General features: G+C 66.4%; 38 protein-coding genes and 2 CRISPR repeat arrays (1 of these 40 running past the window's edge). Of the genes, 19 read left to right on the forward strand and 19 right to left on the reverse strand.

The annotated features are described in order from the left end of the window. Nucleotides 1–317: 317 nt before the first annotated feature. The 4 genes from CHC09_RS41125 (at nt 318) to ltrA (ending at nt 4379) form a co-directional block, all read left to right on the forward strand. Complete coding sequence (locus CHC09_RS41125; protein ID WP_179277500.1) at nt 318–848, forward strand: NADAR family protein; 531 nt, start codon at nt 318–320, stop codon at nt 846–848. A gap of 323 nt (nt 849–1171) precedes the next feature. Then, the gene (locus tag CHC09_RS41130; protein ID WP_179277501.1) at nt 1172–1507 is read left to right on the forward strand and encodes a DUF1990 family protein; all 336 of its coding nucleotides are present in this window, start codon (nt 1172–1174) and stop codon (nt 1505–1507) included. A 14-nt stretch (nt 1508–1521) separates the two neighbouring features. Continuing rightward, nucleotides 1522–1848, forward strand: coding sequence for a hypothetical protein (locus CHC09_RS41135; RefSeq protein WP_089298752.1), 327 nt, complete (start codon nt 1522–1524; stop codon nt 1846–1848). Nucleotides 1849–2573: 725 nt separating this feature from the next. Next, a complete protein-coding gene (gene ltrA, locus CHC09_RS41140) occupies nt 2574–4379 on the forward strand; it encodes a group II intron reverse transcriptase/maturase (RefSeq protein ID WP_239138936.1) in 1806 nt (601 codons plus the stop codon). A 151-nt stretch (nt 4380–4530) separates the two neighbouring features. Here the strand turns inward: ltrA and CHC09_RS41145 are convergent, their stop codons facing one another. The 4 genes from CHC09_RS41145 to CHC09_RS41160 all read right to left on the reverse strand — a co-directional run bounded on the left by CHC09_RS41145 (nt 4531) and on the right by CHC09_RS41160 (nt 8286). Next, nucleotides 4531–5172: a hypothetical protein gene (locus CHC09_RS41145; RefSeq protein WP_089298695.1), complete on the reverse strand. Its 642-nt coding sequence runs from the start codon at nt 5170–5172 to the stop codon at nt 4531–4533. Between the two features lie 77 nt (nt 5173–5249). Then, nucleotides 5250–5591, reverse strand: coding sequence for a transposase (locus CHC09_RS41150; RefSeq protein WP_089298696.1), 342 nt, complete (start codon nt 5589–5591; stop codon nt 5250–5252). Nucleotides 5592–5785: 194 nt separating this feature from the next. Beyond that, the gene (locus tag CHC09_RS41155; RefSeq protein WP_089298754.1) at nt 5786–6913 is read right to left on the reverse strand and encodes an IS701 family transposase; all 1128 of its coding nucleotides are present in this window, start codon (nt 6911–6913) and stop codon (nt 5786–5788) included. A gap of 245 nt (nt 6914–7158) precedes the next feature. Continuing rightward, entirely contained in the window at nt 7159–8286 is a 1128-nt protein-coding gene (locus CHC09_RS41160) for an IS701 family transposase (RefSeq protein ID WP_089298754.1), read from the reverse strand. Nucleotides 8287–8424: 138 nt separating this feature from the next. Here CHC09_RS41160 and CHC09_RS41165 point away from each other — a divergent pair, with 138 nt between their 5' ends. The 6 genes from CHC09_RS41165 (at nt 8425) to CHC09_RS46950 (ending at nt 23224) form a co-directional block, all read left to right on the forward strand. After that, nucleotides 8425–9261 (forward strand): IS5 family transposase, encoded by an 837-nt coding sequence (locus CHC09_RS41165; RefSeq protein WP_203833409.1) that lies wholly within the window; start codon nt 8425–8427, stop codon nt 9259–9261. A 601-nt stretch (nt 9262–9862) separates the two neighbouring features. Continuing rightward, a complete protein-coding gene (locus CHC09_RS45870) occupies nt 9863–10219 on the forward strand; it encodes a hypothetical protein (RefSeq protein ID WP_143232867.1) in 357 nt (118 codons plus the stop codon). Between the two features lie 456 nt (nt 10220–10675). Further along, a complete protein-coding gene (locus tag CHC09_RS41170; protein WP_089298697.1) occupies nt 10676–20647 on the forward strand; it encodes a discoidin domain-containing protein in 9972 nt (3323 codons plus the stop codon). Between the two features lie 96 nt (nt 20648–20743). Continuing rightward, nucleotides 20744–21526 carry a pentapeptide repeat-containing protein gene (locus tag CHC09_RS41175; protein ID WP_179277502.1) on the forward strand — a complete coding sequence of 261 codons (783 nt, stop codon included), beginning with the start codon at nt 20744–20746 and terminating at the stop codon, nt 21524–21526. Between the two features lie 116 nt (nt 21527–21642). Then, the gene (locus CHC09_RS41180) at nt 21643–22098 is read left to right on the forward strand and encodes a hypothetical protein (RefSeq protein ID WP_089298699.1); all 456 of its coding nucleotides are present in this window, start codon (nt 21643–21645) and stop codon (nt 22096–22098) included. 961 nt (nt 22099–23059) lie between these two features. Beyond that, nucleotides 23060–23224, forward strand: a complete 165-nt coding sequence (locus CHC09_RS46950) for a hypothetical protein (RefSeq protein WP_179277503.1) — start codon at nt 23060–23062, stop codon at nt 23222–23224. Between the two features lie 5 nt (nt 23225–23229). Here CHC09_RS46950 and CHC09_RS45875 read toward each other — a convergent pair whose 3' ends face one another. Further along, complete coding sequence (locus CHC09_RS45875; RefSeq protein WP_143232869.1) at nt 23230–24309, reverse strand: PDDEXK family nuclease; 1080 nt, start codon at nt 24307–24309, stop codon at nt 23230–23232. 842 nt (nt 24310–25151) lie between these two features. On the opposite strand from CHC09_RS45875, the gene CHC09_RS41185 reads away from it, so the two are divergent. The 7 genes from CHC09_RS41185 (at nt 25152) to cas2 (ending at nt 35965) form a co-directional block, all read left to right on the forward strand. Further along, nucleotides 25152–25957, forward strand: a protein-coding gene (locus tag CHC09_RS41185) for an IS5 family transposase (protein WP_089298700.1) whose coding sequence is annotated in 2 segments (ribosomal slippage) — nt 25152–25482 and nt 25482–25957 — 807 coding nt in all. Because the reading frame shifts where the segments join, the coding sequence is not laid out codon by codon here. A gap of 240 nt (nt 25958–26197) precedes the next feature. Then, a CRISPR array of direct repeats spans nt 26198–26817; the repeat unit is 36 nt; unit sequence CTCTTCCCGGTCGCCAAGACCGGGCTCCGTAGCGGC. A gap of 611 nt (nt 26818–27428) precedes the next feature. Continuing rightward, the gene (gene cas7g, locus CHC09_RS41190; protein WP_179277504.1) at nt 27429–28592 is read left to right on the forward strand and encodes a type I-G CRISPR-associated RAMP protein Csb1/Cas7g; all 1164 of its coding nucleotides are present in this window, start codon (nt 27429–27431) and stop codon (nt 28590–28592) included. Between the two features lie 3 nt (nt 28593–28595). Beyond that, entirely contained in the window at nt 28596–29999 is a 1404-nt protein-coding gene (csb2, locus tag CHC09_RS41195) for a type I-G CRISPR-associated protein Csb2 (protein WP_089298702.1), read from the forward strand. Continuing rightward, nucleotides 29992–33045, forward strand: coding sequence for a type I-G CRISPR-associated helicase/endonuclease Cas3g (gene cas3g / locus CHC09_RS41200; protein ID WP_143232870.1), 3054 nt, complete (start codon nt 29992–29994; stop codon nt 33043–33045). Before csb2 ends, cas3g begins: the two co-directional genes overlap by 8 nt. Beyond that, the gene (locus tag CHC09_RS41205) at nt 33042–34001 is read left to right on the forward strand and encodes a type I-G CRISPR-associated protein, Cas3-extension family (RefSeq protein WP_089298704.1); all 960 of its coding nucleotides are present in this window, start codon (nt 33042–33044) and stop codon (nt 33999–34001) included. Before cas3g ends, CHC09_RS41205 begins: the two co-directional genes overlap by 4 nt. After that, on the forward strand, nt 33995–35677 hold the full coding sequence (gene cas4g/cas1g / locus CHC09_RS41210; protein ID WP_203833410.1) for a CRISPR-associated endonuclease Cas4g/Cas1g: 1683 nt from the start codon (nt 33995–33997) through the stop codon (nt 35675–35677). The genes CHC09_RS41205 and cas4g/cas1g overlap by 7 nt, the downstream gene beginning before the upstream one ends. A 3-nt stretch (nt 35678–35680) precedes the next feature. Continuing rightward, the gene (gene cas2, locus CHC09_RS41215; RefSeq protein ID WP_089298706.1) at nt 35681–35965 is read left to right on the forward strand and encodes a CRISPR-associated endonuclease Cas2; all 285 of its coding nucleotides are present in this window, start codon (nt 35681–35683) and stop codon (nt 35963–35965) included. A 168-nt stretch (nt 35966–36133) separates the two neighbouring features. Continuing rightward, nucleotides 36134–38556: direct repeats of the CRISPR family, unit length 36 nt; unit sequence CCGTTCCCGGTCACCGTGACCGGGCTCCGTAGCGGC. Nucleotides 38557–39447: 891 nt separating this feature from the next. Here cas2 and CHC09_RS41220 read toward each other — a convergent pair. From CHC09_RS41220 to CHC09_RS41285, 13 genes are all read right to left on the reverse strand, one after another. Continuing rightward, a complete protein-coding gene (locus tag CHC09_RS41220) occupies nt 39448–39963 on the reverse strand; it encodes a hypothetical protein (protein ID WP_089298707.1) in 516 nt (171 codons plus the stop codon). Between the two features lie 14 nt (nt 39964–39977). After that, complete coding sequence (locus tag CHC09_RS41225) at nt 39978–41627, reverse strand: alpha/beta hydrolase (protein WP_179277509.1); 1650 nt, start codon at nt 41625–41627, stop codon at nt 39978–39980. Nucleotides 41628–41632: 5 nt separating this feature from the next. Continuing rightward, nucleotides 41633–41947 carry a type VII secretion target gene (locus CHC09_RS41230; RefSeq protein WP_089298709.1) on the reverse strand — a complete coding sequence of 105 codons (315 nt, stop codon included), beginning with the start codon at nt 41945–41947 and terminating at the stop codon, nt 41633–41635. 538 nt (nt 41948–42485) lie between these two features. Next, the gene (locus tag CHC09_RS41240; RefSeq protein ID WP_089298710.1) at nt 42486–43610 is read right to left on the reverse strand and encodes a hypothetical protein; all 1125 of its coding nucleotides are present in this window, start codon (nt 43608–43610) and stop codon (nt 42486–42488) included. A 2-nt stretch (nt 43611–43612) separates the two neighbouring features. Beyond that, entirely contained in the window at nt 43613–44545 is a 933-nt protein-coding gene (locus CHC09_RS41245; protein ID WP_089298711.1) for a thiopeptide-type bacteriocin biosynthesis protein, read from the reverse strand. Next, on the reverse strand, nt 44527–45675 hold the full coding sequence (locus tag CHC09_RS41250) for a lanthionine synthetase C family protein (protein WP_089298712.1): 1149 nt from the start codon (nt 45673–45675) through the stop codon (nt 44527–44529). The genes CHC09_RS41245 and CHC09_RS41250 overlap by 19 nt, the downstream gene beginning before the upstream one ends. Continuing rightward, on the reverse strand, nt 45672–48680 hold the full coding sequence (locus CHC09_RS41255; protein WP_239138852.1) for a lantibiotic dehydratase: 3009 nt from the start codon (nt 48678–48680) through the stop codon (nt 45672–45674). The genes CHC09_RS41250 and CHC09_RS41255 overlap by 4 nt, the downstream gene beginning before the upstream one ends. A 173-nt stretch (nt 48681–48853) precedes the next feature. Then, nucleotides 48854–49039 (reverse strand): FxLD family lanthipeptide, encoded by a 186-nt coding sequence (locus CHC09_RS41260; RefSeq protein WP_239138853.1) that lies wholly within the window; start codon nt 49037–49039, stop codon nt 48854–48856. A 68-nt stretch (nt 49040–49107) separates the two neighbouring features. Beyond that, nucleotides 49108–50394, reverse strand: coding sequence for a methyltransferase, FxLD system (gene fxlM / locus CHC09_RS41265; protein ID WP_089298715.1), 1287 nt, complete (start codon nt 50392–50394; stop codon nt 49108–49110). Between the two features lie 42 nt (nt 50395–50436). Further along, nucleotides 50437–51246 (reverse strand): SAM-dependent methyltransferase, encoded by an 810-nt coding sequence (locus CHC09_RS41270; protein WP_089298716.1) that lies wholly within the window; start codon nt 51244–51246, stop codon nt 50437–50439. A 103-nt stretch (nt 51247–51349) separates the two neighbouring features. Then, the gene (locus CHC09_RS41275) at nt 51350–52003 is read right to left on the reverse strand and encodes a GNAT family N-acetyltransferase (protein WP_239138854.1); all 654 of its coding nucleotides are present in this window, start codon (nt 52001–52003) and stop codon (nt 51350–51352) included. Continuing rightward, nucleotides 52000–53514 carry an APC family permease gene (locus tag CHC09_RS41280; RefSeq protein ID WP_089298717.1) on the reverse strand — a complete coding sequence of 505 codons (1515 nt, stop codon included), beginning with the start codon at nt 53512–53514 and terminating at the stop codon, nt 52000–52002. The genes CHC09_RS41275 and CHC09_RS41280 overlap by 4 nt, the downstream gene beginning before the upstream one ends. 44 nt (nt 53515–53558) lie before the next feature. Further along, entirely contained in the window at nt 53559–54455 is an 897-nt protein-coding gene (locus CHC09_RS41285) for a GOLPH3/VPS74 family protein (protein ID WP_179277506.1), read from the reverse strand. A 261-nt stretch (nt 54456–54716) separates the two neighbouring features. Between CHC09_RS41285 and CHC09_RS41290 the strand changes: the two genes are divergently transcribed. Together CHC09_RS41290 and CHC09_RS41295 are read left to right on the forward strand one after the other, a co-directional pair. Then, the gene (locus CHC09_RS41290) at nt 54717–56054 is read left to right on the forward strand and encodes a helix-turn-helix domain-containing protein (protein WP_089298719.1); all 1338 of its coding nucleotides are present in this window, start codon (nt 54717–54719) and stop codon (nt 56052–56054) included. A gap of 2 nt (nt 56055–56056) precedes the next feature. Next, on the forward strand, nt 56057–56617 hold the full coding sequence (locus CHC09_RS41295) for a GNAT family N-acetyltransferase (protein WP_089298720.1): 561 nt from the start codon (nt 56057–56059) through the stop codon (nt 56615–56617). Nucleotides 56618–56723: 106 nt separating this feature from the next. On the opposite strand, the gene CHC09_RS41300 is transcribed toward CHC09_RS41295, so the two are convergent. Then, nucleotides 56724–57671, reverse strand: the 3' portion of a protein-coding gene (locus tag CHC09_RS41300; RefSeq protein ID WP_089298721.1) for a hypothetical protein. The gene runs 165 nt beyond the window's last position; the window shows 948 of its 1113 coding nt (coding positions 166–1113); its start codon lies off the right edge, out of view; it ends in the stop codon at nt 56724–56726.

Genomic DNA, 57671 nt, shown 5'->3' on the forward strand with positions numbered 1-57671 from the left:
TTCCAGACGGCAGCACCGACGACCCCCAGGAGAGTCGGGTTGCGCACTTCAGCCCCCGAAAGCTAAGCCTTTCGCCCGACGTATTCTCATGCCGCTGATAATGCGCGGTTTCGAGGTAGTGCACTTCGCGGGCGACTGCGCTGGGCGCGGAGAGCCGGCGGGCGGTTACGGGGTACAGACCCACCGATATGATCGCAGTACGAGGGCCATGCCGTTGCTGGCCGGCCGGGATGGGTGGGTGCCGTAGCGCCGGAACCGCCCGTGCGGCGTCACTGATCGCGGACTGCGTGTCGTACCCCGGCCGTAGTGTGCCGGCCGTGACCACGATAGAAGATCGCCTGTACTTCTTCTCCGGCTCGGCGGACCGGCTTCCCGGGAAGGGAGCCCACGAGCGAGTCGCCGATGCGGCCTGCTATGCAGAGTTGGCGGGCGTGCGGCACTGGCGGCGGATGCTGTCGAACTTCTGGCCGGCGCAGTTCACGCTGGGCGGGCGCACCTATCGCACGGTCGAGCACGCGTTCCAAGCGGCGAAGGTCGCCTTGGTGGACGCAGGGCTGGCCGGACAGTTCGCGCTGGAAAGCGGCGCCGAACTGGCCCACGGCGACGGCGCCACGGCACGCCGGCACCGCAAGCTCGTGCTGCTCGACGACGAGCACCTGCGCCGGTGGGACCAGCTCAAGAACACGGTGATGCGCGACGCGATGCACGCCAAGTTCAGCGGTCACGAGCCGCTACGCGCCGTGCTGCTGGCGACCCGGTCGGCGCAACTGTGGCACGGCACCGGCCGCGGCCAGCCACCCGCACGCATCCACGACCTGGAAGCCATCCGCGACGCGCTGCGCCGTTGAACCGGCTCCGACACGCTCACCCGCCCGGCCGCAGAACACATCGACCAGGCTGGCGCCGTGAGCTGCACCAGCGCCGGAACCATCTCGCCGAAGGCCTCCGCCCCGACAAGCAGCCCGGCCCCGACCGCTTCGCGGTAGCCGTCCTCGGCGAAGTGTAGTGCGAGTTCCCGAACCTACCTGGACGACCGCGTGAACGACGCTCTGGCCTGCGAGTCTTACTCTCCTGCCGCCAATCGTGCGGGCCGGTCGGCCTACTCCCGTCACCGCCGTGCAGGCGGTGCCAAATACTCTCCGCGCGGCAGTTCGCCTGCCAGAATCGTGTAGTGCTCGGGCTCAGCTACGACGTCGTCGGGCAGACGCGCCCAGCGCAGGAACGCTGGCTCGAGCGGCCGGCCGGTTATCGCTGCTTCGAGCGATCGGTGTGCCTTGGCAAGGGAGCTGAGCTGTGGCAGGCGGTGGCCGTGGCCGTGCTGACCTGGCAAATCAAGATTCGCAGCGGCTTCCGTGTCGAGCCGGCCGCCGGCGGCGTCAAGGCACGCCGTGGCGCACAGTACGAACTGGTCGCCAGGATCGGACCGTTGACGGTTCGTGAGCCGGTGCAGGAGGTGCCGCCCGCTGAATGCCCGATCCCGGAGCTTCCTCCGAGGGGCGTCCCGTGATGGATCATGTGGTCATGGCAGAGATCGTCGAGATTCACGTTCCGCTGGTACCGACTGAGGGCCTTGCTCCCGGCGCCTATCCGTTCCCGTGGATCGATCAGGTAGAGGATCTTCTGGCCGGTTTGGAGGAGGAAGGCACGGTCGAGGTGTACGACGACGGTGAAGAGTATGGCGATGTCTACATCTTCTTCATCACCGGAGCGGACGAGGCCGCCCTGTTGTCGGCGGCCTCGCGTGTGGCGGTTCTCGGCGGGGTACCGGCCGGCACATTCGCGATTATCACCGACGACGAAGCGTCAGAGTTCGGAATGGGACGTCGAGTCGACCTACCGGTCCCTTGAGTTGATCCTCCACCGATGCGACCAGGGAAGGTCATCAGCGGACGGCCTGAGTCGCGGAGACCGGACCTCTTCCGGATTTGCCGTTGCGACACGATGTCGCACTTTGCGAGTGGACTCGCAGTTAGGAGGACCGGCGTGATGTCGGTGGTGTAGTCCCGGGCGCGTGCTTGCTGCCTGGCCCCGCCCTTGGCGTGCGCTGCTGGTAACGGTGGGGTGCGAAGCCCGAGGGGAAAGCCGGAGGAGTCCTCGTCCCCTCGAGGGGGCCACGGGTGAGGGGCAGACCGGACGGGTGAATTGCGTGAACCCTCGTTGATGCCTCGTAAAACGGAACTCCGCGCGGTGGGATGCATGGGCGGGGTGCAGGGACAGGCCGTTGTGATGCGGCAGGCGCTGGTCGGGCACGGCATTCGGCCAGGAGAGCACCGCTGGTCCCCGGGGTAGAGAGGGCACCCAACCCGGTCGTGACTCGTGAGTGTGGAACGTGGAAACCCCGACGGGGTCCGCCCGCTTCGGTGGGTGGTAAGCCGACCGTGAGGAAGGCCCAGCTCCCCGGGCGGGAACAGGATGACCCGAGAAGCGAATGCCGGTGGCCGAAAGGCGACAGGAAACCAAGGGCCGTGTCCTGGTCCTTCTACCAGGGGTTCTTGGATAACTGGCCGGATACCGGGCCCGGGTGCCCGGCTGCGGAAGCAGGCTGACGCGGGTCAGGTGAGCCCGTGAAAGAGATGATGACGACGAGGCTGGAACCGAAGGACAAGTTGGACACTGTTGCGGCCTCGGCCGTGGTGGTGAACGGACCGGAGGACGTCCTCGACTGGCACGCGATCGATTGGCGTGCCTGCGAGGGACACGTACGGCGTCTGCGTCAGCGGATCTTCACGGCGTCGCAGGCGCAGGACCACAAGCGGGTCCGGAATCTGCAGAAGTTGATGCTCCGCTCCCGGTCGAACACGCTGTTGGCGGTCCGGCGGGTCACGGAGGTCAACGCTGGGCGTTTGACGGCGGGCGTGGACGGCAGGATCGTCCTCGACGGCCAGGACAAAGCCGCGCTGGCGGACGTTATCCAGCGTCGGCAGCAACCCTGGCAAGCCCGTCCAGTCAAACGGGTGTCTATCCCGAAAGCGGACGGCCGACGCCGGCCGCTCGGCATTCCCGTGATCGTCGACCGGGTCCTGCAGGCTCGGGTGACGGCCGCGTTGGAGCCGGAATGGGAAGCCCGGTTCGAGCCGAGATCGTATGGGTTTCGGCCCGGACGCAGCTGTCTGGACGCGATCCAGGCCATCTTCTCAACCGTCAAGGGCCGTAATCCGGTCCGGCGGTGGGTGCTGGACGCGGACCTGAAAGCGGCGTTCGACCGCATCGACCACTCTCATCTGCTCGGTCAGCTCGGCGGGTTCCCCGCCAGGGAACAGGTCGCAGACTGGCTGACCGCTGGGGTGGTCGAGCAGGGCCGGTTCACCCCGACCGAGGAGGGAACTCCTCAGGGCGGGGTGGTCAGCCCGCTGTTGTTGAACGTCGCGCTGCACGGGATGGAACACGCCGCCGGGGTCCGCTACCGCACCGTCGGTTCCGACGGTGCGGCCAGCGTCCCGGGCAGCCCGGTGCTGATCAGATACGCCGATGATTTCGTCGTCTTGTGCCGGACCAGGAACGAGGCGATGCAGGTCAGAGCACGGCTGGCCGCGTGGCTGACACCGAGGGGTCTGGCGTTCAACGAGGACAAGACCCGCGTGGTCGACCTCGACGAGGGCTATGACTTCCTCGGGTTCAATGTCCGCCGCTACCGTGGTCTGCTGCTGATCAAACCGAGCAAGACGGCGGTCAGACGGATCCGGGAACGGCTACGCACCGAGGTGCGTGCACCGCGCGGCAGCAACGCCGCCGCGGTGATCGCCCGGCTCAACCCGATCATCCGGGGCTGGGCGGCCTACTACCGGACGGTGGTGTCCAGCGAGATCTTCACCATGCTGGACCAATACCTGTGGAAACTGGTCTACAAATGGGCCAGGCACAGCCACCCGAACAAGCCGACGAGCTGGGTCGTCGCCCGCTACTTCGGCATGTTCAACAGGTCTCGGCAGAACAAGTGGGTCTTCGGTGACCGCGACAGCGGCGCCTACCTGCAGAAATTCGCCTGGACCAGGATCGTGCGGCACCAGCTGGTCCCCGGCACCGCGTCGCTCGACGATGCGGCGCTGGCCGACTACTGGAACACCCGACGGCGACGCCCGAGGATGCAACCCCCGGTCGACCGCACCACCCAGCAGCTGCTCGACAGCCAACAGGGCCGGTGCCACTACTGCGGGGAGTTCCTCCTGCACTCCGACCGCCCACCACAAACCCCACGAGAATGGGAACAATGGTACGGCGGCCTGCGGAAAGCTGTGGACCACAACGCCATCAGCCTACGACAGGACGGCAGCCCTCACGATCCGCGACTCCGTCTGCTGCACACCCACTGCCACCGCCGGGCGACCGGCAAAACGGCAGGCCAGAACACTGCACGCCAGCGGCCCACAGGGCTTGCTTGAGCCGTGTGCCGGGAAACTGGCACGCACGGTTCTGAGGGGGCGGCGGCGCAGCAATGCGCCGTCGCTACCCGGCCCCACGCGGGCGGTGACCTGTGCAATCGTTACGCTCCGTACGACTCGCCAAGAGTCCGGGACACGCTCTTGCTTGATGTCAGTGCGTTCCGGCATCGTCTGAGATGCCTAGCCACGGGTCCGCCCGTAGGGCGGCAAGGGTCTCCAGGTTGTATTCGGTGGCAGTCGCAATGAGTGCCTCCAGGGCCGGGAACTCCTCCACGCCCGCTTGAGTCAGCCAGCACACCCGAGGCGGCGATACGAGGTCGAGCAGGACGACGCTCAGGCTCGATTCGGCCGCACCGATGACGAGGTAGCGATCGCGGGAGAGTCCGAACTGCCAGCCGCTGCCCTCGTCGTACGCCTCGGCGATCACCCAGGCTTCTTCGGTCGCCGGCCCGTCGAGCAGCTCTCGGATCGGGAACAGGTCCGTCTGCCCGTCGAGTCCGATCCAACCATCGCAGTAGGTCAGAAACTCCGCATGTGACGGGGGCAGGTTGACGCGCTGCCTGAGCGCATCCAGTTTCGAAGGGCCCGCGACCGGGTTGGGACCGCCGTGCCGAAAGATCGCATGAACGTCGGCCAGTTCGACGTCGCGGTCGACGGCTGCCGCCCAGCCCATCACATCTCGAACCGTGAGCTCCATGCCAGCCCCGTTGTCAGTAGCCGTCAGCCGCGCCACGGCGGCACGTCGGATCGATGATCCACCCTTGCGGGCGTACCAGGCGAACATGATCCGCATAAGTAGCCACGATCCGCGCGCCACGGAGCGTCACGGCCGGCCAGAATCGACCGATGCGTACTCGTGCCGAGATCAGTTCATCTCCGCTGTTCGTGGCCCTTGGGGCGACGTCCTCCCGGCTGGTGGCGGCGTCGAACCCGCGCAAGGCTGACGAAGCCGTCGTGGATGTTGAGGCGACGCTCCCAGCGCACGGCGAATCGGCGGAACTGATGAAGCAGGGCGAAGGTCTGCTCGACGACGTAGCGCAGTTTGCCCAGACGCTTGATACCGGGAGTCTTAGGCTTCGGGTTGATCGGTTCGGTGCCGCGGTCGCGGCAGGCTTGCCGGAAGGCCTCGCTGCTATAGCCCTTGTCAGCCAGCAGGGTCGTGAAGCGGCGCCGGGGCCGGCCCGGCCGGTCGGCGATCGATGACGTGCGCAAACGTGAACTATCCCCTTAGTACTGCAACGGCACTTATCGGAGTGGGTAGCCGCGGCGTTTGTAGTGGCTGAGGCGGGCTTGGTGCTGGCGTCGTCGTCGCCAGCGTGACCACCACCAGATGTGTTTGGGCTGGTGACGGCGGACGAACAGTGCGGCGAGGAGGCGCCGGATCTCCGGTACCGTGTAGCCGATCATCATGTCGTCACTGCTGCTGTTTGCTCTGCTGCGGTCAGCGTTCGGGCGACGACGAGCCAGGCGTAGGCGGCCATCGACAAGGTTATGTGGGCGTACCAGGCTCGCCAGTCGCGGACCTGGTACTCGTCGAGGCCGGCTTGTCCCTTGGCCTGCTGGAAGCATTCCTCGACCGCCCACCGGGTCCCGGCGATGCGGGCCAGGTCCATCAGCCTTGTCTTCCTCGGTCCGTAACAGACGTAGTAGGCCAGCTCACCGGTGCTCATGTTGCGACGGGCGAGTAGCCAATGCCCGCGGCCAGGACGCCAGAACACCCGGATCGGTACTCGTGCCCACCAGTATTCGCGAGGTCCGTGAGCACCGGGTCCGGCCGAGATTCTCGACCAGGCCCGGCCTGGCAGGCCGGCGATCAGCTCGTCGACCCGGGCCCGGCCCATGTCGGTGGTGACCACGTCGTCGTTGCAGCGGGTGGCCACCACATGCGGCTGGTCGTGTTCCTCCAGCCAGACTCGCAACGATTTCGACTGCCCGTAGGCCTCGTCCATCGTCACCCACGCCGCCGGCACTCCCGCGGCGAACGCCTGCTCCAGCATCTGCCGGGCCATCTGCACCTTGGTCGCGAAGCCGACCTCGTCCGGGATCCCGGACGCCCGGCAGCGGTCCCGGTCATCGGTCCACGCCGCGGGCAGATACAGCTGCCGATCGATCAGCGCGTGTCCGCGGGCTGATCGGTAGGCGAGAAAGACGCCGATCTGGCAGTTCTCGATTCGTCCGGCCGTTCCCGAGTACTGCCGGGCCACACCCGCCGACTTCACGCCCTTCTTCAGGAAGCCGGTGTCGTCGATGATCAGCACACCTCGAGGGTCGCCGAGGTGCTCGATCACGTAGTCACGCACCTCGTCGCGGACGGCGTCGATGTCCCAGTCAGCCCACCGCAGCAGCCGTTGCATCCCGTCCGGTGACAGGTCACCGGCCTGCTCGGCCAGGGTCCAGCCGTTCTTGCGGTCGAGACCAGCGACCAGCCCGGACAGGTACTGCCGGGCCCGCCGCCGCGGCTCAGACCGGGTGAACCGGTCTGCGAACCGGGCATGCAACCGGTCCAGCTCACCCGACCACTGATCAACCTCGATCGCCGTCACGCACCACTCAACGATCCGATCATCGATACGTTCCGCCAGCTGAGTGCCGTTGCAGTATTAGTACTGCAACGGCACTTATCGGAGTGGGTAGCCGCGGCGTTTGTAGTGGCTGAGGCGGGCTTGGTGCTGGCGTCGTCGTCGCCAGCGTGACCACCACCAGATGTGTTTGGGCTGGTGACGGCGGACGAACAGTGCGGCGAGGAGGCGCCGGATCTCCGGTACCGTGTAGCCGATCATCATGTCGTCACTGCTGCTGTTTGCTCTGCTGCGGTCAGCGTTCGGGCGACGACGAGCCAGGCGTAGGCGGCCATCGACAAGGTTATGTGGGCGTACCAGGCTCGCCAGTCGCGGACCTGGTACTCGTCGAGGCCGGCTTGTCCCTTGGCCTGCTGGAAGCATTCCTCGACCGCCCACCGGGTCCCGGCGATGCGGGCCAGGTCCATCAGCCTTGTCTTCCTCGGTCCGTAACAGACGTAGTAGGCCAGCTCACCGGTGCTCATGTTGCGACGGGCGAGTAGCCAATGCCCGCGGCCAGGACGCCAGAACACCCGGATCGGTACTCGTGCCCACCAGTATTCGCGAGGTCCGTGAGCACCGGGTCCGGCCGAGATTCTCGACCAGGCCCGGCCTGGCAGGCCGGCGATCAGCTCGTCGACCCGGGCCCGGCCCATGTCGGTGGTGACCACGTCGTCGTTGCAGCGGGTGGCCACCACATGCGGCTGGTCGTGTTCCTCCAGCCAGACTCGCAACGATTTCGACTGCCCGTAGGCCTCGTCCATCGTCACCCACGCCGCCGGCACTCCCGCGGCGAACGCCTGCTCCAGCATCTGCCGGGCCATCTGCACCTTGGTCGCGAAGCCGACCTCGTCCGGGATCCCGGACGCCCGGCAGCGGTCCCGGTCATCGGTCCACGCCGCGGGCAGATACAGCTGCCGATCGATCAGCGCGTGTCCGCGGGCTGATCGGTAGGCGAGAAAGACGCCGATCTGGCAGTTCTCGATTCGTCCGGCCGTTCCCGAGTACTGCCGGGCCACACCCGCCGACTTCACGCCCTTCTTCAGGAAGCCGGTGTCGTCGATGATCAGCACACCTCGAGGGTCGCCGAGGTGCTCGATCACGTAGTCACGCACCTCGTCGCGGACGGCGTCGATGTCCCAGTCAGCCCACCGCAGCAGCCGTTGCATCCCGTCCGGTGACAGGTCACCGGCCTGCTCGGCCAGGGTCCAGCCGTTCTTGCGGTCGAGACCAGCGACCAGCCCGGACAGGTACTGCCGGGCCCGCCGCCGCGGCTCAGACCGGGTGAACCGGTCTGCGAACCGGGCATGCAACCGGTCCAGCTCACCCGACCACTGATCAACCTCGATCGCCGTCACGCACCACTCAACGATCCGATCATCGATACGTTCCGCCAGCTGAGTGCCGTTGCAGTATTAGTGAGTGTTTGAGAGTGCTGTCGCACGGCGTGTCCCTGGCTTGGGTGTAGGCGGTCCGAAGCTGATCTGGTGGAGCGTGAGCGTCGATATCCGTCGGACCTGACCGATGAGCAGTGGGAGATCGTGGAGCCGATGCTTCCGTTGATCAAGTCGCCGGGGCGGATCCCGAAGCACCCACGCAGGGCGATGGTCGATGCGATCTTGTACGTGGTCCGTAGCGGCTGCTCGTGGCGTCAGTTGCCGATCGATTTCCCTCCCTGGCAGACCGTGTACTGGCAGTTCCAGCAGTGGGAGAAACGCCAGGTCACCGAACGCATCGTTGAGGAACTACGCGAACAGCTACGCCTGGCCGAGGGCCGCGAGGCCGAGCCGTCGGCCGGCGTCATGGACTCGCAGTCGGTCAAGGCAGCCGACACGGTCGGCAGCGACACCCGCGGCTACGACGCTGGGAAGAAGATCAACGGCCGGAAACGGTTCATCGTCACCGACACTCTCGGCCTGCTGGTCGTGGTCTGCGTGATGTCGGCGTCGTGGCAGGACCGCGACGGCGCGAAGACGACCCTGCTCAGCACCTATCTGTTCTCGCCGATCCGGCACGTGTTCGCCGACCAGGGCTTCGCCGGTCGGCTGGTCGGCTGGGCCGCCGAAACGCTCAACACCACCGTCGAGATCGTCCGCAAGCCCGCCGACCAGCGCGGGTTCGTCGTACATCCGAAGCGGTGGGTCGTCGAGCGCAGCTATGCCTGGTTGACCGCGCACCGTCGCCTGGCCCGCGACTACGAACGTGATCCCGCGGTGTCCGAGGCCTTGATCCGCTGGGCCGCGATCAACACCATGGTCCGCCGCCTCGACCGCGGCCGACCCGCCATCCGCCAGAGCCGCCGAACATTCAACACGCCCGGATAACAGTCCTCTCAAACACTCACTTAGAGGATCAGATGCCCTCTTAGCAGCGTCGGCCATCATGGCGAGAGGGCTGTCCTCTCCGGCTTCGATTCCGAGCCGCCTCAGTTCTTCATAGGCCCCGGTATCTCCGCCTCGGGCCAGCCCTGCCAGCATCTCCGCTCTGACGCAGGGGGATTCGCGGTGGCCGGTGACAGAGGAATCGGCGCACAAGCACCGTGGGTCCACAGGAGGGGGAGGCTGGATGGGGTCCACCAGCGACAGCGGCGGCTTTGGGGCGCGAGAGGCGGATCCAGAGCGGCTGACCTGGGACATCCGGGTATGGGAGGCCGTAGGGCGGGCTGGCTTTCGTGGCAAGCTTTGGGTTGAACTCGTCGATCAAAGTGTTTCGGTATGCCATGCCGCGGATGCGGTCGGCCATCGGTAGCGGACTGATCTTTCAGTGGCGCCGGCAGCACAAGCCAATCATCAATCTGCGCCGACCGGATATGTGACTCCAGGAAGATTAAGAGGAGCTTGCAGCAGATGCTCTTGCCAAGGCCGTGCGCGGTTCGAGGACGACGCGCGTGCCGACCGAGGGCGGTCACCGACTGGCGGTTCCACGATGAGCATTTTCTTTCTGCGGATCTGCATCGGCGAATCCCCTAATCAGTTCCGAGCCCTGCTGCGAGACCAGGAAGGTCATCAGAGCGTCGAGCTCACCGCGGAGACCGTTGTTCCTTCGGGGCCGGGACCAGGCGAAGCGATCGTCGCCTTCGATGAGGCGAAACGAGCCCTGGACGGTCTCGCGCCTCCGCAGCGCAAGGCCCTGCTAGCCAGAGGCAATGCTGCGGAAGTCCGTACTCAAGCAGCAATGTGGACCTTTGCTGCGCACATAGGATTGATGCGGTTTTGGGAGGTTCTCGTCGGCTACGGGTCAACTGTCAGCGCAGGCGCTTCTGTGTCGAAGCAGTGTCGTTAGCGTCGGATGTCCCTTCTCTGTGTGCCGCGCCGGCGAGAAGTCGTCCAGGCTCACAGCGACCTCAAAGGGAACTCGAATAAATCTCACAGCTCGATCTTGAAAGTTGCCGCTCTGTACCAGAGGATCGATCCACTTAGCTTCTTCGATCTTGGTCGGCGGGGGTTGGCTGTGAGCGATCGACGGGAACGCATTCGTTTGTCACCAGATAGGTGGCAGAACCGAACCCGGGAGCGGCGTCGGTTCATCGCCGCCTCGGTGGCCGCGACCGTAGTCGCGTCCATCTTGATCGGATTCCCGGGCGCGGCGTCAGCCGATCCGTCCGGCGGATCTCGCAGCTCCCCGATACAGAAGGTGGGATCGGCTGCCGGTCGGGAGCATGAGGTCACTGCGGCGGAGACCGCGGCCCGAGGCTCGAAGCCTAACGGTGCGCCGGAACTTCCCCCGGGAACCGACAACGTGGTCGGTCAGGAGGAATCGTATCCCGACCCTCCGACGGTCGACGGCGCGCAGTGTGTCGACTGTCCTGCCGGCACACAGCCGCAGCGGGTCGAGCCCGGTGCGAAGGCGGCCAAGACTGCCGAGGATGCCGAGCAACCTGCAACGGCGCTGCAGCCGGTTGCAGGCGAAGAGGTCACCGGCTTCGAAGAGGGGAAGTCGCGGGAGCTGGTCGAGGAACGCACTCCGACCTCTACGGTCTTCGCGAACCCGGATGGAACCAAGACCGCTCGGCAATTCTCCGAGCGTACCTACGCCCGCGACAAGACCGGCGCCATGGTGCCGATCGACACCCGCCTGACTCGCGGGGCCGACCGCCGGTTCCGGCCGGCGGCCGCGATGGATGTCTCGTTCGGCGACGTGGCCACCGAGGACGGCCTGGCCACGCTGACCCTGGAATCCGGCATCGAGGCAGGATTTGGCGTGGCCGGCGCCGCCCCGGTCGACGGCGCGGCGACCGGCTCGGAGGTGCATTACCCGGAGATCCTGCCCGGCTCGGACCTGGTCGTCACCGCCACCCGGGACGGGTTCAAGGACGAGCTGATCATCAAATCCGCAGAGGCTCCCACCCGGTACCTGTTCCCGCTCCGTCTCAAGGGATTGACCCCGGAACTGCCGGAGGGCACCTGCCGGGTGAACCTGAAAGACGCCGAAGGCCAGATCCGGGCGAGTATCCCGCCCGGATTCATGTTCGACTCGAAGCCCGACCCGAAGACCGGGACCGGCGTGCGGTCCAATGACGTGGTCTATCAGCTGCTCAAGGACGGCGACAGCTGGCAGCTCGAAGTCACCCTGGACGCCGAGTGGTTGCGAAGCCCGCAGCGGGTCTACCCGGTCACCGTCGACCCCCCGCTTGCTCTGCGCGACACCGTCTACCAGGACACCTTCGTCTCCAGCAAGGACTTCGCCAACCGCGACAACAGCTCGGAGACCTTCCTGAAGGTCGGCACGTACAACGGTGGTTCTGAGAAGGCTGCCTCTTACCTCGGCTTCTATCAGACCCAGTACAGCCTGAAGCAGCGCTACATCGTGGGTGCCGCGCTCAGCCTCTACCAGGTGTGGGCGCCGACCTGCACGAACGTCACCATGACGGTTTACCCGGTGACGGCCTATTGGGCGCCCTGGAGCAGTAACTCGCAGAAGTGGCCGGGTCCCGCCTATTCGACCGACTCGCTCGGTTCGAAGGCGTTCAACCGCGGTGGCAGCTGCACGAGCAAGGCGATGGGCTGGGAGACGATCACCCTCGACGCGGCTGAGCTGACCGAGTTGCTGGACAACAACCACGACTGGTACGGCTTCACCCTGCGTTCGTCGTCCACCGACAACAAGGCCGAGAAATGGTTCCGCTCCGCCGAAGGCGCGGGCGGCGCCGCCCCGTTCCTGGATCTGTACTACTCCGAGGTTGCGGCTTCCTACTCGCTACCCAGCATGGCGTTCGACCCGGCGGTGAGGCCCGATCGGGCCGGTGAGATCGACATCCGGGCGAAGAACCTCGGCGTCGTGATCTGGACACCGACCAACGGCTACCAGGTCACCGCGGACGTCTACAACAGCGCGAACCAGCTCTCCGAGTTCAAGATGATGAAGCCGAGCTCGCAGATCGACCCGCTCGAGGCCGGCACATTCACCTTGCAGGTCAGAGCCCTGCCCGCGGGAACCTACCGGGTGGTGCTGGACCTCGTCGGGCCCAACGGTCTCGCCAGTGAACGCGGCGTTCCCACGTTGACGTTCTCCTTCAAGGTCCTCCCGAACTCTCCGCCGGAGATCCTGTCCTTTCATCCACCGAACAACGCGCAGGTCAATACGCTGCGCCCGACGTTGTGGGCGCAGTACTACGACCCGGACAGTGCCCCGGACGTGGCCCACTACTGGTTCGAGGTGTGCAACGGCACTTACGACGCCCCGGTCGACTGCATAGACACCGACTGGATCACGTCATCGACGTATACCGTGCCAGCCGGCAAATTCGCCTGGGGGAAGACGTCGTTCTGGTACGTCGCGGTCTACGACGGCACGAACATGACGTATTTCGAGGGGCCCTACGCCGTGACGCCGGTGGTGGCGCAGCCTCCGGTCACCTCTCATCTCGCGACGGCGTCCGAGAACGCCGCCGTACCGGGAGTCAATCCACAGGTCGGCAACTACTCGTCGAGCGTCGTCGACGCATCGGTGCCGGTGCCCGGACCACCGCTGGAGATCCGGCGGACGTACAACTCGCAGGACTACCGCAACAGCGGGCCCAACAGGAACCTCGCTCTCGGTCGGGCGGTCTCCGGGTCGGCGGCCTGCGCCGGTACCCAGACCCCGGCGGAGGCCGTCAACGGCAATGTCGCCGACAAGTGGTGCTCCTCGGCGGCCAGCCCGTATCTGCAGGTGGACCTCGGTGCGCCTCGGACAATGTCGTCGTTCGTGGTGCGTCATGCCGGCGCCGGCGGCGAGTCGGGTCAGTTGAATACCAAAGACTTCAATATCCAGATCTCTCTCGACGGCACTCAGTGGAAAGCGATCGCCACCGTCAGAGGCAACACCGCCAACGTCACGACCAGCACCATCAATGCGATGGCGGCGCGGTACGTCAAACTCAACATCACCACCCCCACGCAGGGTAGTGACACGGCCGCCCGGATCTACGAGTTCGAGGTCAACGGCTACACGGACAACAACATCGCCCTCGACCGAGCGGCCTCCGGGTCGACGGCCTGCACCAGTACCGACACCCCGGCGCAGGCCGTCAACGGCAATGCCGCCGACAAGTGGTGCTCCTCGGCGGCCAGCCCGTATCTGCAGGTGGACCTCGGTGCACCCCGGACCCTCTCGTCGTTCGTGGTGCGTCATGCCGGCGCCGGCGGCGAGTCGGATCAGCTGAACACCAAGAACTTCAACATCCAGACCTCCCTCAACGGCACCTCGTGGACCACGGCCGCCACCGTCAGCGGCAACACCGCCAAAATCACGACCAGCACCATCGCGGCGCAGACGGCGCGTTACGTCAAACTCAACATCACCACCCCCACACAGGGTAGTGACGCGACCGCCCGGATCTACGAGCTCGAGGTGAAAGGCAGAACCGGCGCCTTCGGCGGTAGCTGGTCGACACCACTGGACCAGACCGTCGCCACCGACCCGGACGGCAGCGGCAACGTGGTCGTCACCTTCGAGTCAGGACGGCAGGCGCGATTCGGGCGCAACGCCAACGGCACCTATACCTCGCCACTGGGTCAGTCGGTCTCGTTGGTGCGAGGAACTTCGAACTGGACCCTGCGCGATTCCTCCGGTGAGAAGCGGATCTTCGACAACCTGGGCAACCTGACCAGCATCGTCAACGCCGCCGGCCAGACGCAGACCCTCACCTACACCGCCGGGCAAGCCACCAAGATCACCGATGGGGCGAGCGGCCGTTCTCTCTATCTGACCTGGGTCGACGGCAAGGTGGCTCAGGTCACGACCGACGCGCCGTCCGCCGGTGCCGCACCGTCGACCTGGAGATACACCTACGACGGCAACAACCTGGTCCAAGCCTGCAACCCACTCAACGCCTGTACCAGCTACCTCTCGGCCCCCTCGTCGCATTACCGATCCGTAGTGCTCGACGACAACCCGGTCGCCTACTGGCCGATGACCGAGACGAGCGGAAGCTCCGCGGCGAACCTGACCGCGACCAAGCCCGGCGAACTCAACGCCACCTACAGCAAGGTGACCCTCAATCAGGCGGGCGCGTTGCAGGGCACCAGCGACAGAGCGGGCACCTTCACCGGCGCGAACAGCAGCGCCATGATGCTGCCGGACAATCTGCTGACCTCGACCATGGCGTTCACCGTCGAACTGTGGTTCAAAGCAGCCTCCGGCTCGACCGGCGTCCTGTACGGCGAGCAGAACACCACACTCGGCACCACACCCAAGCGCTGGAGTCCGGCGCTCTACGTCGGCACCGACGGCAAGCTGCACGGCAGGGCCTGGGCGACCGGCGGAACCCAGACGGTCTCGGCGGCCCGGGTTGACAACGGCACCTGGCACCACGCCGCCATCGCCGTCAACCTCGACAGGCAGGACATCTACCTCGACGGCGTCCGGATCGGCGGCTTCACCGGATTCCAGGTGTATCGCTCCGACCTGAGCAAAGCCACGATCGGTAACGGCTACACCAACTCGTACGCCGGCGGCTCGACCGGATACCTGCCATTCACCGGCCAGATCGACGACGTAGCGGTCTACCGGCACCCGCTCGGCGAATTGCAGGTCGCCGGGCACTACGCCGCCCGGACCGCCTCGGCACGACTGTCCGACGTGACACAGTCCACCGGATACGTCTCCACCCACCTGACCTACAACCCGAACTCCGGCCGACTCGCGACGATCCGTGACAACGACGGCGCCACCTGGACCCTCACACAACCCGTACTGGCCACCGGCGTGCACCGGGTGGCCCTGTCCTCCGAGGATCGCGACTCGGTCACCTATACATACGACGCCGTACACGGTGACCGGCTGTCCCAGCGCTCCACGGACGCAGGAACCGAGAGCTGGGAATACGACGCGAACGGCTTCGCCTTCAAATACATCGACGCCAACAGCCGCGACAAGTATTTCTTCCGCGACGCGCGCGGCAACGTCGTCGACGAGACGGTGAACCAGTCTTTGGTCACCAGATGGAAGAGTTACGGCTACTACTTGAACACCGCGGACCCGCTCGATCCGCGCAACGACAAGCTGATCTGGCAGTCCGGTACTCGCACCGGCTGGGACAAGGACCCGCGAAACCGCATCCGGTACGACCTCGACACCGCCGGCCGAACCACGACGGTCACCTATCCGACGCCCGCAGGACCTCCCACCTCACCCACGGAGAAGGTCTCCTTCACCACCGGCACGGAGGCCGCGCTCGGCGGCGGCGTGATGCCCGCAGGTCTGCCTCGCACGACCACCAACAAGCTGGGCGGCGTCACCACCAATTCGTACAACAGCAAGGGCGACCTACTGCGGGTGATCAACCCGATCGGCCTGACCAGCGACTACGGCTATGACCTGCTCGGTCGCCGGATCAGCCGGACCGACAGCGCAGCGATCGGCGGCGCGACGGTCACGTACGGCACCTGGACCACCGAATTCGACCCGCTGTCGCGGGTGACCCAGGAGACCGCGCCGGGGGTCGTCAACCCGGTGACCGCAGCGACCAACACCCAGCAGACCCGATACACGTACTCCGTACCCGGTGGTCAGCTGGAGCAGAAGGTGATCGCGGACATCACCGGAGGCGACCCGGCCCGCACCTGGACGTACCACTACGACGCTGCCGGCCGACGCACCGAGGAGACGAGCCCGGACGGCGCCACCGAGAAGCGGGTCTGGAACACCGCCGGTGACGTCGCACAGATCACCAAAGCCAACGGCCTGGTCCTCGACTACCGGTACGACGACAACCGGCGCCTGCTGGAGACCGTCGCCTCCGGCACCGGCGTCGACCCGATGGACCCCGGCAGCACACACCTCGTCGTCGAATCCCGGGCCTACGACCCGGCCGGTCAACTCGCCTCGATGACCGACGCGATGGGCCGGGAGACCGCCTACACCTACTACAACGACGGCCAGAAGGAGACGGCCAAACGGGTCCGCCGGGACGCGGAAGGCGAGATCGTCTCCGCCACCGAGCTGGAGCATTACGAATACGACTTCGGCGGCAACATCAGCCGGGTCACCCAGGCAGGCGGTGTGGTCTCGGACTACGACTACGACGACGCCGGACTGCTGAACAGGGAGACCCTCGATGCCGCAGGCGTCGCCCGCACCACGGTGCGCTCGTTCGCCGCGGACGGTTCAACCGTGACCGAGCGCTCCACCAACGGATACACCTTCGCCGCCGGGTTGACCTCGGAGCAGCCTTATCTGTCTTCCGCCGGTGGCTCACTTGTCGACAACGCCGGCTATCGGTATGCCGACGGCAGCGCAGCCATGACCTACAAGTTCACCTTCCCGGCCGACACGGCCACCGCACAGATCTCGCTGGAGGTCCGCAACCAATACCTGATCCAGTTCAGCCCGGACAACAAGACGTGGACGGAGAAGAAGCGCGAGACCAACAACGTCCGGACCGGCGAGAACCGAGTCCAGTGGTTCTCCAACATCACCTCTGACGTCGCTCAGAGTAAGACCCTCTACGTCAAGATCGGCGACAGTCAGCCGGCCGACGGCTGGGGAGGGGCACTGTCCCGGGTCGCAGTCGAGTTCGAACGCACCGGCCAGAAGGGCACGAAGACCTCCTACGCATACGACACCAACGGGAACCTGACCACCACCACCGTCGACAATTCCGGCTCGACACCGGCCACCCTCGTCGCCACCAACCAGATCGACCCACGCGGGCTGGTCACGAAGACCACCGACCCGGCCGGCATCACGACCGTCAACACCTACGACGCGCTCGGCCACCTCAGCACCACGACCGGGGCGGCCCGCACAGTCTGGACCGACGGGGTCCGCACCGACGGGGTGACCCCGGTCACCACGTACGGCCGGAACACCTTCGGCGACGTGACGCAGCTCAAGGACGCGACCGGCGCGGTCACGACGTCGGCATACGACGCGATGGGCCGGGCCACCGCCGTGACCCTGCCCGCCTACTCACCGGCGCCCGGCACCACGATCGTCCCGACGACCAGGACCACGTACGCCACCGACGGCCAGCCACTGACCACGACGGACCCGCTGGGCCATACCACGACCAACGAATATGACCCGTACGGTCGGCTGGCCTCGATCACCGGCGCCGACCCGGACGGTGATGGACCCAAGCCGCCGCCGGTCGAGCGATACACATATGACCGGGTCGGCGAGAGGCTGACCACGAAGGACGCAACCGACGCGGTCACCTCCGCCACCTACGACGACCTCGGCCGCCAGATCACCAGCACGGTCGGGGACCGGCAGACCGGCACGTTCTTCATCACCCGGCTGGGCCGCACCGACGCCGGTCTGCTCAGCAGCACTACCACACCGCTCGGCCACCAGACCCGCTACGAATACAACAAAGCAGCCGAACAGACTGCGGAGATCGACCCGACCGGCGTGCGGCGGGAGACCCGCTACGACGGGCTCGGCAGAGTGGTCGCCGAGATCACGGGCGGCACCCGGGCCACCAGCTACCAGTACGACGCGGCCGGTCGGCAGGTCGCGCAGGCCGATCACACCGTAAGCGGCGGCGTGCTATCGGCCGCGCTGCGACAAACCGCCGCCGCCTACGACCAGGACAGCCGTCCCACGGTGGTGACCAGCGCCGCCGGTCGCATCACCAAGTACGGATACGGCCCCGGGCCCGACCCCACCTCGGTCACCGAGACCGCCGCCACCGGCACCGATGTCTCCGTCAGCCTCGGCTACGACGCGATGAACCGCCGCACCCGGATGACGGACGGCAACAACAACACGACCGACTACCTCTACAACTCCTGGGGCGCCCGCGTCGCGACGCGGGAGCCCGGACCCGAGGCCGAGGCCCAGCGCACCTGGATCGAGATCTACGACGCGGCCGGCCAACCGATCGCCGAGCAGACCCCGGACGGCATCAGCCGCAGCCGCAGATACGACGGCCTCGGCCGAATCGTCGAGGAGACAGGCGGCGGCGCCGGAGTACAGACCGCCACTCGGTACGTCGACTATGACGCACTGGGACGCCCTGTGGAGATCGGCGGCCCAGGCGCCGCTCGTACCTACCAGTACGACGATCGGGGCCTGCTGCGCAGCGCCACCGACGGGGGAGTGACCACAGAGTACGGCTACAACGACGACGGCGAACTGACCAGCCGTACCGATCCGTCCGGTACCGGAGCCTTCGCCTACGACGACGCGGGGCGCCCCAAGACGATCGACGACCCGCTGACCTCCCAACAAGCCAAATACACCTACACGTCCGCCACCGGCGACCTAGCGAAGATCACCTACGGCGCCGGCGCGCCGGCGCGGACCTATCAGTACGACTCGCTGGGCCGCCCAGCCACCGAGACGGTCACCGCGCCCGTCGGAGGAACCACCTTCAGCACCAGCTATGCCTACGACGATGACGATCTGGTGACCTCCCGCACCGTCACGGGAGTTGCCGGTGCGGGTATCAGGAGCTTCGGGTACGACGGTCTGGGCCGGCTCACCTCGTCGACCGGGCCCGACGACGTCAAGGTCACCTACGGCTATGACGGGGCCTCCAACCGCACCACGGAGACGAGCCCGAAGGGCACCCGAACCTACAACTACAACTCCCGCAACCAACTCGTCACCGCCACCGGCGGCGGTGAAGCGGACCTGGCCAACACCTGGTCGGCAGGCGGGAACCTCCTCACCGCCTCCCTCGGCGAAGCGGTCACCACCTATCGATACGACGGCTTCGACAAGCCGGTACAGGTCCAGCAACCCGGCACCACCATCAACTACACGTACGACTCGCTCGGCCGCCTGGCCGAACGCAACGGGATAGCCGTCCGCTACGCCGACCTGACCAACAACCCCGTCCGAGTGCCGACCTCGACCGGCGAGGCTGCACTGTTCCGCGACCCCGTCGGCAACCCCCTGTCCGAACAACAGACCGGTCCGGCCAGGACACTGGCCGTCGATCCGATCCACGGCGACACCCTGGCCGCACTCGACACGAGCACCGGATCAGTCGTGGCGAGCCGCAGCTACGAGCCTTACGGCGAGGTCGCCGCAAGCAACGGCGAACTCGCCACCGGATATCAAGGCGGCTGGACCGACCCGGCCACCGGTCAGGTCAACGCCCTAGCCCGCTGGTACGAGCCCGCCCAGGCAGGCTTCACCACCCGCGACCCGCTGACGCTCACCCCGGACCCGACCTCGCAGAGCAACCGATACGCGTACGCCAACGGCAGCCCGGCCACCTATGACGACCCCAGCGGCCACTGCCCGATCTGCGCTGTCCCGCTCGGCGAACTGGCTGCCTATGCACTCGGCGCCCTCGTCGCCTACGCCGCCGTCGACTACTGGGCGAAGTCGGGCGCTGCGGAGAACGCGATCCGCTCGCTGTACGCCATCGGCAACGCCAGTGTCACAGCGATGCTCGACGGCATGCACGCCGCCGGCACCTCGGCGGTCGACACTCTCCAAGCGCTGTACAACGCATTCCCCACCGACCTGCGAGTCGTCTCGATCGCGGCGCCGGTGCTCGGATATACCCCGATCGTCGTCGTGGCACCGGCCGCCGGCACCGCAGCCGGCACGTACGCAGACTCGGTCCCCGCCACCACACCCACGGTCGAACCGGTGGCGATCCCGAGTATGGGCGAGACCCTCGGCAACATCCCCATCGCAACGACGATCGCCTTGCTGCCCGCCGGACAGTTCGTCCAAAACACGGCGACGGTGGCGACACCGGCCGCGCTCCGAATTCCGTCGATCGTGGTGGCCGAGGCCGACGCGAGCCAGGCAGCCAATGCCGCAGTGGCCACCGGCGGTCTCATAGACGGAACCAAGACCGCTGCGGCCGCGGCGATCCTCGCGGCGGTGGTCGGCTCCGGCGGGGGCAACGGCCCGCAGTGCGATAGCGAGGAGGAGGCCGCACGCAAGATCGTCGAGGAGATGGCTCAGACGGTCGCCGACCAGGGAACTGCCGTCCTCGATTTGGACATCACACCCGCACAGTGGGAGAGGATCAATGAGCCGGACAACTTCTGGCGGATCTGGTGGGCACGCGGGCACATCGTCCATCAGCAGACCGCTGATCGGCTGAGGGATGAATACGGGGACCGGTTCGATTACAACCGGAACAAAGGCCCCGACTTTTTCGACAACCTGACCCAGAAGTGGATCGAACTGACCACCCCGGGAGAGGTCGCGGGCCATAAGCGCAAAGGCCGGGACAAGAAGCTTCCCGGGTACGATCCGAAGTACTCGACCTGCGCGTACGCCACCTACAAGTGGCCGAAGCAGGGCGAGTAACCGGCCGACTGAATCCGCACGCCGGGGCGGCACGTCCGTCGCCCGGCGAACGTCTCTGGGTACAGTGTCCATCGGCAGCAGAAGATGGGTGGAAGCATGGGACGAGTCGTCGTCAAGCATGAACATGTGGTGGGCGCCGACTACTCAGGGCTGACGCTCGACAAGTTCAGCGCGGAGGGATCCACCTTCGAAGGTTGCGTGTTCGACCGGAGCAAGGTCGCCGATGCCGGCTTCGGGTCGGGAATGGAACAGTCCCAGTACATCAACTGCTCCTTCGACCGGGCGTCGCTGACGTCGCTCGGCGGCTACACCCGCTTCATCAACTGCACCTTCCGGAACGCGCGCTTCGCCGGCTGTATCGCGAACTACCTGGAATTCGTCGGTTGCACCTTCACCGGCCGGATCACCGCGCTGACGATGTACGGTGCCTTCCCCTCTGCCGAGAACCGATACCGATCCGTGGTTGCATCCCTGGCTCGGCAGGGTAGATCTGAGCCGCCCGGCTACCGAAGACTGGCGCTGCGCGAGCGTAACGAGATCCGGGACAACGACTTCACCGCAGCGGAGCTGATCGACGTCAACTTCCGGTTCGGTGTCGATCTGACAGCTCAGAGACTCCCGGCCGGCGACGACTACCTGTACCTGCCGGATGCCGAGACCACGCTCCTGCGCGGCCTCGCCACGTTGGAACACGACTCCTCGCCCACCGCCGAGTCTGCGGTGCGCTACCTCAGAATCCTGCTGGACAAAGAGATCGGCACCGGGCAGCGCCAGCTCCTGCTGCGCGCCAAGGACTACGAGCGTAAGAAGGTCATTCCGCCGCACATTCAGCTGGCGGTGGATGTTCTCCGCACCAAGGCTGCGACAGGGCCGTACTGACCTCGGAGACCCGCCGAACCGGACTCGGTCCTGACAATGGGTTGGCTGAAAACGCCGAAAACGCCCCCACTGTAGTCCGCTGGTGTGACAGTTGGGCTGCGGTGAGCGTGGCGGGGGTGAAGGTCGGGCTGCTGATCTGCGGTGTGTGCGGGCGCTGGATGGAGGGTCACTGGGTGAACCAGCGGGCCGGGATACCGCTGCCGGCACCGCCGCACCACCGCGAACGCGACACGACCGTGGACGAGTCGCGCCGGGTGTACTGGTCACAGGCCCGGATCGTTGAGGAGGCCACCGGAGCCGACGGCGGTGCACTGACAGGCTTTGCCGACGCCGGCCCGCTGGCGGCGTGGCTCCGGGCCTGCGACACGGTGCTCGTGTGCGGGACCAACAGGGTCGCGATCGAAGATCCCGCATCCGACCGGTCGCAGCCGGATGTCATGCCGACGGGCGAGGCCCTGGCGAACGGTCAGCTCATCCTGCCGATGACGACCGGACGGGCTCCGCCGTCAGGCCTGAAGAAACCCATCGGGAAGCGGGAAACAAAACCCCCATCGAGATCCAGAAGAATGTGAATGATCTCTTTGGGAGTTAACGTGTTCGGGCCTCGAACGAGTGATTCGATAGCCCAGTCGGTATGGGCCGCAGATCAGCAAATTTTCTTGTTTCCCCTGGCTGGGGGCGTAGAGGTCCAATGTACGTTCTATTCAAATGTACTGTGGTCGGCGTGTTAATTCGATTTCTCTCTAAGGGTCATGATTGCCCTCTTGGGTCATTCGTCGTACGATCCTGCTCGCGATGTCTAGCCGGCTCGCCGGTGATCCCGGCGGTCGAGGTAGTGGATGCATCGCCCGATAGAGCGATGTGCGTTGATTGAAAACCTTGGCCAAACCGTGCTCCTGAGATGACACTCCCTTATGGATTTATCGAGCTTCTGGTAGAAGAGGGCCTACCAGCTCCATTGCGGATATTCGAACGTAGGTGGGCGGCGCGCTAAGACGCCCGTTCTTTCGGTGGTGCCGCTCACGCGAGCGACACCACCGCTCCCTCGGGCGGGGAGGCGCGTCTCTGCTCGGCGGTCTGTTGGCCGGAAGGTGGGTCGGTGGCGGGGCAGGAACTAGCTGTCATCGTTGCGATGGTCTTCGTTCTGTTAATCGAACTGAGGAGATGTGAAAGCATCTGATGAATCAGTAAGCCTGCCTTCTTGGTTGCTTTCGCTCCCTTCATTGTCGTGTCCCCTATGGTTTAGATGTTGCTGTTGCTAGGTGTGCCGAACTTTGGATAGGGGGCTGGCTATGGAATTGAGTGAGCTGATCGAGTCAAGTGCAACATTCTTATTGCGTCATGTTCACTGTAACCGTGCAGGCATGACAAGCAAATGCTGCCGTCGGAATATGTTTCTGGCGGCCTGCTGATCCGCAATTCTAGACGATAAAAAGGTAGAAAGCTATGCCAATTATCCTCACGCCTCCACCGGATACGCCAAAGGAAGGTGGCGGATCTCAATCCCTTGAAAGAGCTCCTCGGTGGATATTGATGGCCCTGATGGTTCTCGTCGCCACTCTGGTCGGTGGTGTCGCCGGGCTCCTGGCATACGCCGGGGGAGCGTCGGCACCGAACGCTATCCTCGCCGGTGGCGCTGCGTTCGCCCCAGCCATCAGCATCCTGCTAGCCGTCGCGCACTTCCTCGGCCGTAACTGACACGGCTATTTCGGCGTTTCCGAGGCCTCCTGATATGCCCGGAACAAAGCATCAAGCAGACCATCGCTAACAGCTTGCACCATGTTTCCCTGTCCGATGTCTGTACCGGCGGCATCGGTGACCGCCGCGATGCTGTGTGGGGCTCGGCGCTCGAATACCGAACGCCATAGCTGGATTGCTGGTCGCCCGTCCGGCCAGCAGTACAGCGATGCCAGCCCTGCTGATTCCGGCAGTAGCCGGGGTAGAAGTACGGCTTCGCCACGTTTGCCGAAGTATGTTCCTATCTCGGCGAGGTTGGCTTCCTCGATCCGTTTCGCCCAGGCGAGCAGTTTCTGCAAGGAACTCTGGTGTTCGGCGGGGGCGGTGGTCACGCGTTCGCGAAACGGCTCCACACCGTACGCGAATCCACCGGCTTGCGAGCGCGGGCTGCCGCCGGCCTCCGGGCGGGAGTATTCAACCGGCGGAGGAGTCTCTGGCTGGACCCGTTGAGGAACCACGACACGTTGCCCATTGATGTCATATGACGAGACCGTGATCAAGTCGATCACGAGGTCCTGTGTTGACACTGCCTCCAAGTACCCCACGAGCCGAACCAGGTCAGGGGGCGCTTGGTCGAGCACGAGCACCAGCCGGAAGCCTCCTGTCTGCAGCGTGTCGTGCACGTTCTGCCGCAGCTCATCGGCATCGAGGGCTTCTGCCTGCGCCGCATCGCGGATCCGATCCACTAAGCTGCGCCCGGCGAGGCATTTGGCGAGCACCTTTCCTTCGAATTCATCGACTGTCATGCCGTGCAGGCCAGCGGCGTAGGAGAGGATCTGTGCTACGACGGCGCGGCGAGACTCAGCGTTGTTGTGTAGCTTGACCTCGATGAGAACAGGCTCGCCGGTTGCTTCGATGGCTATGACATCAACGTAGCCACTTCCGATCAGGACCTCCCTGCCCAGCACGACAACTCTGGGATTACCGCTAAGCGGAAGCAGGTCAGGTGCCTGTGCCACCAACTCCTGCAGAGTGCGCTCGTTCGGAAAGCCCTGAGGAGTGATCAACTGCCAGCCATCAGGGCCTTCGCTGTAGATCGCTGTCATGCCGAGCCTCCGCAGACCTACCTCGCCAGAAAGAACGCCAGGCCACAGGATAAGCAGTCTCGCTGCCGCTGCGCCCGAATACCCGGTGGCTCAATTCGATGATGCAGCTGGCGAGTCAGCTGCACTGGGATCGTTTTACTGATATGGCGCGGATAGTGCCGCCCGGCGGCGGACGACTCACGTTTGTCGCGGCCATCGTCGGATCCACTTTCATTTGAGGCCGGGCAGTGGGTGCGCGCCGGAAGGCGGTCGCGTACCGCTGCCAGGCGGGCGCTGATCGCCTCGTCGATCCATATGAACCCGACGGCCAGGCCGCCACGGATGATCTGGTCGCTGGTGAGTAACAAGTGATGTGGTGCAGTAGTTCGTCGTCGGGGTCGGCAAGATCGGCGAGCAGTTTCGTGGTGTCAGTGACGCCGTCGAAGTCGCGGACGGTGTTGCCGGTGACCACCACGGCCATGAGCGCCGAGAGCACCAGCCGTGGGCGTTCGGCACAGGCGGGCGGGCGCTCACTGATGAGGTGGCTCCGGGCAGTCGGGACAGTAGGCATCAGGTCGGAGCCAGCGTCGAGCAGCGGTACCCGAGTGGTCATCCAAGGAGCGCGGCGCGGGGTTTGACGGCTTCCAGCAGTGCCGTCAGCCCGTAGCTAACGGCGGGTGGTCGGCGGGTCGATCCATGTCGCCAGGGCGGACCCTGGTCAAGCAACCCGCTGACGGCAGCCGGTTCACACCCGACAACCACGCTTACAATCGGCTGCTGCGAGGGCTACAAGCTCCTAACACGATCTGCTGAATCGATGATGATCAGCGCCACGAAGTGAAGATCAGTCTCGTTCGCTCGTCGTGGGCAGACCGTGGGACGTCGATGACCGGTTGTGGGAACTGATCGAGCCGTTGCTGCCGCCGTGGCCGGAGAAGGCTCCGGGTCCGCGGCCGGTGCCGGACCGCCAATGTCTGCAGGGCATCCTGTTCGTGCTGCACACCGGGATCGGCTGGGAAGACCTGCCGCAGGAGCTCGGCTTCGGCTCCGGAATGACCTGCTGGCGCCGATTGCATCGCTGGACCGAGGCGGGGGTCTTCGACCAGATGCATCAGATACTCCTCGCCAAGCTGAACGCGGCGAACCGGATCGACTGGTCGAGAGCGGCGATGGACGGCAGTCACATCGACGCGAAAAAGGGGGCGCCGGAACAGGCCCGTCGCCGGTCAACCGCGGCAAACCCGGCTCCAAACATCACCTGATCTGCGACGGCTACGGCACCCCGATCTACGTCCTGACCAGCGGCGCGAACGTTCCCGACATCAGCCGCGCTCTCGACCTGCTCGACTGCTACCCGCCGATCGCCGGCCGGCCAGGCCGGCCCCGGCGCCGCTTCACGACCCTCCTCGCAGACAAGGGCTACAGCAGCGAGGCCTTCCGTCAGGCCTGCCGCGAGCGCGGCACCGAACCGATCATCCCCAAACCCAAGACACCCGGTATCAAAGGCCTGGGCAGTCTGCGCTACGTCGTCGAGCAGACCTTCGCCCTGCTTCATCAGTTCCGCCGCCTGGCCGTGCGCTGGGAACGCCGCCTCGACATCCACGACGGCCTCGTCAGCCTCGCCTGCGTCATGATCTGCTGGCGCCGGTTGATCAAATGGACCGCATAGAGATCGCGTTAGGAGCTTTACGTCGGCAAGGCGAGCGCGGCTCCTCCAGCCCCCGGAGTGAAAGAAGTCTGATGCGAGCGCTCAAATCCGACGTTCTTTCCGGGGGAGCGCTCGCGCCCATGTCAGGCAGGGTTTTAGGCGCACCTCCATCTAGATGCCTGGATTAGATGCTGATAGTTGGGTGGAGTTCTCGCGAGATCATGCATAACAGCAGCTCAAGTGCTGTGAATTTAGCGAGCCCTCTTCCCGGTCGCCAAGACCGGGCTCCGTAGCGGCTCGTGCACATGGCGGCGCGGACCGGACGCCTGTTCGGCCTCTTCCCGGTCGCCAAGACCGGGCTCCGTAGCGGCCGCACAAGGCCCCGAACTACTGCATCCAGGGCACCGCTCTTCCCGGTCGCCAAGACCGGGCTCCGTAGCGGCTACCGCGACGGCGACACCTGGCGCGGCACCCTCCTCTTCCCGGTCGCCAAGACCGGGCTCCGTAGCGGCGGACGCCGCGATGGCCCAGATGGTCCAAAGCGGCCAGGGCCTCTTCCCGGTCGCCAAGACCGGGCTCCGTAGCGGCTACGGCCAGAAGCGCGTCGTGGCGTTGTACGCGGACATCTCTTCCCGGTCGCCAAGACCGGGCTCCGTAGCGGCACGTCCGAGACCATCGCCGCACTTCCGCTGTCGGCTCTTCCCGGTCGCCAAGACCGGGCTCCGTAGCGGCATCCGCAGCGCGGTGTAGGACTTCCCGGCGATCTTCACTCTTCCCGGTCGCCAAGACCGGGCTCCGTAGCGGCCGCACCGACCCGGAAGCTCGGAGCCGGTCCCGGGCCCGGCTCTTCCCGGTCGCCAAGACCGGGCTCCGTAGCGGCCAGATGTTCATCTCCGCGCTGGAGATCGACGAGGCCAACTCTTCCCGGTCGCCAAGACGGGCTCCGTAGCGGCAGGTCATCCTGTGCAGCACCCACCGCAGCCGACGCAGCTCTTCCCAGTCGCCAAGACCGGGCTCGGTAGCGGCTCGAGCCCTGCCGAGGCGAGGGCGGCGAGCACGGTCGCACTCTTCCCGGTCGCCAAGACCGGGCTCCTTAGCGGTATGGGCAGCAGCGCTGGTCACATTTCTGGTTAGATGCGTTCCCGGTCATCGCGATCGGGCTCCGTGGTTGTCTAGATCGCGATTGCCTCGTCTTGCGTGCGCCCTGATGTGATGTTGAGCGGAAGCCTTTCATGGGCAGTAGCGCTGACACCAGCAATGGTGTTCTACCTCTTCTAGGTGATTCTGGCTCGGCTCGTGGTACCGGCGAGCAGCCCGCGGCTAGCCGTAATGATCTAGATATTCTTCCTGCGTGAGGTCGCAGTGCCGCCCGACTTAGATAAATGATCTTAAATCAGATAGATCATGTCGTGGTGGATGGCGGAAAAATTTGTCGGTGGTAGGCGCGATAGTGGCCGGGTCATATCCAAATTCTCCGCTGGAGGGTTGCTCGGTGGGCGTGGAGAGTGTGTTCGAGGACGTCTTGTCGGCTGTGACATTGGCTGGCGATCGTGCTGTGTGGCGGGTGGTGTCGACTTATCAACCGGCGGGTGGGGAAGGTGCGAAGATCTTTCCGCCGACGTATCCGGTTTCGGGAGAGCGGCGTGTTCCGTATGTGATCGAGGATCGAGTTGTGGACCGTCAGCCGCGGTCCAGTGTCCTTCTTGATTCGACGCCGTCGCAGGCCAACCGTGCGGAGGAGGCGCTGCTTCGCGCCCGTCGGGCTGGTCTGGTGCAGGTGCCGCTACTGGAGATGGAGCACTCGGGCGATGCGCCGGTGACGTTGAGCTCGCTGGAGTTCCCCCATCGCTATGCCGACGCTTATCTGCGTGACAGCCTGCTGGATGGGCTGCCCTTCGATAAGTCGGACCTTGGGCAGTCGCTGTTGGCGGCCTCGGCCGACGACGCGCGGGAGTTGTATTCCCATGACCCCGGTTCGCTGGTGTTCGGGGCGTGGAACAGCCATCGCAAGGGCAGGCAGCAGAAGTTTCCTCGGGTGTATGCCAGCGAGGTGATCGGTTGGGATCCGGTGGTCGGTGCCCGGAACGCGGGTCGGATGGATCCGCTGAACCTGCAGGGGGCACAGAAGCCCCGCAAGGACGGCCAGGGCTGGGATTTCTCGCCGGTGTCGACGAAGGCCAAGGGCGAGAAGTTGAGCGAGATCGGTCATGGCAACGTGGCGCCGAACTCTCAGCACGGGGGAGTGACGATCACGTCGGCCCAGCGGATCGCGACGCTGTCGTTGGCGGGTTTGGACCGGATCGGGTTCGGTCCGGTTGATGCACAGGCGGCGCTGGCCGCCCGTGCGTTGCTGGCGGCGTATGCGATCGTCGCGGACCGGTTGGCGTTCGGGGATCCGACGTTGTGGCTGCGTAGCGGATGCGAACTGGTCGTGGAGACCGAACGCATCGAGTGGGTCAACCGCGGCGGCCAGACCGAGCAGATCGAGATCAGCCGGGACGAGGCGATCGCATTGTTCGCGATGGCTGCTGAGCACGCCGAGAAGGCGGGAATGGCGGTGGCGACGGAGACGGTGCGGTTGACGGCCGGCAAGGCGCTGGCGCAGGCGATCGACTTCAGCTTGACCAAGGCTGCCCCGGCTGCGGATGAGGCCTGAGCCGTGACGCTGGCAATCACGATCGAGTTGCTGACCGGCTCCTACGACGCGGCCACCGTGGACGACCGGGAGCGTTCGGAATGGCCACCACACCCGGCTCGGGTGTTTTCGGCGTTGCGGGCGGCAGCCCGCGGTGAACAGGATCTGGGGGTGCTGCGGTGGCTGGAGTCGCAGCCCCCGCCGGTGGTGATCGCTAGCGAGTTGGCTGTGGAGCATCGCCGGCAGTCGTGGGTGGTCACCAACAGGCTCGAACCCAAGGGCGGTAGCCAGTTTCATCCGGGCCGGGCGAACCGGCTGCGGTCCCGTGTCCGCGCGTTGCCCTCGAACCCGATGGTCCAGTTAGCCTGGCCGGCGCAGGCCGATGCGGAGCAGATCGCGCGGGTGGACCAGATGGCCCGCCGGATTCCGTATCTGGGCCGGTCCACAGGGGTCGCCCTGGTGTCGGCGTCGAGCACCGCGCAGTCGACGGTGCCGGACGGGCATGTGGTTTTCGAGCCGTGTGAGTTGATGGACAGCGAGATGTCGTTGCGGGTGCCTTACCTGGGCTTTGTGGACGCCTTGGACTCGCAGTTCGAAGCGGATCGGCCGGCCTGGGAGGTTTCTCGGTCGCGGGCGTACCGGCGCCGGCCGGTAGGGGAGCAGGCCGTGGCTGCCGCGACCGGCGGGATCACGCCGTCGGTGTACGAGGACGTTCTGGTGTTTCGTTTCTCGGGGCTGCGGCCGCAGGCGCAGCTGGCGGTGTCGTTGACCGAGGCATTGCGATCAGCGGTGCTGCGCGCTGCCGGCGGTACGGCCCCGACGGCTCTGCACGGTCACCATGCACCTGGGCGGCCGCACGTGGCGTTCCTGGCGCTGCCGGATGTGGGTCACGAGCACGCTGATGGGCATCTGCTGGGCTTGGCGGTTGCGGTGCCGGAACTGCCCCGGCCTGAGCGGGCCGCTGTGGTCCGATCCGTGCTTGCTCTGCGCGACCGGAACGGCAATGGAGTGGTGACGTTGCCGGTGCCGCGGCTGGGACAGATCGAGTTGCTGTACGACCTGGGTTTGGTACGTCCGTGGGGTGCGTCGCCGCAGCGATGGCGGCGGGGCAGCAAGCAGTGGGTCTCGGCGACCCCGGTGGTGTTGGACCGCTACCCGAAGCGCCCCGAGCAGGTGACCGAAGAGGTCCTGCGTTGCCTACGCACCGTGGGGTTGCCGGAGCCGCTGCAGGTGCAGGTCAGCGTCGAGCCGCTGCTGCCGGGCGCGGCACGACTGCGCCCGGTCGACCTTCCCCGGCAAAGCCGGGGCAAGCTGTTCCGGCATATCGGGGTGACCTTCGACCGGCAGGTCAGCGGCCCCGTCCTGGTTGGGGCCGGCCGCTATCTCGGTGTCGGGCTACTCGCCCCGGTGGGCGGCGCCGATGTCTGAGGACACGCCCCTGACGGCGGCGGACTTTCCGGCGTTCGTACACGCGATCCACGGCTATCAGCCGTTCCCGTGGCAGTCCGAACTGACCGCCACGGTGCTCGCTACCGGCCGCTGGCCGGACCTGGTGGACGTACCGACTGGCCTCGGCAAGACCACCATGATCGATATCGCGATATTCGTTGCCGCCGCCACCGCAGACCAGATCGGACCGGATCGGCTGGGACGGCGCCGCTGCTTCTTCGTGGTCGACCGGCGCCTCGTCGTCGACGAAGCTTACGATCACGCACTTGCGATCTCCGATGCGCTGACCGCAGCAGAACGTGATCAGGACACCGGGGTGCTGGGCAGAGTCGCAGCACGGCTGCGTGCGTACGCGCCGCAGGCGGGAGGCGACCTACTGCCAGTTGCCCGCATGCGGGGCGGCGCGACGTGGTCGTCGGCGTGGCTCGACCGTCCGGACCGTCCGGGCATCGTGCTCGGCACGGTCGATCAGGTCGGTAGCCGCCTATTGTTTCGTGGCTACGGCGTCAGCGACCGGCGCCGGCCCATCGACGCGGCCTTGACCGGCACGGACGCGCTGCTACTGGTCGACGAAGCACACCTGGCGACGGCACTGCTGACGACGTTGACCGCCGCCCACGAACGAGACCGCCTGCAACTGCCGCTGCCTGGGCTGAGCATGGTGCAGTTGACCGCCACCGGCACACGTGTCGACAACCCGTTCACCCTCGACCAACAGACACACCGGGATGACGTCGAGGCGTGGCGGCGGTTGACCGCCGCGAAGACCCTCACCACCAAGTCCTGCACGACGAAGGACGTCGTACGGGTTCTGGCCGCGACCACCGTCGAACAACTCGTCGCCCTCACCGAGCAATCGCCACCGAATGTGGCTGCGGCGGTGCTCGTCGTGTGCAACACGGTGGATCGGGCTCGTGCCGTGCATGACCAGCTGGGCAAGTTGCTCGCCGGGTCCAAGGCCGTTGTGCAAGCTGACTGTGACCTGCTGATCGGCCGGTCCCGGCCGATCGATCGGCCGTCGTTGCACGACGACATCCTTGCCCGCTTCGGGGTAGCCCGGAAGACCGACCGTGGACCGGCCGTGCTTGTGGCCACCCAGACCGTCGAGGTCGGCGTAAACCTCGACGCAGATGCGTTGATCACCGAATCGGCGTCGTGGGATGCGCTGGTGCAGCGCCTCGGCCGGCTCAACCGGCTCGGCCGCTTCCGTGACCGGTTCCCCGCCGCCAATGCCGCGGTCGCGGTCGTCGTGCACGACGGGCAGAAGGACGCGCCGGTGTACGGCGTGGCACGCGACGAAACTTGGACGGCACTGACCGAGGCGACATCCGGCGCGCCGATCGACGTATCACCGCTCAGCTGCCGCGATCTCCGCGACGGGCCGCTGGGCAACCCGGAGGTGCACCGCAAACCTACGGCGGTGCCGGTGTTGCTGCGTCCGACTCTCGACGCGTGGACGCAGACGGCCCCGGTGCCGCTGCTGGATCCGCCGATCGAACCGTTCCTGCACGGTTTCGACACCGGCACCGCACCGGTGCAGGTGCTGTGGCGCAAGGGTCTGATCAGTGACCAGGCGTTGGACGATCCGTTCAACGATGACGGCGCCGAACTGCCCGCCACGGCTGTAGCGGCGATGCTGGCTCATTTCCCGCCGCGTACCGCGGAGGTTGTCGAAGTTCCCTGGCATGCGGTCCGGCAATGGATGCGCGGGCAGCCCACCGAGGCGGTCAGCGATCTGGAAACCGAGGCCGCGATAGACGACCGACGGCCCAGCGACGACCGAGACCAGTTCCGGGCCCTGGCGCTGCGCCCCGACCGCCGCCGCAAGGACGGTGACCAAACCGGGCCAGAGCTGTGCTGGCAGTGGATCAACGCGGATCAGCTCCGGCCTGCGGACCAGATCATTGTCCCGACCGAGCGTGGCGGCCTCGACCGCTACGGCTGGGCACCCCAGCAGCAGACTGGCGTCGTTGACGCCAGTGAACCCGCCACCTTCCAGCCGTCCCGGCGAGCTCGCGCGGCGACATTGCGCATGGACCGTCGCCTCGCCGATCGGCTCGGCTTACCCGCCGACGCACACGCGGTCGTCGACGAGCTGCTCACCAACGAGACCGCCCGCACCGGTGTACGCCTGCAGCAGATCGGACAGCACCTCGCGCAGCTGCTGCCGGACGTTGCTCCACCCGATCGAGGCTGGTCCGTTGTCGCCTGGCAACGCCTGCGCGCTTGGCTTGGCTCTGGGAATCTGCGCACTATCGAAATCCTCGACTCCGCCATCGGATGGGGCGTTGACGGAAGGGAACCGACCTCCCAGGGGTGGCTGTTGACCGGCTTGGTGCCCGAACCGGACCGGTCGTCCGGGCAGAGCGTGCCGGAGCGCGACGATGAAGAAGCCGCCGCCAGCTCGGTCAGTTCCCGTCCGGTCACCCTGGACGTCCACCACGCCGCGGTCCGCGCACGATGTGCCCAGATCGCTGCGGCACTCGGTCTACCCACCGACCTGAAGACCGTGCTGCAAGACGCTGCCGGCTGGCACGATCTCGGCAAATCCGAAGAACGTTTCCAGATCATGTTGCACGGCGGCGACGCCTACGAGGCACTGCTCGCCACCGACGTACTGGCCAAATCGGGTCTCGACCCGCTCGACCGGCAGGCGTGGCGAAACGCCGCCCGGCAAAGCCGCCTACCGGCCGGAGCCCGGCACGAAGCGTGGTCCGCGGCTCTTGTCGCCGAACACCTGCGACACCACGGCTACGACGGCGATGACGAGCTGCTGATCCACCTGATCGCGGCCCATCACGGCTACGCCCGCCCGTACGCCCGGCTCGTCGCGGACCCCGCGCCCAGACCGATCGAAGCGCTCATCGACGGACACAAGGTCAGCATCGGCTCCGAACACACCGTCGACCTGGACCAGCCGACCCGCTTCACCCGGCTCAACCACCGGTACGGGCGGTGGGGACTTGCCCTGTTGGAAACCATCGTGCGCTGCGCCGACATGACCGTCTCGGAGGAAGGCTCATGACCGAACTCCCACTGCCCGCCCTCGACGGCCGCACACCACTGGGATTCCTCGCCGCCCTGGGCATCCTGCGCCTGACCACCGACCTCACCGGCCACCCCGCCCGGCTGTCCTGGTCAACCAGCGACTGCACCGCCATCCTGCACGACGCACAACCCGACCACGACACCCTCACCGCCGACCTGACCGCCATCGTCGAATCGATACCGAACAACGGTGTCCTTCCGCAGCTCGGCCCCACCTTTCCTCCGCCCGGCGAGGCACCGGACAAGCTGCGACTGTCCCGGGCCGACTTCACCCGCTATACCTGGCAGGTCACCCACGACGACCCCGCCGCCGAGGACTGGCTCGGCATGCTCGTCACCGATCTGAGCCTGGACGACAAGCAACGCACCGACATCACCCCCTACGCGGCACCCTCCGGCAAGCAGTCCATGCGTACCATGCTCGAGAAACCCCTCGCCGACATCCGCAAGAACCCGGCGCTGCTTCATGAAGCCCTCACCTCATGGCGGCGCTATCCCGGCGTGACCGGCGAATACCTCGACCACCGGGTCCTCTTCGACGCCGTCGACGCCCCCGACGGCAAACCAGCCGAACGCGGCGTGCCCGGTGCCACCTGGCTCGCCCTCATGGCCTACCCACTGTTTCGCACCACCGCCGCATCCGGACAAAGCCTCAGCACCTGCTGGCAAGATTGCGGCCCTCGAATCGACCGACGCATGATCTACCCACTGTGGTCAGCGCCGCTTGACACCGCATCGGTCCAAGCGCTGCTCGCACACCCAATCCTTGCCGGCGCCGACAGCGGCACCCCGCCACCCGAAGCGCTGCTGCTGTCCATGTTCCTCGTCGTGCACGCAGCCCGCCGCCGGATCCCGGGCCGCAACTTCGCCGGCGTACTCACCCCCACAACCGCCCCGCGGACACCGGCACGCCGCAAGGCGCAACCATGGTGAGCCCGGCCCGCCCACCCCAGCCCGGACTTCCCGAAACCGTCCCCGCCCGCATGGTCAACAAATTCGTCTACTGCCCACGCCTGTTCTACCTCGAATGGGTCCAGGGACGCTTCGCCACCAGCGACGACGTCGAAGAAGGACGCTGGATTCACCGAGTCGTCGACGAACCCGGCGGTGACCTACCCGACCCCGAAACCGACCTCGAATGCTTCGCCGGACGAACCTCACGCAGCTTCTGGATCACCTCTACCGACCTCGGCGTCAGCGCGAAAATCGACATCGTCGAGATCAGCGACGACGGCACCGTCATACCCGTCGACTACAAGAAAGGCGCGCCCGACCGGCACGGCAAGGCCTGGCCCGCCGACGAAATCCAGTCCGTACTCCAAGCTCTGCTGCTGCAGGAAGCCGGCTACCGCGTACGAAAAGCCGAAATCTGGTACGCCGAAACCCGCCGCCGCGTCGAGATCCCGATCGACGAAACCCGCCTACAAGACGTTCACCAACTCATGCAACGCCTCTGGCAGACCGCCGCCAGCGACACCATGCCCGCGCCGCTGCAAGACAGCCCCAAGTGTCCCCGGTGCTCACTGGTCGGACTCTGTCTGCCCGACGAGATCAACACCCTGCGCATTCGACAACAGACCGCCCAACGACCCCGCGGCGTCATGGCCGCCGACCCCGACAGCCGCCCCGTCTACGTCATGGAACAAGGCACCGTCGTCGGCATCCGCCGAGGTCGCCTCGAGACCTACAAACAGGACGAGAAACTCGCCAGCTACCGGCTCATCGACGTCCAGCAACTCTGCCTCTACGGCAACATCACCGTCACACCACAGGCGATGCGCGAACTCCTCGCCCGCGAGATCCCCGTCTGCTGGTTCTCCTACGGCGGCTGGTTCTCCGGCATGGCCCAAGGCCTACCCAGCAAACACGTCGAATTGCGCCGAAGCCAATACACCGCCACACCAGAAACCCTGCTCGCCGCCGCCGGGAGCATGATCGAAGGCAAGATCAAAAACTGTCGCACTCTGCTGCGCCGGAACAGCCGTACTCCCACCGGACAAGCCATCGACCAGCTCGCCGACCTTGCCACCGCAGCCACCACCCCGGCCGGCTATCCCAGCCTCCTCGGCTTCGAAGGCACCGCCGCCCGCATCTACTTCTCCCGATTCAGCGGCATGCTCAGCGAGAACACCGGCCTCGACACGACCGCTTTCGACACCAACGGCCGGGCCCGCCGACCACCCCCGGACCCCGTCAACGCCCTGCTGTCCTTCACGTACGCGCTACTGGTCAAAGACCTCACTTCGACACTGGCCACCATCGGGTTCGACCCCTACTACGGGGTGTTCCACCGCCCCCGATACGGACGACCCGCCCTCGCCCTCGACCTCGCTGAGGAGTTCCGGCCCCTTATCGCCGACAGCACCGTCATCCAGCTGATCAACAACGGCGAAATCCGGCCAACACACTTCACCGGCGGCTGCCAACTCGACCGTGACGGCCGCCGAGCCGTCATCACCGCCTACGAACGCCGCATGGCCCACGAGATCAAACACCCCGTCTTCGGCTACCGCGTCAACTACCGCCGAGCCCTCGACGTTCAAGGCCGCATCCTCGCAGCCCACCTCACCGGAGAACTGCCCGCCTACACCCCCTTCACCACAAGGTGACCCATGGCCCGACGACGATTCCTCATTGCCTACGACATCTGTGAACCCCAGCGACTCCGGCAAGTCTGCAAGACCATGGAGTCCTACGGCGAACGCCTCCAATACTCCGTGTTCATCTGCGACCTCAGCCGTACAGAGCTTGTCTACGCCCGTGCCGAAGTCGAACGGCACATGAAACTCAACGAAGACTCCATCGTGATCGTCGACCTCGGCGAGACGGACGCCGCCCGCTTCACCTTCATTGGCAAGAAACGTCCGCTGCCATCACAGGCGACAAGAATCATCTGATGCGAGCGCTCCAGTCCCACCCCAATCCCTGGGCAGCGCTCGCGCCCAGGTCACACCGCACCCAGGCCCAAATCACATCCAAATACCTGAATCAAAGGGAGGTTCTCCGACGTAGCCCTCGCGAGCGCGCGCAAAGCAGCAGTTCAAGACCCATGATCCAAGCGAGCCCCGTTCCCGGTCACCGTGACCGGGCTCCGTAGCGGCGTCGGGACGTAGACCGGCGCATCGACTCCCAGAACTCCGTTCCCGGTCACCGTGACCGGGCTCCGTAGCGGCAAGTCCATGCTCGCCGAGGCCGCGCTTCCTGAGACCGCCGTTCCCGGTCACCGTGACCGGGCTCCGTAGCGGCCTCTGCGCCGGTCTCGGCCTCCTGGGCCTCGTCGGTCCCGTTCCCGGTCACCGTGACCGGGCTCCGTAGCGGCGGCGCGAGCCTCGCCAGCGGCGCCAAAGACAAGATCCGTTCCCGGTCACCGTGACCGGGCTCCGTAGCGGCGCCGCTCCCACCACAGCCGCTCCCCTGGCTCCACGCGGCCGTTCCCGGTCACCGTGACCGGGCTCCGTAGCGGCGAGCTTGGTCGAGGCGACCCAGGCCGAGGACCGCTGCCCGTTCCCGGTCACCGTGACCGGGCTCCGTAGCGGCATCCTTCGCGTGTCCACCCCCGCACTGGGGAGCCGTTCCCGGTCACCGTGACCGGGCTCCGTAGCGGCCCGGTCAGCTGTGGCCAGGCCGCGACGACGACCGCCCGTTCCCGGTCACCGTGACCGGGCTCCGTAGCGGCATCGCCGGTGGCATTCCCGCCGCTCCGCCGCGGCCGCCGTTCCCGGTCACCGTGACCGGGCTCCGTAGCGGCAGGAGCTGGGCCGTGAGGTCCGGCAGCGTCTCGACCGTTCCCGGTCACCGTGACCGGGCTCCGTAGCGGCGACGGCATCCGGCACGCCGCGCTGGTCGACAACACCCGTTCCCGGTCACCGTGACCGGGCTCCGTAGCGGCGGTGTCCGGCTCGCCAGTATCAAAACCGAAGACCACCGGGCCCGTTCCCGGTCACCGTGACCGGGCTCCGTAGCGGCGGTGTCCGGCTCGCCAGTATCAAAACCGAAGACCACCGGGCCCGTTCCCGGTCACCGTGACCGGGCTCCGTAGCGGCGGTGTCCGGCTCGCCAGTATCAAAACCGAAGACCACCGGGCCCGTTCCCGGTCACCGTGACCGGGCTCCGTAGCGGCTGCGACTCCCGGTTCTGCCAGGTGGTCCGCTCCTCCGTTCCCGGTCACCGTGACCGGGCTCCGTAGCGGCGAGGCCATGCGTGCGCGTCAGGCAGCGAATCGCAACCGTTCCCGGTCACCGTGACCGGGCTCCGTAGCGGCTCGCAGATCACCTACTACGCCGCTCGCAACGCCCGCGCCCGTTCCCGGTCACCGTGACCGGGCTCCGTAGCGGCGCGATCGCAGTCACGTCGTCTCCTTCAGCGTCCAGCCCGTTCCCGGTCACCGTGACCGGGCTCCGTAGCGGCGGGCTTTGCGGCGACCAGGTCCGTACCTATGTTCGCCCGTTCCCGGTCACCGTGACCGGGCTCCGTAGCGGCACCGTGTAACTCCAGACGGTCACGTCCTCCGACGACCGTTCCCGGTCACCGTGACCGGGCTCCGTAGCGGCAAGCTCGGCACGATGGGCCTGTCCGAGAACTGGAAGCCGTTCCCGGTCACCGTGACCGGGCTCCGTAGCGGCCCGGCCAGGACCAAGCACCTCGAGCAGGTCTTGCCGACCCGTTCCCGGTCACCGTGACCGGGCTCCGTAGCGGCCGGGCCAGGCCATGGTCACCTCCCGCGTCTTGTGGTGCCGTTCCCGGTCACCGTGACCGGGCTCCGTAGCGGCTACGCCGCCAGCTCCCGCTTGGCGATGCCCTGGATCCCGTTCCCGGTCACCGTGACCGGGCTCCGTAGCGGCCAGCACGGCGACGAGTACTACTACGGCGCCGAGCTGGCCGTTCCCGGTCACCGTGACCGGGCTCCGTAGCGGCAACCTCCAGGCGATCGACCTACTCGTGCGCGTCGGCCGTTCCCGGTCACCGTGACCGGGCTCCGTAGCGGCAGGCCGCGCTTACGGCGCCAGTACTTGACCTGTTCGCCCGTTCCCGGTCACCGTGACCGGGCTCCGTAGCGGCAGCAACCGAGCGCGCCACAACGCCTTCGGCCACCGCCGTTCCCGGTCACCGTGACCGGGCTCCGTAGCGGCCTGGTGAGATCCCACGGCCGTACAACACGCTGGCCCCCGTTCCCGGTCACCGTGACCGGGCTCCGTAGCGGCCGCTTCACCGCGCCGGCGACCTTGCGGTAGCCGCCCGTTCCCGGTCACCGTGACCGGGCTCCGTAGCGGCAAGGTCAGCTTGTCAGCGTTGAACATCGAGCCGACCGTTCCCGGTCACCGTGACCGGGCTCCGTAGCGGCCGCAGGATCGTGAGGCGGAACTCCGTCGGGGTCACGGCCGTTCCCGGTCACCGTGACCGGGCTCCGTAGCGGCCCGTATCGGCCGAGGCCCTGACCATCCGGTCCGACCACCGTTCCCGGTCACCGTGACCGGGCTGCGTAGCGGCCCCGCGATCCTCACGGCCTGGTCGTGATTGCCCGGCCGTTCCCGGTCACCGGACCGGGCTCCGTAGCGGCACGACCATCAAGGGCGACCGTAAAGAGGAACACCCAACCGTTCCCGGTCACCGTGACCGGGCTCCGTAGCGGCGGCGTGTCCAGCCACCACCGAGTCGCATCGCTGCCCGTCCGTTCCCGGTCACCGTGACCGGGCACCGTAGCGGCGTGCCCCGAGCAGGAGCCCACGTGGCGAGGTCAGTGCCGTTCCCGGTCATCGTGACCGGGCTCCGTAGCGGCATGCGGTCTCCTCGGCTTCCCGGGCGTCAGCGCGGCACCGTTCCCGGTCACCGTGACCGGGCTCCGTAGCGGCTAGATCTGGGTGTGCATCGCACCGAACCAGGCGACCGTTCCCGGTCACCGTGACCGGGCTCTGTAGCGGCATGTGGACGTTCTCGTCCTTGATCGCGGCCAGCGTCCGTTCCCGGTCAAGGTGACCGGGCTCCGTAGCGGCAACTGGATCGCCACCAGGCCGGACTGGTTGAGGGCCTCCGTTCCCGGTCACCGTTACCGGGCTCCGTAGCGGCCTTGCGTCGTCGGCCCGGTGCTCGATGGAGCCGAGCCGTTTCCGGTCGCCGTGACCGGGCTCCGTAACGGCAAGTCCGCTCGCGGTACCACCACCGAGGCCCGTGCCCGTGCCCGTTCCCGGTCATCGCGACCGGGCTCCGTGGCGGCTGGCGCCACCCCGCAACTGATGCTGTTTGGCTTTTTCGGTCACCGCGGCAGGCTCGGGGGTGAAGGTGGACTGTGATGCTCCGTTCATGGGGGTCCGACGGTGACTGTCCGGGGCCCGCCTTTGATGATGTTGATATCGGGCTCGACTTGTTGGCTGGCGAAGGAAGACTATTGCGGGTCCGGGGTGCCGTTTTCCCAGATGCAGGGGGAGTCGCTGCTGAGCGTGATGTCGAGGTGGTCGCCGCGGCTCCAGGCATTGGCGGTCACGAAGTAGCCGTCGGGCGTCTCGACGCTGTAGCGCGGCTCCGGTTCGCTGCGCTTGTCCGTGTGGACCTTGTAGCCCTTCTGCTGCCAGAAGGTGACCAGTGTCGGAATGATCTGCTCAGTCGGCCACGCACCGGTGCCGGGCGGGACGATGAGGTAACGCTTCTCAGCAAAGATGCGGCCGGCGGGGCCGCCATCCGTGGCGTCGTCGCACGGCAGGCTGTCCTCGTCAACGTTGATCTTGAGGGTGGCGCCGGATGGTAGCTGCCCGAAAGCCTCGTGAACGAGTTCTTCTACCCGCTGGACGGCCTGAGCTTTGGTCGCGGTGGGCTGCAAACTCTTGTCCTCTCCGGCACATGCGGCCAGTGTCAAGGTCGTGACCGCTGCCATCAGCGTGTAGCGGAGCCGTCGGATTGTCATGTCAGTACACCTCGCTACAGCTTGCCGGTGACGATCAATGCGATGTTCTTGCGGGCGATGTTGTTGTCGTTCCAGTAGGCGGAGTGGGTGTCGCCTTCGGCGTTGGAGTTGCCGGGGTCGCTGGCGAATACCCGGGCGCCGAAGTCCAGGTCGCTCGGGTCGTTGCCATGGGCGATGTCCCAGTCGGGAACTTTACGGATCGCGTCGTACTCCGCGCGGGTCGCATAGACCTGGTCCGGCCGTACGCCGGTCAGATCGGATGCCTGGTTGACGTCGACGCCGGGGGAGCCGACGAATACCAGGGCGTCGGCGCTGATGCTCGGGCTCATCGCGGCGTGCCCGATGACGGTTGAGCCGTAGCTGTGTCCCAGGACGGTGTTACGGGACGGGATGTCGCCTTCGTGGGTGGCTCGCAGCCCGGTCTGGAAGTTGTCGAGCGCCGGGCCGCCGTCCTCGGCGTAGGAGCTGAAACCCGCGTCCGGCAGGATCGCGTTCGGGGCGTCGTAGCCGTACCAGTAGACCGCAGCGGTGCTCCTTGTCGGATCCTGGAGGGCTGCGTCACTCGCCATGATGCCAGCGCGGCTCATTCCGCCTGCCGCTTTGGAGAGGTCTTCTCCGGTGCCAGGTACGTAGGTAACAATGTTGTTCGATGTGTCGGGGTTGCCGACAGAGACGATTGCCTTGCCGTCGGCGGCGGTGGAAAGGCCGATCAGGTATGCGTCGGGCTTGTTGGGATCGGCGAGTCGAGAGCTGATGGCTTCGAGACCTCGCAACTTGCCGGCGAGATCGTCGTGCTGCGTTCCCAACTGGGCGAGCTCGGCGTCCAAGGCGGTCTTGGCGTCGAATGCGTCCGGATACACCTCAGTGATCCGGCCCTGGTCGTACATACTCTTCAAATACTGCGTACGAGCGTCGACCGACGCGGCCTGCTGCTTGAGGCTGTCGGTGTCGCGCTGCAGTACAGAGCGGTTGGCTACGTCGCGGTCGGTGATCGGGATACCGTCGATCCAGCCGACGAGCTCGGGGAAATCCAAGATCGCCTGCTCCTGCTGCTGCGGGGTAAGTGACTCCCACCAGGCGCGGACCTCGGCCGGGGACCGCTTGGCCTGTGCCTCAAGGTCCGTACGGGAAAGGGCCGGTAGCTGCGTCGTCCCGAAGCCGGCCTTGGGCGAGGGAGCGTTGACAGTGATGGCGTTGGCGGTGGAATCGTCGAGCGCTCGTGCGCTTTCCAGGACAGCCCGCAGGTCGTTCAGCAGTGCTCCGGTTTCACGCGCGGTGTGATCCAGGTTGCCTGCGGAGTACGCCGTTGCCGGCGCGGTGATGGTGGCAGCGGCGGTATCGACGGTGTATCCAGACTGACGAGCCGAGGCGACGATGTTCTCCGCCTGCTGCCGCAGGGCTTTCATGCCGTAGGCATGCTGGTCCATCGCATCGTGGACGCGCTTGGCCGGGTTGTAGGTGTTGCTGACCTCAGCGCGAAGATCGGCAGCTTTCTCTGCCGCCGCCTCCGAGCCGGTGCCACTCGACCAGGCGTAGGGCAGGTCACGGGTTCCCCGGATCAGTTGCTCTGCGGCGTCGTCGATTCCCTGGGCGAGCCGGTGCCAATGGTCGACAGCGGAATGCCACGGCGCCGCGTCGAACGACAGAAGGTCTTCCAGGGTCATCTCGCTCATCGGGGCACCCGGTACTGGCTCCCCTGGAGACCGTCGGCGTTTGTGTGATCAGTTGCCCGGTAGTCTCGAGCCGCTTTGGTCAAACGTGCGCCGAAGGAATCGACATCATTGGTCAGCCGGTGCAGGTCGGCAAGCCAGGCCATCGCTGCCGATTGGGCTGCCCTGGCCGCCTCCGAGCCGGCCTGAGGCGTAGGAGCAAGTCCCGCTTCGGCGTTCTTCGCGGTGTTGCGCAACGTTGTCGCGGCCGCGGTGACCTCTGTTCCGATCCCACGCAGGGCCTGAACGTCAACCTCAAGCTGCGTAGGCTGCATCGACACCCTCCCCGTGTATGCGAACTTTGCACTCTATAGGCCATACAGCAACACCGATGCCCCGGTTCATCTCGGCTGGTGAATCGCCCGCAACGTTCAATCGGACGCGACAGCCGGGCCAGTCTGCACGGGGGCATGCTCAATGGCGAAGGACACCCGACGACCAGAAACGCTGAAAGGCTCTGGTCTGCGGCCTGACGTGCGGGGTAGGCCCAGCCGGAGAAGCGCTCGGGTGCCTCGCGAGCAGAGCCTTTCGGCGAGCCGGAATCCTTCAGCTGCAGCCCTCTTCCCCGGTGTTCGCCTGGCGGGGGCGGTAGGTGTGGATCCATGCCTCAACCTCGCAGGCGAGCCACACGCGGCCCATGGCCAGTTCCCCGCACGGTCGCGGGAAGTCGGCGCGCTCGGTCAACTGTTGGATACGCTGGCGGGACAAGCGGAGCCGCTGTTGGACCTCGCGGGTGCCCATCAGTTTCGGGCGCTCGGGCATGGCTGGCGTTCAGTCCTTTCGTCGGCGTGGAGTCGCTCGATCCGCTTGCTGCTATGGATGCTGGTTGTGGACTTTGAGAGCGAATGCCAGTCGGTGAGTCGCCTCGCGGGCGGCGCTCACGAGTTCTCGTTGCGCGGACCCGGGAAAGGCGTCGAAGCCGAGTCCGGACTCCGCAGCCAACTCGTTGAGCTGCTTGGCCTGCTGGTCCGTGAGACCGCTGGCTGCTGAAGAATGTTTCGCGACGTCGCGAGCGGCGTAGCCGTCAGCGGAGGCGACCGCTTCGTCAGCGACCAGACCCAGGATGTCGATACCCTTCTCGGGTTCGAGTGCGGTGGCCAGGGTGGCGATGGTGAGCCCAAACTGCGCCCGATAGGAGGGACGCCCGGTGTTTGGCGTTGCCCGGTAGCGGGCCGCGGCGGTGTCCAGGTGTTGCGCCGCGGTGCCTGCGTGTAGGTCCGCTATGACGGCGTGGAGACATGGAATGACGTCGCGTTCCCACGGCTCGGTCGGTGTGCTGCGGCTCAAGAGCTCGCGGCCTTGATCCCGGTCGCCGTCGATGATGTGGGCGATGATCGCGGCCTGCCGGCCTTCGAGCAGATGGTCGCCGACACCGTTGTGGCGCCGAGCGTGGTCTGCAGCCTGGGTCCAACGGTCCCCGAGCGCCAGGGCACGGACGCCGTCACCGACGAGTTGAAGCCAGATCCAGCGATGGAGCATCTCCTTGTCCCGCCGGTCACCCGTGAGGTCCGCTGTGGGCAGGGTGCGAGTGTCGACAACAAGGTTCCGGTTGCCGGTGATCGCCCGGTGCATGGCCTCGAGCAGGCGCAGGGCAGGGGAGCCATGGTCCGCGCGGATCTGCTGGCGGGCAAGGTTGTGAACGGGCTCGAGCAGGTAGCGGGCTTCGAGGTAGGTCAGTTGTCGTCCGATCTGCCGATAGGCGTTGATGTGTTGCCAGCAGAGCTGCCGGGCAAGGTCGGGATGGCCGCCGTCGCTGGCGATCAGGGCGGCTTTGTTCAGGGCGTGAGCGGCGTCGTGCATTCCGCCTTCGGCTTTCTCCGCCGCGGCTTGTACTGCGTCGGTGACGACCTTGATGCGTTCGGGCAGGCTGGGGCAGGCGGGGCGGGGCCGACCGATCAGTGGGAAGTGCCGAAGGGCGGCTCGGGCGCTCGGGTGCATGGTCAGCTCCGGGGGAGGATGGCGGCCTTTGCCGCCTGCGCGAGGATGCTTTGGGCTGCTGCGGACAGACCCAGTCGGTTCCAGTGGAAGATCACGATCTGGGCGAGCACGGCTCGCAGCCCTCGATCGAGGCGGTTGGTCGCGGCTGCGTCATACAGTTTCTGGCCGGCTTGGGCGAAGGCGGCGATCCAAGGCTCTGCGTACGCGGCTGTCGCCGCGTCGGTGAACGGTGCCCCGTTGGTGACGGAAACGGTCAAGAGCGGCTTCATCGTCATGGCGAGCGCGTCGATGCGGTCGGCGTCGGCCGGAATGGGTCGCATCTGAGCGACCCGGGCGAAGACGTCTGCGGCTTCGAACCAATCCAGGCCGGCATGCTGCTGGAGAGCGCGGACGAGCAGGAGAGACAGCTCCCGGCGGCCGAGGTCCGGAGAGTCTCGGAGGAACATGGCAAGTGCGCAGTGGCTGTCGGCGCAGAACAGGTCGTGGACGATGTCCATGCCGGTCGGTCCGCCGAATGCGGCTGCCTCGGGCTCGTAGATGCCGGGCCGCCATTCGGCGATGGCGCCTGACGTGGCCAGTTCGTCGAAAAGGCTGGTTGCAGCGGTGTGATTGCTGGTGTGTACGCGAATTCGCCAACACGGATGTTTCCGGAGGAACCACCATGTCATCTGCCCTTGGACCAGTTCGTCGAGGCGTGGGGTGATGTGCGTGGCGAAGACACGTTCGGCCGTGGTCCAGTCGAGGGGGGTGACGTGGGCCTGGAACCAGGCATGTTCCTGGCGGCGGTGCAGGGCCACCCTCCCGGCTTCGCGGTAGATGTCGACCGCCTCGGCGAGATCTGCTGGCACAGGGCTGGTGTCGGCCTTGCCGCTGATCAGTTCCTCGACGCGGTCGGCCAGCGCCTTGGTGTCGGGGTTCAGGCGATGAGCAGGCATGCGTCCCACCTCGTTCGGGGCGGCTGACCGGCCCGGATGGTTTCGGTGACCAAGGCGACGCCCGCGTTGCCGGTCAGAAAGGCGTTACTGCCGTACGGTGCGGCCGCGGTGAGCCGTGTGGCGAGTGCAGGTAGCCGCTGGACGATGGCCGGATCGTGGGCGACGGCGGCGGCGCGTTGCGCGGTCTGATAGAGGCCTGCGTATCCGTGGCAGATGCCAGCATCGGTGAGCCGGTCGAGTTGCGGATCGGTGAGGCAAGCGGCGATGGCCTGCTCGGCAATGTCCTGGCGGATGCGGTCCCCGGTGGCGAGAGCGGCGAGTTGCAGTGCACGGGCGATCCCGGCGGCGCCGTAGCACCAAGATGGTCGGTTGGGGCCGGGACCGGGGCGGCTGGTGCGGACCTGTTCGCGGGTGAGCCATTGGGGCCACCAGGTTCCGGTCGGAGCCTCCTGCCGCCATTGGTCGAACCACGCGCAGAGGTAGCCGATTGCGTCAGTCTGGCCGTCGACCCGGATATCACGGAGGCTGGCATGGGCGAGCAGGGCGAGCAGCCCGGCTGCGCCGTGGGCCATGCCGTTGTTCGCATGGCCGCCCGGGGTGGGCAGGAGGGGATCGGGGTGATGGTCCACCCACCAACCAGGCACGGTCATTCCGTCAATGCGACGCGGCTCGGTGAGCGAAACGACATACCGCAGGATCTGGGCCATCTCATCGGTGGCAGGTTGGTGCAGCAACAGGGCGCCGAGGCCGGTCAGCCCGGTGAACAGGTCATATTCACTGAAAATGGATGCTGCGCCGGTCCGCTGCCGCTCGTGTGCGATGCCGAGCCGGGCTCGGGCGAGTTGCCGTACGCGCTGATCGAGAGTCTGTTTCTCGGCGGCGTACCGTTGCTGGCCGTCGGCGTCCGTGCGGTGTAGTACGAAGGCGATTGCGGGTGCGCCGTAGTACAGACCGCTGTGCGCACCGGCGTCGATCGGTACGGCCGTTGCCTTTCGGATGAGGTGCTTGGCGGTGGCCCAGCTGCCGAACCCGGTGGTGGCGCGTTCGATTGCCAACAGCGCCTCGCCTGCGATACCGGAGGCGAGCGACTGCGCGGCAGCCTGCTCCGCAGTGAGGGTGGTCGTGTTCATCGGGCGCCTGCCGCCGCGAGGGCGCGCATGGCGGCAACGCGCGTGAGGTGACCGGTGGTGCGTTCAGTCTCCGGATCGATGCCAACCGCACGGATGTGATGCTCGTGCAGGAGAGTGCGCAGAACGCCGGCTGGATCGCGCTGAGGTAGAAGGTGATCGTGATAGCTATGTAGGGCGGTGTCCCGGGCCTGCCAGGCGGCGGCGACGTCGTTGCCGACGTCGAGGGCTCTCAGGTAGAAGTAGTCGTCGCTGGGGTCGGCGAGCTGCCGCGTGGTCTCGCTGAGCTTCCGATCGACTGGCGCGGTTTGGCGGTCGAGGCATTGGAGAAGGCGTTTCAGCCCAGTGATCGGGTCCGGGCCGAAGCTTGCCGCGAGCTGGGCCATCGACGTGGCGGCGAGTGCCTGGGCGGGCAGGCCGGTCTGCTGGGCCATGCGTAATTGGGTGATCGCCGCGGTGGTATCGGCGAAGAATACTTGCTCGGCCGCGTCCAGTGCCGCGCCGTATCCGTAACGGCCGGGATGCTCGTAATAGCTGGTGAGGGTGAGATCCGCGGGTAGGCCGTGGGTCTGTAGGTCTGTGGCTGATGCGGCCAGGCGCGCCGCGACTTCGCCGTAGGCGCAGGCGTCCTTCAGCCGGATCAGGAGGGCGAGATGCTGCTTGGCTTCCGGGCGACTCAGGTCCCGGTGCCGGCGGACCCACCAACGGACGATGCCGACGTCTGAAAGATCCTCGACAAGGGCAGGCAGTTGAGAGACGAGGAGTTCGTCGAAGCGGGCTGGGTTGCCGGCGAGGCGGGCGTGTACGAGGGCGGAGTCACCGGGTCGGAGGACTTCGCCGGGCGGGTCCGTGTGCGGCAGAGCACGAGGTGACGGCGCTTCCAGAGCCATCGGGATGACGAACTCAGCGGCACGGCGAATCCAACGGTTCCCGTCGGCGGGACCGTCTTCACGTACCTCCAGTTGGCCGGCCCGTTCCAGTCGCATCCGCAGCATTCGCCGATCTGCTGGAGATTCAAGATCGAGAGGAAGGCGTAGATCGTTCTGGCAGGCGATGACCTGGGCTGGCACGCGCCATCGTTGCCTCCACCGTTGCAACGCCGTCTCCCAGGCACCTTCGTCAGGGAAGTTGTCGGCGGCAGAGGGTTCGAGATCGGTGGCGTGTAACAGCCAGCGGGCCGGAGACAGCACGGTACGCCCGTACCGGATTCGCGGTGTGTAAGGCAGCTTGCGTGCCGCCGCACCGAGGTCGAACGGCCCGAACACGGCGCTGCGGGCCTCAGCGACCTCGGCGATGAACCGGGCCAGCGGCGGTGTCTGAGCCCGAAGGTCCAGCGCATGCGGAAGATACGGGGCCACTCGTTGTCCAGTGGAGCGACGTATTAGGTAGAGCTGGTCAGCGTCTGCCGTAACCGCGAGGTCGTCAACGTCGATTGTGTCGCCGTGCGGGTGTTCGGACAGCGCCACGACGGTGGGCACCAGGCGGCCGACTCGCACCACGTTCTGGTTGTGGACACGCCGGGGCGGAAACGACACCTGGACGGCGATCACATCGTCTTTGCCGTCCGTGGCCGTGGTGTAGGAGCGGGTGAGCTCCTCTCTGTGGGCGGGAGGCAGCAGGTAGGCGAACCGTCCGGCCATGCTCGTCGGGGTGCGTGGCGCACCGATGATCCGTAGCTCGAAGTCACCGCGGTCCAGCGCTTCGGTAGAGGCAGCATGCACGGTGACGCCCAGCTCGACACGCGCCGGTGGCACTGCCGTTGAGGGGTCGCCGACGGTGAGCTTTCTGATGTCGGCGTCCGTCAGCACGATCTGCTCATCTCCATCGAGCAATGCCTCCTGAATGAGCCGCATGAGGTGGACATCGCGCTCGGTGACGATCCGCCAGGTCGGACGTTCATCGGGAGTGCCGAGGTAGCCATGCGGGTAGCCCAGCCCGGAGTCCGCGACGAGGTCGCGGACCGGGACCAGGGCGCCGGGGCCGTACCGATTGCGGAATCGAACGTGATAGTCCACCCACGCCTGCGAACCGAACGGCTGCGTGCTGAGCCTCAGTAGCAGACCAGCGGCTTGACTGGCCTCGTGGATGACATGCCGGGGAAGGCTCACGGCGGCATCAAGTCGGACATCGACTGCGAGCGGATGGCGGACGGGCGGCGCGAGGCCGATCATGACTTCGGCGGCCACGGATCGAAGGTCTGCGGCGACGTCCCGCTCAGTGGAGGCGTTGTGCCGGGCAAGCACAGCATGGACACGCTGAAGTCCAGCGGCTATCTCTGCGACCTCCGGCAGGTCGTCGGCGTTCACCGCGAGCAGTACGGCGTTTACGTGCGCAAGTCCGGACGAGGCGGTCATCGGCGGCCGGAGGTCAGTGAGAAGAATGTTCCCGTCGATCAGGCCGTGCAGCAGCGCGTCGACCCTGCGGCCATCAGCACGTAGAAGGTCGCGCAGCGCAGCAGCAAGGTGGGCAAAGGGGATCGGACGGGCCGCGTGCGTGAGTGCTGCTTGAACGATTCTCGTGTAGCGGGTCGACGTTTCCCGAAGTGGAACGGGTTTGCTCTGGCCCGGCCGCGGCCGGCAGGCGACATAGGCCCGGTCGCCGCGGACCACAACGTCGTTGTTTGCTACCACTGAGAGACGACGCCTCAGGTCGTGATGCTGTTCAAGGCTCTCCAAGACCCGGGTAAGCCATTCGCCGTCGGCACGTACAACTACATCGTGCTGGTCGCCGAACCGTGCTTGAGCAGGACCAACAGCAGCGGTGGCTACCCCCGCGAATAGACCGAAAGGCGTGGCCCTCCGCTGCCACCGCACCAGGTACGACATCGTGGCGGAGGCGGCCCGGTGAATGTCGCGCGAGTTCGAGTCGGGGGTGTGTAGCAGCTGGTGGGTGCGAGCGGCGAGGTCCGGATTGGCCAGTGTGATCGCTTCGGCCACACGGGGGTCGGCCCAGGCGCCCGCCAGCCAGGCTCGCGCCCGGTTCACGTTCGCTGCAAGGTCCAGGGGCACCGTGGCGCCTTGGCTGGGTGGATATGTGGTTGCCCGCACCAGGACCGGACCAGCAGGGGCGTAGCGGTGGTGAACGGCTGGCATACCGCACCTCCGTAGGCGAGGGAAATTGAGGTGGGCTGCCGGAGCCCACAGCGAATGGGAGCTCCGGCAGCAGGAGTTGATCGGCTTGATCAGGCAGGGTCGTACGAGGACGTGTTGCAGGCGCTGGTGTTGCACGTGTCGCCGCAGCCGTCGTCGGTGTTGCACTGTCCGCGGACCAGCGTGGTCGTCGTCTCGACGATCCGCATGTCCAGTTGGAAGTCCTCGTCCGTGAGAACGTCCGTGGGCGGGGCGAGGGTCGCAGTGGTCGGTGCCATCGACATCACTCCTTACGGTGAAAAGGGGTTATTCCGCCTGGCCGGTACGGGATTGAGCCGCGCGCTGCTCATTCCTCAACGGGCCAGGAGATCGTGATGACGCCGTGCGTCTTGGCCAGCACGGCGGCGTCGGCCGGCTGTTGGGTTTCGTCGCTGCCGGTAGGCCAGTATGCGAACGTCGGCTCGGTATTACGGCCGTCGCGATTCCAGGCTTTGATCTGTTCGACCAGCGTGGCGGCGGCGATCTTGCCGTCGCGCCCGAAGGCGCAGGCGCCGAACTCGACGCCCTGGTCTTGCATCGCCGGACGGATCACCAGATAGGCGAGCCCGGTGCCGCGGACAGTCGCGAACGGAAACCACCTGCCGTGCTCGTCCAGCACGCTGCCGTCTTCGGCCCTCAGCCGGCAGAAGCCAGGCATGTACCAGGCGAACCAGACGTACAGGCCCGCCCACGAAGTCGCATTGGGGAACAGAACGCCGGACCATGCGACGGTCGGTTCGGTGCGAAGGACGTCGTCGAGGTCGTTCAGCGCCAGCGCTGCTGCGGTGTCGAACTGCAAGGTCACCGTCTTGCCGGCCGGGTCGACCACGGTGAGCGGAGTATCGCTGTGGCGGCCAATGCCCTGCATGGGAACGAAGCCGGCCACCTCGATCGAGGTACTGACAAGGTGATCACCCTCGCGGCGGAAGCCGAAGGTACGGGTGACACCGTTCATGATCAGCGGTACGACCAGCGTGCCGGTCGGGGCCAGTTGCTCTAGCCAGGCCGGCGGGATGTCCCATGCACCGACCGTCACGATGATCGCGTCGAACAATTCCTCACCCGGCACGCCGTTCTCGGCGTCCGCGACCAGTACCCGGACCCGGCTGCTGTAGCCAGTCTCGTCCATGAACTTCGCTGCACGATCGATCACTTCAGGATCGATGTCGACGCTGACCGCTCGGCCCTCGGCGCCGACGATCTCTGCGATCAACGCCGCGTTCAATCCTCCCGAGCCGATCTCCAGCACCGTCATTCCGGGCCGTAGTTCGGCCTGCTCCAGCATTCGGGCCTGGATGTAGGCCGCAGAGACCGAGGAGATCGCAGCCCCATTCTCATCACGCTTGGTGACCACCGACGAGTCGTAGCCGTACGCTGTCTCGAGCGGTGTGCCAGCGGGAAGAAACCGTTCCCGTGGTACGACCCGAAACGCGGCCTCCACCGCTTGGCTGGTGATCTTTCCCCGGGCGCGAAGCTCCCCCACCAACGCGTCGCGCAACTCTCCCGCCCGCTCCGCATAGGCAGCCGAGATGGGTTTATCCGCCAATCCCTTGTCAGTCGGGCCGGGCACAGCATCATTGGGAGCCTCAGTCATTACGTCTCCTCAGGATCTCGGTTCTGTTCTGGACAACAGCGGTCACGGTTTGCGCGCGACTGCGCCGTACACCGACACAGGCTTTGGGGGTGATGCGCTGCTCGATTCGGGACGCCATTGGCTGACCATCTCGGCGCCTGGAGCGATCAGATCCAAGCCGTCAAAGAAGCGCAGGAACTGCTCGCGGCTGCGCCCGGTGAAGTCGCCTGCTCCCGGGAGACTCTTGGCGGTGAACACGTCTGCGATGTCGGCGGGAAGGAAGTCGTAGGTGGCGTGTGAGACGACGAGGCAGCTGTCGGCGGGTAGCGCGTTCGTCAGAGTCTTGACGACGGTGTAGGCCTGTTCGTCATCCGGCACGAAGTGCATGACCGCGACGAGCAGCAGCGCGACAGGCTCGCGTAAGTCGAGGATGTCGACCAACTCCTCGGCGTTGAAGATTTCGGCGGGCTCACGCAGATCGGCCTCGATGTAGGCGGTGCGGCCGGCGGGCTGGCTGGTCAGTAGAGCTCGCGCGTGTGCCAGGACCAGTGGGTCGTTGTCGACGTAGACGATGCGGGAGGTCGGGTTGATCTCCTGGGCCACCTGGTGGGTGTTTTCGGCGGTGGGCAGGCCCGTGCCGATGTCGAGGAACTGCCGGATACCGGCTTCTGTGGCGAGGTAGCGCACAGCACGGCGTAGGAACATCCGGTTCTCTACGGCGGCGGTGCGGATGGCGGGATAGACAGCCTCGATGGCGTCGCCGGACTCGCGGTCGGCGGCGAAGTTGTCCTTGCCGCCGAGCCAGTAGTCGTAGCGGCGTGCGGGATTGGCCACAGTGGTGTCGAGTCGGGAGTTCAGCTCTTCGGCGGTCATGGCTCGGGCCTCGTCGTCGGCAGGTCAAGCGCTGTTGGGTGCGGGGCTGTGGGGGTGGCCGGTCCGGCGCGGGGGCGTGCCGGACCGGCCGACCATGTGGCGGCTACCGATGCGTGGTCGGGCCGGGAGGTGATCGCCACATGGGGAACAGGGAAGGCCCGTCACCGGCGATCCGGTAGACGGGTCGCGGCCGGTAGCCGTGCCGGGCGTAGAGGCGGCTGTTGCGGGTGCTGGTGGCCTCCAGATATGCGGAGATGCCGGCGGCATGGAGGTCCGCGTGGTGGTGGTTGAGCAACGCTGTGCCCAGGCCCTGGCGTTGCCGATCAGGGTGTACGGCGAGGAAGGCGAGATAGTGATGCGGTTGCCCGTACGGGTGATGGGCATGCATGGCCTCGTCCAGCGCGGCGAATCGAGGCAGGAACTCACCGGTGATCTCTGCCAGCCTCTGACGGTATCCCGGCAACTCGGGCAGCGGGCCGTCATCGATCTGGTACCAGACGGCTACGGCGGTGTTGTCGCGGGTCGTTTCCACTTCGCCGTGGGTGAGCGCGTGCTCGGCGAGAAGCGCGAAGTACGGCGGGTAGATGCGTGCCCTGGTGCCGGGATGCGGGATCAGCCACGGTGCGAGATCGCCGTGAAGGAACGCCTCGGCCAGCAGTTCGGCGATGACCAGAGCATCGCCTGGTTCAGCACGGCGAACGGTGGCGGGCGGATGCGTCATCGCGTCACTGGTCCCGGTGCGGTCAGCGGTGGTCATCGGCGTACCGCCGCACGGTGCGTGGCCGGGTCGAGTGTGGCGAGGGCGGTCTCGGCGCCGCGGCCGATCACCTGGTAGACGTGCGGCCGGCACAGGGCGAGCCATCCCGACCAGAGCAGCCCGGCGGCGGCTGCGGCCAGGAACGACAGTGGCAGGAGCGTGGCGGCGGGATGCCCGGGCGATACGCCGAGGAGCCGGGCGAAGTCGGTGGCTGTCTCCCAGCCGATCCAGCCGAGGACCATGAACGCCAGCGACGGTGCGAAGACGGTGCGCCAGGCGTTGTCACGCTCGCGCCCGGGCACCTGGTTGAAGAAGCGGACGATGGCGGCGGAGGTAAGAACCATCATCGCCAGGACCCCGAACCCGCCGAGGACCGTGAGCCAGAAGAACAGCTGGGTCAGCGGGTCCCAGCCGGCGGTCGCGTAGAGGGCGATGATGGCGGCGGCCAGGCCGGTCTGGGCCAGCGATCCGCCGAGCGGAGCCTTCGAGCGGGGCGCGGTGGTGCCGAGGAAGCGGGGGAAGACTTCCTCGCGGCCCAGGGAGTAGAAGTAGCGGGCGGTGCAGTGGTGGAACGCCAGCATGGCCGCGAACAGGCTGGTGATCAGCAGCAGGTGCCCGAGGTTGACGATGAATGCGCCGACGTATGGGGCGGCGAGGTTGAACGTCAGGTCCGGTCCTTCGGCGGTGGCTCGGGCCACGATCTGGTCGGGTCCGGTTGCGACTGACAGTGCCCAGGAGCAGAACGAGTACAGCGCACCGATCAGGAACAGCGCGATGAATGTGGCCCGGGCGACGGTCCGGCGAGGGTCTTTGGCTTCCTCGGAGAACACGGCCGTGCCCTCGATGCCGACGAAACCGGCGAAGGCGATTGCCTGGACGGTGCCGCCTTCGCTGCTGGCAAGGCTGCTCGGGTTCAGGGTGGTGTAGGTGACCGCTGCGCCGGCGGGGTGCAGTACCTGGGCGACGGCCAGAATCATCGAGACGACGATCTCGGCGATGAGCAGGACGGCCAGGACCTTGCCGTTGAGGTCGATACGGCTGACGCCCAGAACGCCGACGATGCCGATACCCAGCAGAGCGATCAGCCACCACGGGAGGGCGATGATGCCCTGCTGCTTCAGGTAGTCGACGGCGATATAGCCGAACCCGCCGACGCAGCCGATCTGCATCGCGTTGTACGCCAGCACCGCCACGAAAGCGGTGGCCACACCGAACGGCCGGCCGAGACCACGTGCGACGTACGTGTAGAAGGCACCCGCATTGGAGATCCGCCGGGACATGGCGACGAACCCGACGACGAACAAACTCAACGCGAGCGCGACCGAGATGTAGCCGATCGGGATGCCGGTGACACCGGTGACAGCCCAGCCGGTCGTGGCGCCCGAGGCGACGACGGTCAACGGCGCGGCCGCGGACAGCACGGTAAACACGAGCGGCCACACGCCGAGCTTGCCGCCGGCCAACGTCCGTAGAACGACGCTCGATTGGGGTGGGTAAGGGGGGTGGGACACGGTTGGTGTCTCCTCGACAGATGGGAGAAGGGGGAGGGCCGCGGCTACCGGAGGTGGGAGGTGACCGCGGAACGAACGGCAGCCTCGGTGAGAGCAGCGAGAAGCTGCACCGGTCCGGGCGCCTGCTGCAGTTCGTGACGCAGCGACAACGACACGTTCAGGTCCGCGGACCGCAGAACCGTGCGATGCCAGTCGCAAGCGAGCAGGAGCCCGCCGAGAAGCCGATCGGAGGTATCGAGGGGTTCGCGACGTTCGAGGCGGCTCAGCAGCCGCGCCCATGGCCAGGCAGCGTTGTTCCCGTCCGCCGGGAGATAGCCGGTCCGGCGGACGAACAGCCGCCGGGTAAAGACCTGCTCGACATGGCCACTGCGGATCATCCGATCAGCGACTTGGGCGTAGGCGGTTCCGGCCAGGAACGGCAACCAGATCGGGACCGGATGCGTTTCGCGGGTGAGGTGATCGATGACGATGTGGCCGAGCGCATCCGCCGGCGGCAGGCGAGTCAAAACCCTCGCCATATGGTCGGCCGAGATCGTCAGGTGCCCGCTGAGGACAAGCTCGCCGAGCAGCGCACCAGCCATGACCAGGCCAGCCACATCCTCGTGAAGGAGCAGCAGCCCGTCTCGCTCAGCATGCACCAGCCGGAACACGTCATCCGCGAGCGGTGCGTTTCGTACGGCTCCATGAGCACGACGCCGTGCGACTGTTGCCATTGGCACGGTCGCCGATACGACGATGGGCTGCGAAGAATCGCCCTGTTCCGAAACGAGCAGCGCGGTCTTGTTGTCCTCTGGACGTGCGGGGTCTTCGGAGTGTCTTCCGCCGCTGGCCTGGGACTGTCGGGACGTGCCGGGTGGTGGGGCCTGGTAGGCCGTCAGTTGCCGCTCGGTGTCTTTCCACAAGGCCGTTGGGGCCCGTACCGAGTGCCGGTCGAAGGACATGCGCGTGTTCCTTCCGCTGGAGGTGCTCGCTGAGTTGGACCTGTTGCACATGGCCTGTTCCGAGATCAGAACCGTCACGTAGCTGAGCACGGCAGGCGTCGCGTTCCCGGCAACCCCGCTAGGTGAAATGGCGACGTGAATTTGCGCCGGAACGTTTCGTGATTCGATCGTCCCGAGTACGGTGTGCCCCCGGAAGAACCTTGCCGTCCCTTTTTGCGTCCCGGACGGTCGGGACAATCGCGACTCTGACCGGGGGTCGATATGATCGACAAAGAGGAGCACTTCGGCCAGGCGTTACGGCGTCTTCGCGACGCGCGTGGCCTGTCAGTTCGGCAACTGGCGGACCTTGTGCGTATGTCCAAAACCAAGATCGGCTATTTGGAGAGCGCCAATGGCCGAAACGTCGACCCAGACGACGCCAGAGCGCTGGATGCGATTCTCGGTTCCGGCATAACCTTGGTCACGGCCGCAAGCCGGGACCGGATCGCCGCCCTGCCGAGAGCAACCCGAGCTCTGCTCACCGGGCCTAACCGCTACACCGACCTCGGCTCCACCCTCCTGACAGCATGGAGCGATCCCGGAGGTGCTGAACCAGTGGAACGACGTTCGTTCCTTCAAACAGGATTGATCTTCCCCGTGCTGGCCCTTGAAGTGACCCGCCACGGCATGGGGACCGCCATGAGCGAGCGTGCGGACACCTCCGTCGAAGAGTGGCAAGAGATCGCCCTCGAACACGGCTACAACTACATGACCATGCCGCCGCACGAGTTGCTCGAGATTCTCATGATCGACATGATCGCGATCCAATACGCGACCGCGGAGACTGACGAGGACACCGCCCGAGAACTCCGCCGAGCCGGCGCGCTGCTGTCTGCGCTTACCGCGATGACGGTCGCCAACCTCGGTCAGCTCCGCGAGGGGCGCCGGTGGTGGAGGACTGCCCGCGATCTCGCCGACGGCGCCGGTGATCCCGTGGTGAGTACGTGGGTCCGCGGCCGTGAGGTCGTTCGGGCATTGTACGAGCAGCGACCTGTCGAGACGGTCATCGCGATGGCAGATGAATACGAGGAGATGTTCGGGGATGCGGCGCCGGAAGCACTGCCCGAGCTCCTTGGCGGAAAGGCGCAGGCACTCGCGCTCGCGGGTCGGGCGGCCGAGGCACGTTCATACCTGCCCAAGTTGGAGGAGGTGTGCGCCGCTCTGCCACGAACCGTCATGGAACAGGGCAGGTCCGTATTCGGATGGTCCCATGACAGGCTCCGGTTCACCCAGTCGTTCGTGCACTCCTTCAACGGAGACTTCGCGAAGGCCGATGAAGCACGCCGTGCCGCGATCGAGCTGTACCCCGATACCTACCGGCGAGGACCCGCGCAGATCGAGCTGCAGGCGGCGATGTGTTTGGCGAAGATCGGTGATGCCTCCGGAGCGGCCCGACACGCCCAGGATGTGCTGGAAGGTTTGCCGGGCGCGGATTACATCCGACCGATCGTCGACTTGTCTCACCGGGTTTTGAATGCCATTCCCGCGTCGGCGGATCGGCTGCCGGAAGTGCGAAGCTACCGGGAGTTCCTGACGGCAACCCCACAGATTCGGAGCTGACGATGGATGTTCGCGCGGATGACCGGCTGACCCTGCGGCATTCCGGCCCGGACGAGGCCTTGCAGATGCGCGAGCAACTCGTGCCGATCTACGCAGAGACCCACGTGCACCTCCTGGACCAGCCGTGGTATTCCCCTGATGACTGGTGGTCTCGCCTTGCCGAGATCTACTCCAAGACGCGTGACTTCGACCTTGTGACCGCTTGGACCGGTGATCACTGCGTCGGGTATGCGTTTGGCAGCCCTCGCGACGACGAGGATCTCTGGCCGCAGATTCATGCTGTCTTTCCCGACCTCATGCCTACTGGGCCGGTGTATATCTTCCGCGAATTCGCCGTAACGCCGGCTCACCAGCGGCGTGGCCACGGTGCCGCCATCCATGACGAACTGATGCGTGATCGTCCCGAGCAGGCCGCACACCTTCTCGTTCGCGACGACAACACGCCCGCGCTTGCCGCGTACCGCAGGTGGGGCTGGGTCACGGCCGGCTCGAAGAGGCCGTTCCCCGACTCGCCGACCTTCGCAGCGATGGCGCTGAACCTGCGCATCCGATCCCGCCCTTGATCACGTCACCAGGGGATGGTGGGTCGAGCTGCAACTCGACCCACCACGCACGCTTGCGGCAGTCGCCGTACCCCTACAGGGGATCCCGACGTCGCGCCTGTCGGCGTCAGCCGGGCGGGCGCAGCCCAAACGGCCTGCCGGCGTTGTCGAGCACGATGGAGCCGCGCTGGCCTTTGTAGATCCAGTTCAGTTCGAGGTTCCAGGTGACCGCGAAAGTGCTGGTGTGCGGGCGGATGACGAGCTGCTCCGGGTCCAGCGGGCTGACGGTGAATGGGAAGTCCGGCGGGTGGGGGCCCCGCAGCCTCGTCGGAAAGAAGCGTGACCAGCTGCGGGCGGATTTCTGATTCGGTACGGGAGTGAGCCGCGGTGGGTCCTCGTCGAGATCCAGCGCGAAGGCCCGCTCCTCAAGGATGCCCAAGACGTGCGAGATGTTCCTAACGTCGGCGGGTGGCGTGCGGGACAGGACGTGCGCCCGCAGCGACTGCAGCACCACGGTCCGGGCTCCGACCGCCTCCACCAGCACTCGTAGCACCGAGTGGCCGCTGATCGGTGTGTCGTCGGCGTACAAGCTCGCTGCCTGTTCAACCGTCACCACGATGGGGTCGCCGCGGATCGCTGGATTGGGCTCGCCGCCGATCCGCAGCTCGCCGATCTGGGCGGCCTGGATGATCGTGCCCGCAGTGGAGTCGACCACGCTGTTCGCCAAGGCACCGGCCAACGGGTCGGGGGCGAGAAACGGAGTCTGGAAGCCGAGCCGGCGCAGCCGGCCGCCCACCGAGCGTGGATCGGTCTGCTCCGACGCGTTCGCGAGGCGACCGCGGGCGATGACCTCTTGGACCGCCCGAAGGCAGACCCGGTACAGCACCGCAGCGAGGTTGCCGTGGAAGTAGGAGACGTAGAACGGGTCGGGTGTCAGCGTCTCCAACTGCCGGGCGAGCGCCCGATTGAGCGCTTGGTCGCCGTCCTCGAGGTCGATCGACGCCGCGGGGTGGGAGGTTGCGAAGCAGTCGGCCAGGTCCCGGCAGATCTTGCCTCGCCGGTAGGGGAAGGCCCA

It is taken from the genome of Actinoplanes regularis (assembly GCF_900188005.1).
Lineage (GTDB): Bacteria > Actinomycetota > Actinomycetes > Mycobacteriales > Micromonosporaceae > Actinoplanes > Actinoplanes regularis.

What these genes read in the sequence shown, in the direction of transcription:
- CHC09_RS41135 (WP_089298752.1), top strand. Translation starts at nt 1,522, where the DNA reads ATGGCAGAGATCGTCGAGATTCACGTTCCGCTGGTACCGACTGAGGGC.
- ltrA (WP_239138936.1), top strand. Translation starts at nt 2,574, where the DNA reads ATGATGACGACGAGGCTGGAACCGAAGGACAAGTTGGACACTGTTGCG.
- CHC09_RS41145 (WP_089298695.1), bottom strand. Translation starts at nt 5,172, where the DNA reads ATGCGGATCATGTTCGCCTGGTACGCCCGCAAGGGTGGATCATCGATC.
- CHC09_RS45870 (WP_143232867.1), top strand. Translation starts at nt 9,863, where the DNA reads ATGAGCATTTTCTTTCTGCGGATCTGCATCGGCGAATCCCCTAATCAG.
- CHC09_RS41175 (WP_179277502.1), top strand. Translation starts at nt 20,744, where the DNA reads ATGGGACGAGTCGTCGTCAAGCATGAACATGTGGTGGGCGCCGACTAC.
- CHC09_RS46950 (WP_179277503.1), top strand. Translation starts at nt 23,060, where the DNA reads ATGGCCCTGATGGTTCTCGTCGCCACTCTGGTCGGTGGTGTCGCCGGG.
- CHC09_RS45875 (WP_143232869.1), bottom strand. Translation starts at nt 24,309, where the DNA reads ATGACAGCGATCTACAGCGAAGGCCCTGATGGCTGGCAGTTGATCACT.
- cas3g (WP_143232870.1), top strand. Translation starts at nt 29,992, where the DNA reads ATGTCTGAGGACACGCCCCTGACGGCGGCGGACTTTCCGGCGTTCGTA.
- CHC09_RS41205 (WP_089298704.1), top strand. Translation starts at nt 33,042, where the DNA reads ATGACCGAACTCCCACTGCCCGCCCTCGACGGCCGCACACCACTGGGA.
- cas4g/cas1g (WP_203833410.1), top strand. Translation starts at nt 33,995, where the DNA reads ATGGTGAGCCCGGCCCGCCCACCCCAGCCCGGACTTCCCGAAACCGTC.
- cas2 (WP_089298706.1), top strand. Translation starts at nt 35,681, where the DNA reads ATGGCCCGACGACGATTCCTCATTGCCTACGACATCTGTGAACCCCAG.
- CHC09_RS41220 (WP_089298707.1), bottom strand. Translation starts at nt 39,963, where the DNA reads ATGACAATCCGACGGCTCCGCTACACGCTGATGGCAGCGGTCACGACC.
- CHC09_RS41225 (WP_179277509.1), bottom strand. Translation starts at nt 41,627, where the DNA reads ATGACCCTGGAAGACCTTCTGTCGTTCGACGCGGCGCCGTGGCATTCC.
- CHC09_RS41230 (WP_089298709.1), bottom strand. Translation starts at nt 41,947, where the DNA reads ATGCAGCCTACGCAGCTTGAGGTTGACGTTCAGGCCCTGCGTGGGATC.
- CHC09_RS41240 (WP_089298710.1), bottom strand. Translation starts at nt 43,610, where the DNA reads ATGCACCCGAGCGCCCGAGCCGCCCTTCGGCACTTCCCACTGATCGGT.
- CHC09_RS41245 (WP_089298711.1), bottom strand. Translation starts at nt 44,545, where the DNA reads ATGCCTGCTCATCGCCTGAACCCCGACACCAAGGCGCTGGCCGACCGC.
- CHC09_RS41250 (WP_089298712.1), bottom strand. Translation starts at nt 45,675, where the DNA reads ATGAACACGACCACCCTCACTGCGGAGCAGGCTGCCGCGCAGTCGCTC.
- CHC09_RS41260 (WP_239138853.1), bottom strand. Translation starts at nt 49,039, where the DNA reads ATGGCACCGACCACTGCGACCCTCGCCCCGCCCACGGACGTTCTCACG.
- fxlM (WP_089298715.1), bottom strand. Translation starts at nt 50,394, where the DNA reads ATGACTGAGGCTCCCAATGATGCTGTGCCCGGCCCGACTGACAAGGGA.
- CHC09_RS41270 (WP_089298716.1), bottom strand. Translation starts at nt 51,246, where the DNA reads ATGACCGCCGAAGAGCTGAACTCCCGACTCGACACCACTGTGGCCAAT.
- CHC09_RS41275 (WP_239138854.1), bottom strand. Translation starts at nt 52,003, where the DNA reads ATGACCACCGCTGACCGCACCGGGACCAGTGACGCGATGACGCATCCG.
- CHC09_RS41285 (WP_179277506.1), bottom strand. Translation starts at nt 54,455, where the DNA reads ATGTCCTTCGACCGGCACTCGGTACGGGCCCCAACGGCCTTGTGGAAA.
- CHC09_RS41290 (WP_089298719.1), top strand. Translation starts at nt 54,717, where the DNA reads ATGATCGACAAAGAGGAGCACTTCGGCCAGGCGTTACGGCGTCTTCGC.
- CHC09_RS41295 (WP_089298720.1), top strand. Translation starts at nt 56,057, where the DNA reads ATGGATGTTCGCGCGGATGACCGGCTGACCCTGCGGCATTCCGGCCCG.